General features: G+C 43.9%; 53 protein-coding genes and 1 tRNA gene (2 of these 54 cut by a window edge). 33 read left to right on the forward strand and 21 right to left on the reverse strand.

Translation table 11 applies throughout. The features are described from left to right. Both nadE and G9X62_RS00520 read right to left on the reverse strand, forming a co-directional pair. A protein-coding gene (nadE, locus tag G9X62_RS00515) for an NAD(+) synthase (RefSeq protein WP_223130891.1) crosses the window boundary here: on the reverse strand, positions 1–1,491 show its 5' portion. It extends 393 nt beyond the left edge of the window; only the first 1,491 of its 1,884 coding nucleotides appear in the window; its start codon is at positions 1,489–1,491; its stop codon lies off the left edge, out of view. Then, on the reverse strand, positions 1,488–1,718 hold the full coding sequence (locus G9X62_RS00520; protein ID WP_223130892.1) for a hypothetical protein: 231 nt from the start codon (positions 1,716–1,718) through the stop codon (positions 1,488–1,490). The genes nadE and G9X62_RS00520 overlap by 4 nt, the downstream gene beginning before the upstream one ends. A gap of 54 nt (positions 1,719–1,772) precedes the next feature. Here G9X62_RS00520 and G9X62_RS00525 point away from each other — a divergent pair, with 54 nt between their 5' ends. Then, complete coding sequence (locus G9X62_RS00525) at positions 1,773–2,420, forward strand: 7-carboxy-7-deazaguanine synthase QueE (RefSeq protein ID WP_261345522.1); 648 nt, start codon at positions 1,773–1,775, stop codon at positions 2,418–2,420. Here G9X62_RS00525 and G9X62_RS00530 read toward each other — a convergent pair. After that, complete coding sequence (locus G9X62_RS00530; protein WP_223130893.1) at positions 2,344–2,781, reverse strand: septal ring lytic transglycosylase RlpA family protein; 438 nt, start codon at positions 2,779–2,781, stop codon at positions 2,344–2,346. The genes G9X62_RS00525 and G9X62_RS00530 overlap by 77 nt on opposite strands. An 83-nt stretch (positions 2,782–2,864) precedes the next feature. After that, the gene (locus G9X62_RS00535) at positions 2,865–4,127 is read right to left on the reverse strand and encodes a citrate synthase (RefSeq protein WP_223130894.1); all 1,263 of its coding nucleotides are present in this window, start codon (positions 4,125–4,127) and stop codon (positions 2,865–2,867) included. Between the two features lie 135 nt (positions 4,128–4,262). On the opposite strand from G9X62_RS00535, the gene pepT reads away from it, so the two are divergent. Beyond that, the gene (gene pepT / locus G9X62_RS00540; RefSeq protein ID WP_223130895.1) at positions 4,263–5,531 is read left to right on the forward strand and encodes a peptidase T; all 1,269 of its coding nucleotides are present in this window, start codon (positions 4,263–4,265) and stop codon (positions 5,529–5,531) included. A gap of 388 nt (positions 5,532–5,919) precedes the next feature. Here the strand turns inward: pepT and guaA are convergent, their stop codons facing one another. Together guaA and G9X62_RS00550 are read right to left on the reverse strand one after the other, a co-directional pair. Then, complete coding sequence (gene guaA / locus G9X62_RS00545; protein WP_130923150.1) at positions 5,920–7,443, reverse strand: glutamine-hydrolyzing GMP synthase; 1,524 nt, start codon at positions 7,441–7,443, stop codon at positions 5,920–5,922. 52 nt (positions 7,444–7,495) lie between these two features. Further along, positions 7,496–8,656 (reverse strand): exo-beta-N-acetylmuramidase NamZ family protein, encoded by a 1,161-nt coding sequence (locus G9X62_RS00550; protein WP_223130896.1) that lies wholly within the window; start codon positions 8,654–8,656, stop codon positions 7,496–7,498. Between the two features lie 40 nt (positions 8,657–8,696). On the opposite strand from G9X62_RS00550, the gene G9X62_RS00555 reads away from it, so the two are divergent. Together G9X62_RS00555 and G9X62_RS00560 are read left to right on the forward strand one after the other, a co-directional pair. Then, positions 8,697–9,905, forward strand: coding sequence for an ABC transporter permease (locus tag G9X62_RS00555; protein WP_223130897.1), 1,209 nt, complete (start codon positions 8,697–8,699; stop codon positions 9,903–9,905). After that, a complete protein-coding gene (locus G9X62_RS00560) occupies positions 9,905–11,437 on the forward strand; it encodes a M61 family metallopeptidase (RefSeq protein WP_223130898.1) in 1,533 nt (510 codons plus the stop codon). Before G9X62_RS00555 ends, G9X62_RS00560 begins: the two co-directional genes overlap by 1 nt. Here the strand turns inward: G9X62_RS00560 and G9X62_RS00565 are convergent. Both G9X62_RS00565 and G9X62_RS00570 read right to left on the reverse strand, forming a co-directional pair. Then, on the reverse strand, positions 11,434–13,707 hold the full coding sequence (locus G9X62_RS00565) for an NADP-dependent malic enzyme (protein ID WP_223130899.1): 2,274 nt from the start codon (positions 13,705–13,707) through the stop codon (positions 11,434–11,436). The genes G9X62_RS00560 and G9X62_RS00565 overlap by 4 nt on opposite strands. A 6-nt stretch (positions 13,708–13,713) precedes the next feature. Then, positions 13,714–14,976, reverse strand: a complete 1,263-nt coding sequence (locus tag G9X62_RS00570) for a cation:dicarboxylate symporter family transporter (RefSeq protein ID WP_223130900.1) — start codon at positions 14,974–14,976, stop codon at positions 13,714–13,716. Positions 14,977–15,091: 115 nt separating this feature from the next. Here G9X62_RS00570 and trxB point away from each other — a divergent pair, with 115 nt between their 5' ends. Genes trxB through bshB1 form a run of 3 tightly spaced genes read left to right on the forward strand, consistent with a single transcriptional unit; the run spans position 15,092 to position 17,861 of the window. Further along, entirely contained in the window at positions 15,092–16,030 is a 939-nt protein-coding gene (trxB, locus tag G9X62_RS00575) for a thioredoxin-disulfide reductase (RefSeq protein ID WP_130896941.1), read from the forward strand. A gap of 9 nt (positions 16,031–16,039) precedes the next feature. Beyond that, entirely contained in the window at positions 16,040–17,149 is a 1,110-nt protein-coding gene (locus tag G9X62_RS00580; RefSeq protein WP_223130901.1) for a peptidoglycan DD-metalloendopeptidase family protein, read from the forward strand. 16 nt (positions 17,150–17,165) lie between these two features. Continuing rightward, positions 17,166–17,861: a bacillithiol biosynthesis deacetylase BshB1 gene (bshB1, locus tag G9X62_RS00585; protein ID WP_223130902.1), complete on the forward strand. Its 696-nt coding sequence runs from the start codon at positions 17,166–17,168 to the stop codon at positions 17,859–17,861. 156 nt (positions 17,862–18,017) lie between these two features. Here bshB1 and pdxH read toward each other — a convergent pair whose 3' ends face one another. Further along, positions 18,018–18,653 (reverse strand): pyridoxamine 5'-phosphate oxidase, encoded by a 636-nt coding sequence (pdxH, locus tag G9X62_RS00590; RefSeq protein ID WP_223130903.1) that lies wholly within the window; start codon positions 18,651–18,653, stop codon positions 18,018–18,020. A 62-nt stretch (positions 18,654–18,715) separates the two neighbouring features. On the opposite strand from pdxH, the gene polA reads away from it, so the two are divergent. Continuing rightward, complete coding sequence (gene polA / locus G9X62_RS00595) at positions 18,716–21,541, forward strand: DNA polymerase I (protein WP_223130904.1); 2,826 nt, start codon at positions 18,716–18,718, stop codon at positions 21,539–21,541. 75 nt (positions 21,542–21,616) lie between these two features. Here the strand turns inward: polA and G9X62_RS00600 are convergent, their stop codons facing one another. Further along, positions 21,617–22,483, reverse strand: coding sequence for a carbon-nitrogen hydrolase (locus G9X62_RS00600; protein ID WP_223130905.1), 867 nt, complete (start codon positions 22,481–22,483; stop codon positions 21,617–21,619). A gap of 120 nt (positions 22,484–22,603) precedes the next feature. On the opposite strand from G9X62_RS00600, the gene G9X62_RS00605 reads away from it, so the two are divergent. From G9X62_RS00605 to G9X62_RS00630, 6 genes are all read left to right on the forward strand, one after another. After that, complete coding sequence (locus G9X62_RS00605; protein ID WP_223130906.1) at positions 22,604–24,085, forward strand: glycine--tRNA ligase; 1,482 nt, start codon at positions 22,604–22,606, stop codon at positions 24,083–24,085. Between the two features lie 19 nt (positions 24,086–24,104). Then, a complete protein-coding gene (locus G9X62_RS00610; protein ID WP_223130907.1) occupies positions 24,105–26,012 on the forward strand; it encodes a DUF349 domain-containing protein in 1,908 nt (635 codons plus the stop codon). 61 nt (positions 26,013–26,073) lie between these two features. Next, positions 26,074–26,146, forward strand: a tRNA-Thr gene (locus G9X62_RS00615). 176 nt (positions 26,147–26,322) lie between these two features. Then, on the forward strand, positions 26,323–26,562 hold the full coding sequence (locus tag G9X62_RS00620; RefSeq protein ID WP_223130908.1) for a helix-turn-helix domain-containing protein: 240 nt from the start codon (positions 26,323–26,325) through the stop codon (positions 26,560–26,562). Then, entirely contained in the window at positions 26,537–26,860 is a 324-nt protein-coding gene (locus G9X62_RS00625; RefSeq protein ID WP_223130909.1) for a HipA N-terminal domain-containing protein, read from the forward strand. Before G9X62_RS00620 ends, G9X62_RS00625 begins: the two co-directional genes overlap by 26 nt. A gap of 3 nt (positions 26,861–26,863) precedes the next feature. Next, positions 26,864–27,850, forward strand: a complete 987-nt coding sequence (locus tag G9X62_RS00630; protein ID WP_223130910.1) for a type II toxin-antitoxin system HipA family toxin — start codon at positions 26,864–26,866, stop codon at positions 27,848–27,850. On the opposite strand, the gene G9X62_RS00635 is transcribed toward G9X62_RS00630, so the two are convergent. Further along, positions 27,847–28,821: a glycosyltransferase family 9 protein gene (locus tag G9X62_RS00635; RefSeq protein WP_223130911.1), complete on the reverse strand. Its 975-nt coding sequence runs from the start codon at positions 28,819–28,821 to the stop codon at positions 27,847–27,849. The two genes, G9X62_RS00630 and G9X62_RS00635, sit on opposite strands and share 4 nt — an antisense overlap. A 74-nt stretch (positions 28,822–28,895) precedes the next feature. On the opposite strand from G9X62_RS00635, the gene G9X62_RS00640 reads away from it, so the two are divergent. Beyond that, entirely contained in the window at positions 28,896–30,113 is a 1,218-nt protein-coding gene (locus tag G9X62_RS00640) for a M24 family metallopeptidase (RefSeq protein ID WP_223130912.1), read from the forward strand. Here the strand turns inward: G9X62_RS00640 and G9X62_RS00645 are convergent. Continuing rightward, complete coding sequence (locus G9X62_RS00645; protein WP_223130913.1) at positions 30,099–31,448, reverse strand: ATP-binding cassette domain-containing protein; 1,350 nt, start codon at positions 31,446–31,448, stop codon at positions 30,099–30,101. The two genes, G9X62_RS00640 and G9X62_RS00645, sit on opposite strands and share 15 nt — an antisense overlap. A gap of 37 nt (positions 31,449–31,485) precedes the next feature. On the opposite strand from G9X62_RS00645, the gene G9X62_RS00650 reads away from it, so the two are divergent. Together G9X62_RS00650 and G9X62_RS00655 are read left to right on the forward strand one after the other, a co-directional pair. Continuing rightward, positions 31,486–32,994, forward strand: coding sequence for a serine hydrolase domain-containing protein (locus G9X62_RS00650; RefSeq protein WP_223130914.1), 1,509 nt, complete (start codon positions 31,486–31,488; stop codon positions 32,992–32,994). A gap of 85 nt (positions 32,995–33,079) precedes the next feature. Further along, positions 33,080–34,072, forward strand: a complete 993-nt coding sequence (locus tag G9X62_RS00655) for a sugar phosphate isomerase/epimerase family protein (protein WP_223130915.1) — start codon at positions 33,080–33,082, stop codon at positions 34,070–34,072. Between the two features lie 48 nt (positions 34,073–34,120). Here the strand turns inward: G9X62_RS00655 and G9X62_RS00660 are convergent, their stop codons facing one another. Then, entirely contained in the window at positions 34,121–35,131 is a 1,011-nt protein-coding gene (locus tag G9X62_RS00660; RefSeq protein ID WP_223130916.1) for a glycoside hydrolase family 43 protein, read from the reverse strand. 47 nt (positions 35,132–35,178) lie between these two features. Between G9X62_RS00660 and G9X62_RS00665 the strand changes: the two genes are divergently transcribed. The 9 genes from G9X62_RS00665 to G9X62_RS00705 all read left to right on the forward strand — a co-directional run bounded on the left by G9X62_RS00665 (position 35,179) and on the right by G9X62_RS00705 (position 42,364). Continuing rightward, the gene (locus G9X62_RS00665) at positions 35,179–36,213 is read left to right on the forward strand and encodes a Gfo/Idh/MocA family oxidoreductase (RefSeq protein WP_223130917.1); all 1,035 of its coding nucleotides are present in this window, start codon (positions 35,179–35,181) and stop codon (positions 36,211–36,213) included. A gap of 1 nt (position 36,214) precedes the next feature. Next, positions 36,215–36,838, forward strand: coding sequence for a Crp/Fnr family transcriptional regulator (locus G9X62_RS00670; protein WP_223130918.1), 624 nt, complete (start codon positions 36,215–36,217; stop codon positions 36,836–36,838). 44 nt (positions 36,839–36,882) lie between these two features. After that, a complete protein-coding gene (locus G9X62_RS00675) occupies positions 36,883–38,142 on the forward strand; it encodes a hypothetical protein (RefSeq protein WP_223130919.1) in 1,260 nt (419 codons plus the stop codon). Between the two features lie 81 nt (positions 38,143–38,223). Next, positions 38,224–39,045, forward strand: a complete 822-nt coding sequence (locus G9X62_RS00680; protein ID WP_223130920.1) for a sulfite exporter TauE/SafE family protein — start codon at positions 38,224–38,226, stop codon at positions 39,043–39,045. An 18-nt stretch (positions 39,046–39,063) separates the two neighbouring features. Beyond that, positions 39,064–40,482: an MBL fold metallo-hydrolase gene (locus tag G9X62_RS00685; RefSeq protein ID WP_223130921.1), complete on the forward strand. Its 1,419-nt coding sequence runs from the start codon at positions 39,064–39,066 to the stop codon at positions 40,480–40,482. A gap of 2 nt (positions 40,483–40,484) precedes the next feature. Beyond that, positions 40,485–40,757 carry a rhodanese-like domain-containing protein gene (locus G9X62_RS00690; RefSeq protein ID WP_223130922.1) on the forward strand — a complete coding sequence of 91 codons (273 nt, stop codon included), beginning with the start codon at positions 40,485–40,487 and terminating at the stop codon, positions 40,755–40,757. 34 nt (positions 40,758–40,791) lie between these two features. Further along, positions 40,792–41,001 (forward strand): hypothetical protein, encoded by a 210-nt coding sequence (locus G9X62_RS00695; RefSeq protein ID WP_223130923.1) that lies wholly within the window; start codon positions 40,792–40,794, stop codon positions 40,999–41,001. Positions 41,002–41,298: 297 nt separating this feature from the next. Then, positions 41,299–41,862 carry a YeeE/YedE family protein gene (locus G9X62_RS00700; RefSeq protein ID WP_223130924.1) on the forward strand — a complete coding sequence of 188 codons (564 nt, stop codon included), beginning with the start codon at positions 41,299–41,301 and terminating at the stop codon, positions 41,860–41,862. Positions 41,863–41,917: 55 nt separating this feature from the next. Next, on the forward strand, positions 41,918–42,364 hold the full coding sequence (locus tag G9X62_RS00705; RefSeq protein ID WP_261345560.1) for a YeeE/YedE family protein: 447 nt from the start codon (positions 41,918–41,920) through the stop codon (positions 42,362–42,364). Between the two features lie 57 nt (positions 42,365–42,421). Here the strand turns inward: G9X62_RS00705 and G9X62_RS00710 are convergent, their stop codons facing one another. After that, positions 42,422–43,444: a c-type cytochrome gene (locus G9X62_RS00710; RefSeq protein ID WP_315857621.1), complete on the reverse strand. Its 1,023-nt coding sequence runs from the start codon at positions 43,442–43,444 to the stop codon at positions 42,422–42,424. A 121-nt stretch (positions 43,445–43,565) separates the two neighbouring features. On the opposite strand from G9X62_RS00710, the gene G9X62_RS00715 reads away from it, so the two are divergent. Next, positions 43,566–44,756, forward strand: a complete 1,191-nt coding sequence (locus tag G9X62_RS00715; protein ID WP_223130926.1) for an NAD(P)/FAD-dependent oxidoreductase — start codon at positions 43,566–43,568, stop codon at positions 44,754–44,756. A 33-nt stretch (positions 44,757–44,789) separates the two neighbouring features. Here the strand turns inward: G9X62_RS00715 and G9X62_RS00720 are convergent, their stop codons facing one another. Continuing rightward, positions 44,790–45,194, reverse strand: a complete 405-nt coding sequence (locus G9X62_RS00720; protein WP_223130927.1) for a DsrE family protein — start codon at positions 45,192–45,194, stop codon at positions 44,790–44,792. Between the two features lie 35 nt (positions 45,195–45,229). Here G9X62_RS00720 and G9X62_RS00725 point away from each other — a divergent pair, with 35 nt between their 5' ends. The 4 genes from G9X62_RS00725 to G9X62_RS00740 all read left to right on the forward strand — a co-directional run bounded on the left by G9X62_RS00725 (position 45,230) and on the right by G9X62_RS00740 (position 47,438). Next, positions 45,230–45,823 carry a class I SAM-dependent methyltransferase gene (locus G9X62_RS00725; RefSeq protein WP_223130928.1) on the forward strand — a complete coding sequence of 198 codons (594 nt, stop codon included), beginning with the start codon at positions 45,230–45,232 and terminating at the stop codon, positions 45,821–45,823. A 68-nt stretch (positions 45,824–45,891) separates the two neighbouring features. Beyond that, a complete protein-coding gene (locus G9X62_RS00730; RefSeq protein ID WP_223130929.1) occupies positions 45,892–46,197 on the forward strand; it encodes a rhodanese-like domain-containing protein in 306 nt (101 codons plus the stop codon). Between the two features lie 237 nt (positions 46,198–46,434). Further along, complete coding sequence (gene trxA / locus G9X62_RS00735) at positions 46,435–46,734, forward strand: thioredoxin (RefSeq protein WP_130897006.1); 300 nt, start codon at positions 46,435–46,437, stop codon at positions 46,732–46,734. Continuing rightward, positions 46,731–47,438 (forward strand): thioredoxin domain-containing protein, encoded by a 708-nt coding sequence (locus G9X62_RS00740; RefSeq protein ID WP_223130930.1) that lies wholly within the window; start codon positions 46,731–46,733, stop codon positions 47,436–47,438. Before trxA ends, G9X62_RS00740 begins: the two co-directional genes overlap by 4 nt. A 134-nt stretch (positions 47,439–47,572) precedes the next feature. Here the strand turns inward: G9X62_RS00740 and G9X62_RS00745 are convergent, their stop codons facing one another. From G9X62_RS00745 to dinB, 5 genes are all read right to left on the reverse strand, one after another. Beyond that, positions 47,573–48,769: an MFS transporter gene (locus tag G9X62_RS00745; protein ID WP_223130931.1), complete on the reverse strand. Its 1,197-nt coding sequence runs from the start codon at positions 48,767–48,769 to the stop codon at positions 47,573–47,575. 63 nt (positions 48,770–48,832) lie between these two features. After that, on the reverse strand, positions 48,833–49,399 hold the full coding sequence (locus G9X62_RS00750) for a Crp/Fnr family transcriptional regulator (protein WP_223130932.1): 567 nt from the start codon (positions 49,397–49,399) through the stop codon (positions 48,833–48,835). A 107-nt stretch (positions 49,400–49,506) separates the two neighbouring features. Further along, positions 49,507–50,013 (reverse strand): peptide-methionine (R)-S-oxide reductase MsrB, encoded by a 507-nt coding sequence (gene msrB / locus G9X62_RS00755; protein WP_223130933.1) that lies wholly within the window; start codon positions 50,011–50,013, stop codon positions 49,507–49,509. Between the two features lie 222 nt (positions 50,014–50,235). Beyond that, positions 50,236–53,154 (reverse strand): DNA polymerase III subunit alpha, encoded by a 2,919-nt coding sequence (locus tag G9X62_RS00760; RefSeq protein WP_223130934.1) that lies wholly within the window; start codon positions 53,152–53,154, stop codon positions 50,236–50,238. After that, positions 53,155–54,375, reverse strand: coding sequence for a DNA polymerase IV (dinB, locus tag G9X62_RS00765; protein ID WP_223130935.1), 1,221 nt, complete (start codon positions 54,373–54,375; stop codon positions 53,155–53,157). It abuts the gene before it with no gap. A gap of 108 nt (positions 54,376–54,483) precedes the next feature. Between dinB and G9X62_RS00770 the strand changes: the two genes are divergently transcribed. Both G9X62_RS00770 and G9X62_RS00775 read left to right on the forward strand, forming a co-directional pair. Beyond that, positions 54,484–55,182, forward strand: coding sequence for an XRE family transcriptional regulator (locus G9X62_RS00770; RefSeq protein ID WP_223130936.1), 699 nt, complete (start codon positions 54,484–54,486; stop codon positions 55,180–55,182). 99 nt (positions 55,183–55,281) lie between these two features. Further along, complete coding sequence (locus G9X62_RS00775) at positions 55,282–57,378, forward strand: Tex family protein (RefSeq protein ID WP_223130937.1); 2,097 nt, start codon at positions 55,282–55,284, stop codon at positions 57,376–57,378. A 159-nt stretch (positions 57,379–57,537) separates the two neighbouring features. On the opposite strand, the gene G9X62_RS00780 is transcribed toward G9X62_RS00775, so the two are convergent. Then, positions 57,538–57,671 carry the 3' portion of a heavy-metal-associated domain-containing protein gene (locus tag G9X62_RS00780; RefSeq protein WP_223130938.1) on the reverse strand. Its footprint extends 184 nt past the window's final position, so the window shows 134 of its 318 coding nt (coding positions 185–318); the start codon falls outside the window, past its right edge; it ends in the stop codon at positions 57,538–57,540.

The following is a 57,671-nucleotide window of genomic DNA, read 5'->3' on the forward strand; positions in this document are numbered from 1 at the left end:
CCGTACAAAACTCTTATCGATACCAGAAATAGGTGAAATCGAACCCGACGTATCGCCGTCCATCGTTGCATAACCCACACTCGCCTCCGAGCGATTCGACGTCGCTAGTAATAAAGCATTTTTGATATTAGCGAGCATCCAGGCACTAGGGGCACGGACGCGGGCTTGTACGTTTTGGAGGGTGATATCGTCCTGTTCCCAGGTCAAAGGACGCCCAATGGCTCCTTCGATTAAGTCTCGGTAACCTTGAACAATCGAATCAATTTCGATCACATAATGCTGTGTTCCGATCCATTCCGCTAATTCACGGGCAGAATCGCGCGTGCTTTGGGAGGAATTAACCGTTCCCTGATAAATGGTCGTTAATAATTCAGACATCGCCTTATCTGGCGTAGTCAAGGGAATGTAATGCAGCTTTTGCTTCAAACCCTCCCAGCCTAATTCTTCTTTTGCATACTGAATACTCAACGCACAAAGGGAAACAATGGCAGAAGAATCAGCTCCTCCGGACAATGATAAAACCCAGCCCTGCGAGCGAGATTTACGTAAATAATCAAATAAACCTAAAGCTACGGCGCGAGAAAATTCGTGCTCTTTTTTCGTCTTTGAACTTTCCCAAGCTGGGACTTCGACGGTTTTTGTTGAATGCGTTTCAGGAATAGGAATTTCAAAGGACACTACATCCTCTCCTGAATCCTTTCGTTTTTCCAACGTTAATTCGTGGGAAACTACCGTATAATCTTGAAAGGAGAATCGAGGTGTTTGGGCTAAAATAGAACCTTCGTGCGCTATGTAGGAATCTCCATCAAAAATGATCCGACCTGCTTCGTTGCCCAGTAAATTTGCGAATAGATAAGCGCCATTGATAATCTGAGCGCCTTCTAAACTTAATGACTTTCTAATTTCTGCTTTACCAAACGCAAAGTGAGAAGCCGTCGGATTACAAATCACCGAAACGCCCCGACGTGCTAAATCATACGCTGGACGTTTCTCCCCTTCCCAAGCATCTTGGCAAATCTCAATACCTAAGGTGATTCCACTAAAATGGATACGGTAATCCCCTAATGGAATTCCTTTGTACATTTTCCGCTGTCCTCGAGGCCAAGGTTTGAACCAGCGCGGTTCATAATGCACGCCATCATCCGCCAAAAATTGTTTGGGGATCAAGGCTTGTATCTTACCCTGCGCTAAAATGGCAGAGACATTATATAAATCTCCTTCAAAAGGCAAAGCTAAACCCACCACTGCGACCATTTCTGAAACTTCTGAAGCGATCAACTCCAATGACTCCCACGATTTAGCGGCCGTAAAAGGGGCTAAAAACTGATCCTCACAGCCATATCCAGAAATACATAATTCAGGCAAACACAAAAGGGACGACCCTTCAGCAGAGGCCTGAGAAATAGCGGCCAAAATACGCTGGCGATTTCCCTCCCAATCTAAGGGCAATTGATTCAGCGATCCCGCGGAAAAAACGACGTTCTGCTTCATCTGGATTTCTTTTTAGATTGATCAGCACGAATATGCTTGTAACGTGGAGTCCACATCCAAGAAAAGGCCACATTCGGACGGTAGTAACCTACACCGTGTCGGTGTTCTACTTTGACGCGACAGGTTTGATACGGACAACGAGCTGACCAACAAGCGGATAACAAGCACAAAGTGCCCACTAGCCCTATAGCAAGAAATAGTCGATTTTTTGCGTTTGTTGGATTCATCGATTAGTTAAATTACAATTCTAGACTTAATTTTGTGATTCAATTTAAGTCCAAATGCAATCCAACCCCAAAGATATAAAAACCGCCGTAAAAAGAGCCGAATTTACCTATCCAGTGATGGAATCTTTTTACACCCTGCAAGGGGAAGGTAAATACCAGGGACACGCCGCCTATTTTATTCGTTTGGGAGGTTGTGACGTGGGTTGCCATTGGTGCGACGTGAAAGAATCCTGGCCAGTGGATACGCATCCCGTAAAAACAGTAGAAACATTAGTGGCTGAAGCACTTGAGAATCCAGGCCGATTAGTGGTCATCACGGGTGGTGAACCATTGATGCACGATTTAGGTCCTTTGACGGAAGCCCTACAAGAAACTGGATTCAGAACGCATATTGAAACTTCCGGTGTCGCAACGACTATTACCGGAACTTGGGATTGGATCTGTTTCTCCCCTAAAAAATTCAAAGCCCCTAATGAAGGTATTTTAGCCCTTACGAACGAACTTAAAGTCGTGGTCAATCATCCTACAGATATCCCTTGGGCACAAGAGTGGGCTGAAAAATTACCTGATACGACGGAATTATACTTGCAACCCGAGTGGTCCAAGCAAGAACAAATGAATCCCCTTATTGTGGATTTCGTGAAAGCGAATCCGACGTGGCGGATTTCGGTTCAAACTCATAAATTTCTTCAGATTCCATAGCATTCAAGGAATCAATTCGAGACTTCTCCGTTACCGGTTTAATATGAACCGTCGCAAAACCATAGGGAATTAATCCCAAATCTTTGGCCGCAGCTCTCGATACATCAATAATTCGTTTGCGACTGTGAGGACCACGGTCGATAATTCGAACGAAAGTGGTTTTCTTTGTTTTGGGCATATACACCTCTAGCCACGTATTAAAAGGCAGCTTTCGATGTGCAGCCGTGAATTTAGCTGGATTATACTTCTCCCCACTACTTGTCCGATGTCCTTTCAATCGATTAGAATAGAAAGACGCCTGCCCTTTTTGGACCTGAGCGCTGACAGAAAAACAAAACAGAAGGAAAAATAGTATCCGCATAAGGATACAAAGCTAGGCCGAATCTCCCCGTAAAACAAAAAAGCCCCCGAAATCGGAGGCTTTTTCAATCTGCTTAAAAAAGATTAACGATTCGCGATATCGACAAATGCACGCGCAGGAGAACCTACGTAGATTTGACGAGGACGACCGATAGGCTCCTTGTTTGTCATCATTTCTTGGTGTTGAGAAATCCAACCTGGAAGACGTCCGATCGCAAATAAGATCGTAAACATGTCCGTAGGAATGCCCAAAGCGCGGTAAATGATACCAGAGTAGAAATCTACGTTCGGGTATAATTTACGAGCCACGAAATACTCATCACTTAAAGCCGCAGCTTCTAATTCTTGAGCGATCGTTAACACAGGATCTTTAACGCCTAAAGCCGTTAACACATCATCCGCAGCTACCTTAATAATACGAGCACGAGGATCAAAATTCTTGTATACACGGTGTCCAAAACCCATCAAACGGAAGCCTGATGTCTTATCCTTAGCCATGGCTACGAATTTAGACGTATCACCACCCGCTTGCTTGATCTCTTCTAACATCTCAATCACGGCTTGGTTTGCACCACCGTGTAATGGACCAAATAACGCTTGTATACCACCTGAAATACTAGAGAATAAACTTGCATGAGAAGAACCAATCAAACGAACAGTAGAAGTTGAGCAGTTTTGCTCGTGATCTGCATGCAAGATTAATAATTTGTTCAATGCCTTAGAAACGATTGGATCTACTTTGTAATCTTCGCCTGGTTTAGCGAACATCATTTTCAAGAAGTTCGAGCAATAGTCCAAAGATTGATCCGGAGCTACTAATGCTTCGCCAATTGATTTCTTGTAGTTCCATGCAGCGAAAATAGGCAAGGCAGCAATCAAACGTAAGATGTTTTCTTTCGTTTCAGCAGGATTATATTGACCTTCCATTAAACCTACCAGAGCTGATAATTCGCTCATTGGGTGCGTAGAAGTCGGAATAACTTGTTCGATTTTCAATAAAGCTTCGTTCGTTACCGTGTATTTCTTTACCGCAGCTTCGAACTCATCTAATTGAGCTTGTGTAGGCAATTCACCATTTAATAATAAATAAGCCACTTCTAAGAAGCTAGCTTTATCGGCTAATTCTTCGATGCTATAACCACAATGTCTCAGAATTCCTTCCTCGCCATCTAAAAAAGTAATCGCACTTTTTGTTGCACCCGTGTTCTTGTAACCTGGATCATACGTAACGTATCCAGATAAATCGCGAAGTTTCGCAATGTCGATTGCCTTTTCATTTTCAGTTCCTACTAGAGTAGGTAATTCGAACGTTTGGCCGTCGAGGTTAATCACAGCATTTTGAGACATAGTTGTAAGCTTATAAAATTCAAGGCACTAAGATAATACGTAATTCTGAAAGGTGTATTACCTTTATAATTCCACAAGAAATAAATTTAATAAAGACAATTTTTTCTTATAATATTTCAATATAAATCGATTTTTATGCCGCAGCTCTCGGAATTGATCCAAAAATACGCCTTCACATCGAAAGAACGTTTTCTTGACTATGTCCAAATAGACACCCAATCCGACCCCCACTCGAGCATCAGCCCCACGACAGAAAAACAAAAAAATCTAGGAAAGGTTTTGGTTCAGGAACTTCATTCCCTCGGAATTTCCAATGCACACCTTGATGATTTTGGCTATGTCTATGCGCACATTGCCTCCAATGTACCTCACGAAGTACCTGGCCTTTGTTTTTGTGCCCACATGGATACCTCTCCAGATTGCTCTGGTGAAAATGTAAAACCAATCGTTCACCCCTATTACCACGGACAAGATTTGGTTTTGCCGGATGATCCATCCGTCATTATCCGGCTAAGTGAACACCCAGACTTAGCGGAACAAATCGGCAATGATATCATCACGGCCAGTGGAACGACGCTTTTAGGGGCAGATAATAAAGCCGGAGTCGCTGAAATTATGGACGTAGCTGCCTTTTATGCAGCACATCCGGAGGTTCCTCACGGCCCCATCACGATTCTTTTCACACCGGACGAAGAAGTCGGTCGCGGTACGGATCATGTGGATATGGAGAAGATTAATGCCCAATACGGCTACACCTTAGATGGCGAAAAGCGCGGGCATTTAGAGAATGAAACCTTCTCTGCGGATGGATTTGTTGTAAAAATTCAAGGCATTTCTCAGCATCCGGGTTTTGCCAAAGGCCGTATGGAAAGCGCCCTTAAAATAGCCGCAGAAATCGTCAACACCCTCCCTAAGGACCGCCTAAGCCCCGAAACCACCGAAGGAAAAGAAGGCTTCATTCATCCCACGGACATATCAGGCAGTGTGGAAGAAGCAACCATCGAATTCATTATCCGCGATTTTGAAACGGAAAAATTGCGCGAATACGGATTCATTATCCAACAGATTTCCGAGATGGTCTTGCGCAAATACCCTAATTCATCTGCGACTTACACCCAAACGGAGCAATACCGCAATATGAACGAAATTCTGGTCAATCACCCAGAATGCATCGACCTGGCGATGGAAGCCATGCGCCTTGCTGGCCTAAAAGCCGAAACCACCAGCATTCGCGGCGGAACTGACGGATCCCGCCTAACTTTTATGGGCTTACCTTGTCCTAATATCTTCGCTGGCGAACACGCCTTCCACAGCAAACAAGAATGGGTTTCCGTACAGGATATGCAGAAAGCGACGGAGACGGTGCTTTATCTCGTTAGTTTGTTCGTGGAGCGTTCTCGCTGAGATAATAGAGTAGAGATAATAGAGTAGAGATAATAGAGTAGAGATAATAGAGTAGAGATAATAGAGTAGAGATAATAGAGTAGAGATAATAGAGTAGAGAGATGGAATCGCCTCCGGCGATGAATTCAGAAATGATTTTCATTAATACAATAAAAGGGATCGAATTCGATCCCTTTTTTAATACGTATATGAAAAAATCACTCCTGAAATTATCCCCATCGGGGATTCCATCTTTATGCTTTATTCTTTGTGCTTTATACTTTACCACTGAAATAAATTGTTTTGTGATGTGAAGAAATCATTGCGAAGCACGCAATACCACTGAAATAAATTGTTGTGTGATGTGAAGAAAATATTGCGCAGCACATTTTCGAACACACACAACAATTTATTCCCACTCAATCGTAGCCGGCGGCTTACTCGAAATATCATACACCACGCGATTCACGCCTTTGACCTTATTGATAATCTCATTCGAAATGCGACCTAAGAATTCATAAGGTAAATGACACCAGTCTGCGGTCATTCCATCCACACTAGAAACGGCACGCAAAGCAACTACTTGCTCATACGTACGCTCATCCCCCATTACACCTACGGATTGGATAGGTAAAAGGATAGCGCCTGCTTGCCAAACTTGGTCATACAAACCATCTTCCTTCAAACCATTAATGAAAATGGCATCCACTTTTTGTAAAATATCCACTTTCGCTGGAGTAATATCGCCTAGAATTCGGATACCTAAACCTGGACCAGGGAAAGGATGGCGGCCTAAAATATCTTTAGGTACACCTAAGGTTTTACCCACTAAACGAACCTCATCTTTGAACAAGGCATCTAATGGCTCTACCACTTTTAACTTCATGAAATCGGGTAAGCCACCCACGTTGTGGTGCGATTTGATGGTTGCACTTGGTCCTTTTAGGGAAACAGATTCGATTTTATCTGGGTAAATCGTGCCTTGGCCTAACCAAGAAACGCCCTCAATTAAATGTGCCTCCTCATCGAATACCTCAATAAAGGTCTTCCCGATGGCTTTGCGCTTGTCCTCTGGATCTGTTAAACCTTTAAGGGCGTCGTAAAAACGTTGTTTGGAGTTTACTCCTTTTACGTTTAGGCCTAGTGTTTCGTAGGATGCCAAAACTTGTTCGAATTCATCCTTGCGCAACAAGCCATTATCTACGAAGATGCAATACAGGTTTTTGCCAATCGCGCGGTGTAATAATACCGCAGCCACTGAGCTATCTACCCCGCCAGAAAGACCTAGAACGACTTTGTCATTCCCTAATTTGGCCTGTAACTCTGAAACGGTTCTATCTACGAAAGAATCCGATGTCCACGTCTGAGCGCAGCCACAAATCCCCACGATAAAGTTCTTAATTAAAATGCTTCCCTCCGTCGAGTGCGTCACTTCTGGGTGGAATTGAATACCGAAAATGGGCTTCGAAATGTGTGCAAAGGCTGCTACACGAACCGTCTCTGTTGAACCGATTAACTCGTATTCAGACGGCAATTCCATAATCGTATCGCCGTGTGACATCCAAACCTGGCCAGTCGCAGATAAGCCTTTCAATAAAGGACTCTCTTTTACGCTCGTCATGTGAGCACGACCGTATTCGCGATGACCCGATGCTTGAACAGAGCCTCCGCCTTGGTGCGCTAATAATTGCGCTCCATAGCAAATACCTAAAATGGGTAAAGAACCAAACAGACTTAAATCTACGCGAGGAGAATCTTCATCTCTCACCGAGCAAGGACTTCCGGAAAGAATAATTCCTTTCACCGATTCGTCGATTTCTGGAATGTGATTAAAAGGATGTATTTCGCAATAGACTTGCGCTTCTCTGATGCGACGCGCAATTAATTGGGTCACCTGAGAACCAAAATCAAGTATAAGGATCTTTTCCGCCATGTTTGTTTTTGCTTAAAAATAAACGGCAAATGTCGGAATTTTTTGCCTAATTCTAACGATAAAGCAGGTAATTTTGGCGCATTTTTCGGTATTGAACTAATCCTGGCTCCCAAGAATCCCGAATATCCTTCTCCGTTTTACCCGCAATGATGGCTAAACGCAATTGATCTGTGCCCGCTAGCTTATCAAAGAAAGACGGTGACGTAAAGAACTTCTCCCCTAAACCTGATTTGCTGTAGAAATACAAAAGGTACTTCAGGCTGAATCCTACATTTCGTGCAGGCAAGGTAGACAGGTTAAATCCGTAACACTTCTGATCTTTCAAAGGAGGATCCATCGCGCCTGGCTTTGGTACCGGCGTAAAGGTATAGTCACCCAGGCCGGCGATATTCGTTCCTACCACTTGAAACTGCAAATCGGTTCCTCGACCGATACTTACATTCGTTCCTTCGAACAAGCAAAGGGATGGGTATAAGGCAATGGATTGATCGTTTGGTAAATTAGGCGATGGCGCTATAGCCACATGGACTGGGGATGAGTGAGTATAATTCGCAACAGGAATGACATTCAGAGAGGCTTTGGCACTATTCGCTAACCAACCTTCCCCATTAATCATCCTGGCTAATTCCCCCAGGGTACATCCGTGCACGACCGGAATCGGATTTAAACCCACGAAAGAGGCCTGCGCCTTTTCGAGTACAGGTCCATCTACATAATGTCCGTTCGGGTTAGGACGATCTAAAACCGTTAAAGGCACCTTATTTTCTGCACAAGCCTCTAATACATAATGCAACGTGGACGAATAGGTGTAGAAACGCGCTCCCACGTCCTGGATATCAAAAAGAACGACATCGATCCCCTGCAAATCCTCCGGCGTAGGTTTTTTGTGTTTACCGTATAGAGAGATAAGGGCAAGACCTGTTTTGCGATCCACCTCGTTATCAATGTGAGCACCGGCATCTGCCGTACCTCTAAAACCATGCTCTGGAGCAAAAATCTTTTTCACTGAAACTCCAAGTGACAATAAAGTGTCTGCTAAATGCGTCTTACCAATCATGGAGGTATGATTAACGACTAAAGCAACTTGTTTGCCTTTTAGAGCTGGCAAGTAAGCGGGAAATTGAGCGGCGCCCGGAATGAGCGTTTTTTGACCCAATCCCATAAAAGCCAAAAGGCTGAACAATAAGACAATACTATTTGATTTACGCCCCATTCGTGTTTTCTTTGCGGTTCAGAATTGAAAATCAAATCTAATGAATTTCCCTCTTTTTGTCGCTAGGCGTATTCGGAAAACTCAGGACACCTCCTTTTCTAAGACGGTGACCTATGTGGGTATCGGGACGGTGGCGGTAGGAACGGCGATTATTCTGGTGGCATTCGCTATTCTTTTTGGTTTTAAGACGACTATTCAAGACAAATTGACCAGCTTTTCAGGGGATGCGCGCATTTCTCAGATATCGGGTAATCGTTCTTTGGCAGAAAGTCCACTGACTCGTAATAGGGCATGGGAGTCCAAGACAGCACAGCTCCCGGAGATTGATCACATTCAAGCCCACGTGCAAAGGCCTGGCATTATTGTGGGGAAAGAAGGATTAGCCGGCATTGTCGTAAAGGGAATTGGGAAAGATCTTCCGGCAGAGCAATTACAAAAAAACATAAGCAGCGGTTCTAATAGCCTAAATGGCCCACAGGAGGTTATTTTAAGTGAGGCTTTGGCCAAACAATTAAAGGTCAAAACAAATGGTTCACTAATTCTCTATTTCCTCAGCGCTCCAGAGAGACCGCGTAAAGTGAAAGTCGCCGGCATTTATGAAACGGGACTCGAAGAGCTGGACAAAATCTTTATCCTAGCTGATCGGGATTGGGTTCAAAAGATGAACGGTTGGACGGCGGACTCGCTGGGCACCTATGAGGTGTTCTTTAAAAACAAGGAGAACCTCCAGGCAAAAACCGAAGCCTTAGCTAAAACGATGCCTCCTGAATGGCGTATTCAACCCGTGACCGAGATCTATCCTGCGCTATTTGATTGGATGACGATGCTCGACCGAAATATCGTCATCTTCATTAGCCTCCTCTTTGTGGTGGCCTGCTTTAACCTCATCGCTACGCTTTGGGTGCTTATCATGGAACGCGTTCCCATGGTAGGACTCTTAAAATCCATGGGTGCCTCCGCGGCTCAGATTCGCCGTATATTTTGGTGGAATGGCTTGTTCATTTTAGTTCGTGGACTGCTTATTGGAAACGGACTTGCCTTCCTGTTTTGCTACCTGCAATCAAGCTACCACTTAATCCCATTGGATCCAGAAAGTTATTATATGAATAGCGTGCCCATTGAATGGGATGCGGCCACTTGGGGAATCGTCAATGCGCTGACAATTGTGTTAGTGAGTTTTATGATGTCCATCCCTACCCTGTTGATTACTAAAATCCAGCCTTCTGAGGCACTGAACTTCAAGAATTAATGTTGAAAAAACTACTATTTCTATTGTGCTTTGTTTACACTATAAATGCACAAGACAGCCTCCGCTATTCTATTGACTTGAATCGACTCAAAAATGATCGATTGACCGTAGAAGTTCAATTGCCAGCTGGTGCAAAGGAATACTGCTTTCCTAAAATCGTTCCAGGTACTTATGCTATTTATGATTTTGGCCGCTATGTGAGTAACCTGCAAGCCTTTGATGCTGCCGGTAAATCAGTTAAGTTGAAACAAAATGACATCAATTCCTATGTCATTGGTGGGGCCTTTCGCCTCAGCTACGAGGTGGATGACACTTGGGATAGTCCTGAGATCGAGGGCAAATACATATTTGAGCCAGCAGGAACGAACTTTCAAGAAGATACGCTCTTTGCGCTGAACACTCATGCGCTTTTAGGCTATGTGAAAGGTGGGGAGAAAATGCCTGTTTCGCTTCATTTAACCGTCCCGTTCGGAATGACAGCTTCCAGCTCATTAGTAGATAATAACGGATTTTACAAAGCAGATAATTACCAAAGCCTAACGGATGCACCCATTCTAGTCGCGCACCCAGATACAGCTATGCTGAAAGTGGGTGATGCTGACATTCTGATTTCAGTCTTTTCCCCTAATCAGGTGATTCGCGCCTCCCAAATTGCGGAGAAAATCCTTCCGTTATTGAAGTCGCAGCAAGCCTATTTAGGAGGCACATTCCCAGTGAAGAACTACGCTTTCTTAGTCGTGATGTCGACTCATCTGAAGAATGGCAGTTATGGGGCTTTGGAACATGCTAAATCCTCTTTTTACTACCTCCCAGAATATAATATTGCTACTATGAGCAGTACAATTCGTGATATAAGTGCCCACGAATTTTTCCATATTCAGACACCACTTAACTTCCATTCAGAGGAGATTGGGAATTTTGATTTCCAAAAGCCCAAAATGTCCCGTCACCTTTGGCTCTATGAAGGTCTGACCGAATATACGGCACACCACACCCAATTGCAAGGAGGTCTTACTACATTAGAACAGTTTATGGAATCCATGACAGAGAAAGTGAACCGCGCGAATGATGACTATAATCCCAACCTAGCCTTTACTAAACTAAGCTTAGGCGCATTAGATAAATACAAGGATGAATATGGGAATGTATACCAAAAAGGGGCACTCATCGGCTTCTGCCTTGATTTACTCTTACGCAAGGAAACGAATGGCACCTACGGAACTCAACAGATGATGCGTGATTTAGCCGCACAATACGGCCCCTCAAAATCCTTTAAGGATGAAGAGTTGTTTGAACTGATTGAAAAAACAACAAAAGTGCCAGCCGTAAAAGAATTCTTTGCCCGTTATGTGAGTAAAGGAGACAAATTACCCTTCAAAGAATTGGTATCCACGATCGGAATGGAATTCGGGGAATCCAACCCAGGCAATAATACAATTACCTACGGGTACACAAACAATATTGAATTCAGGGCTTTGAAAAACCCAAGCCCATCTCAATTGAAGATGCGACAGGCTTGGTTGCATTTTTAGACCGTCTGCGCTTCTACCACCGCAATCGCGACCATATTCACGATCTCGCGAACAGAGGCGCCTAGTTGCAATACGTGCACCGGTTTACGTAATCCTAATAAGATAGGACCGATGTATTCGATATCTGCTGCTTCTTTCAACAAGTTATAGGCAATGTTCGCGGAAGATAGATTAGGGAAGATCAACGTATTGGCTGTGTCATTTCCTAAAGTGGCAAACGGATAATTTTGTTGTCTTAGTTCCTTATCAAACGCTAAGTGTGCCTGCATCTCCCCCTCAATCACCCAAGTCGGATGTTTTTCCTGTAGGATATGCGTTGCTGCTCGCATCTTTAACGCGTCGTCTCCATCGGCTGAACCAAAGTTCGAGTAAGACAGCATCGCGATTTTGGGCTTTAAATTAAAGCGCTCAACCGCCTCTGAAGTCAATTCTGTAATCTCCACTATATCTGCTACTGAAGGCGAGAAGTTGATCGTGGTATCCGAGAAGAACAAAGGTCCTTGCTTACTCAATAACAAGTACATACCCGCCACCTTCGTTACTCCCGGCTTTTTACCGATAATCTGCAAGGCGGGACGAATAGCGTCTGGGTAGTTTTTGGTCAAACCAGAAATAACCCCATCTGCGCGATTCGTTTCTAACATCATCGCCGCAAAATAATTACTCTTGCGTACCTGCTTCTCTGCCTCCCACTTCGTGAATCCACGGCGCTTACGCTTTTGGTAAAACAATTCTGCGAATTCGGCTAACAAGTCCGCATTATCCGGGTGTTTGAAATCAAAGATCTCGATATCCCCTAAATCAATGTGGTGCTCTTCACAGATCGCATCGATATTTGCCTTACGCCCTAATAGAATTGGCTTAGCGATTCCTTCGTCTAATACCTCACGTACAGCTTTCAATACTTTCAAGTTCTCCGCCTCAGCGAATACAATCCGTTTCGGTTTCGACTTAGCCCGTTTTAAGATGAACTTCATCACTTGGTTATCTAGTCCCAGGCGCTTCGCTAGTTGATTCTCATAGACATCCCAGTTCTTAATTGGCTTCGTTGCCACGCCGGATTCCATTGCCGCTTTAGCCACCGCCATCGAGATAGTTGTAATTAAACGTGGATCAACCGGTTTTGGAATAATGTATTCTGGGCCAAAGCTTAATGATTTCTCATTATAAGCTAAATTAACGATATCAGGTACAGGTTTCTTTGCTAAACAGGCCAAAGCCTTTGCCGCCGCCAATTTCATCTCATCATTAATCTCCGAGGCACGTACGTCCAAGGCTCCTCTAAAGATGAAAGGAAAACCTAACACATTATTCACTTGATTAGGAAAATCAGAGCGACCTGTCGCCATAATCAAATCTTCACGTACCGCTTTGGCCTCTTCATAGCCAATCTCAGGCGTCGGATTCGCCATCGCAAACACAATTGGATTAGGAGCCATCGTCGCCACCATCTCTGGTTTCAAGATCCCTCCTACGGAAAGACCTAAGAAAACATCCGCCCCTTTCATCGCCTCAGCTAAAGAGGTATTTCTACCCGCTTTGCCTGCTAATGGGGCTAAATAGCGATTCAGATCCGGACGGTCTTCTGATACTAACCCGTCCTTATCGAAGATATAGAAGTTCTCAATCCGCGCACCGAGTTTTAAATACAATTTAACACAAGAAATAGCCGCAGCCCCAGCGCCCGATATCACAAATCTCGTCTCCTCGATCTTCTTATCTACGATTTCCAAAGCGTTCAACAGCGCCGCAGACGAAATAATCGCCGTCCCGTGCTGATCGTCGTGCATGATGGGAATCTTCAAACGCGCTTTTAATTTCTCTTCGATTTCAAAGCATTCTGGGGATTTGATATCCTCTAGATTAATCCCGCCAAAAGTCGGTTCCAAGCGCGCTACCGTATCCACAAAGTCATCTGGATCCGTCACGGCTAATTCGATATCAAATACGTCGATATCGGAGAATACTTTAAAAAGAACTCCTTTTCCCTCCATCACTGGCTTACTAGCCTCTGGACCAATGTTACCTAAACCTAAAACAGCCGTACCATTCGAGATAACGCCCACTAGGTTTCCTTTGGCCGTGTAATCGTATACTTTATCTACATTATTTGCAATTTCTAAACAAGGCTCAGCTACACCCGGCGAATACGCTAAGGACAAATCGCGCTGAGTTGCGGTTGATTTAGTGGGTTTTACTTCAATTTTGCCAGGTTTCCCTCCTGAATGATACTCGAGCGCATCTTCTCTTAAAATGGATGAAATAGACATATATGATTAATTTGTTGATTGTTCTTTTTCAAATTCCCCCTCGTGCTTCGCTATCCAAACCGTCGCCACTCCATTTCCTATAAAATTCGTGATCGCTCTTGCCTCTGACATGAAGCGATCCACTCCTAGTAATAAGGCCAAACCTTCCACGGGGATCACTTGCAATGCACTTAAAGTGGATGCCAAAACGACAAAGCCACTGCCTGTCACGCCGGCAGCCCCTTTAGAGGTCACCATCAAAATACCCACGATGGTCAGCATCTGTTCCCAGGACAAATGTACGCCATAAACTTGAGCTAAAAACAAGGTGGCCATGGATAAATAAATACTCGTACCATCCAGGTTAAACGAATAACCCGCCGGCACCACCAGACCTACCACGGACTTCGAACAGCCCATTTTCTCTAATTTATGCATCAATGATGGCAGGGCCGCCTCAGAAGAAGAAGTGCCTAACACAACCAATAATTCGTGTTTGATATAGCCCAAAAAGGCCCAAATCCGCTCTCCGCAGCTTCGCATAATAAAACCCAATACCACAAAAACGAAAATGGCCATCGTCACATAGACGGTCAGCATGAGTTTCGCTAGCGGCACTAAAGAATGAATTCCAAACTTACCAATGGTAAACGCCATCCCTCCCAACGCTCCCAATGGTGCTAAATACATCACTATTTTCAAACCTTTAAATACCCAATGAGAAGCCTGCTGCATCCCCGCAATCATCTTCGCCTTTCCTTTAACATAATTCAAAAAGATCCCAAAGAAGATCGAGAACCCTAATACCTGAACCGTAAAGTTTTCTTTCAAAAAACCGATCCAAGAGAATCCTGCCGCTTTCTGCGTGTATTTAGAAATGTCCCCTCCCGCAATATCGTCTCTGATGACTCCGATTCCGGGCTCAATGAAGGTAGAAACGGCTAATCCGATTAATAGGGCAACCGTTGTCACCACCTCAAAATAGAGTAAGGCCTTACCACCCACACGACCCACCTTTTTCAGGTTTCCCATGTTCACGATCCCTAAAGAAATCGTCAAAAAGATGATAGGGTTGATAAAAAGCTTCACTAAACTGATAAAGACCCCACTGAATACTTCGCTTACCGTAGGCCCAAAGCTTAATTCAGCACCCAATAAATTATAGGTAAACTTCGAATCTAACACCTTGAACAAGGCCAAATCAGGAACGAAATGGCCTACCAAAACACCTAAAAGAATGGACAATAAAACCCAAAAAGTTAGGTTCTGGAAAATATTTAGTTGCTTCATTCGTTTAGCTTCGGTTGATAAACAAATGTAAGAATTATTAAGAAAAATCATCGCTTGTGATTCTGCCTATATTTCCCGAATTTTGTAGGCTCATTCCCTTTCGATAAAAATACAGATGTCAGAAAAAATCAAATGCCTTATTATCGGTTCTGGCCCAGCCGGATATACCGCTGCTATATATGCTTCACGTGCTGGTTTACATCCAGTGATGTACCAAGGTGGACAACCTGGAGGACAATTAACTACTACGACTGAAGTTGATAATTTCCCTGGCTACCCGAATGGCATTGATGGCCCGGCCATGATGATTGACTTAGAGAACCAGGCTAAGCGTTTTGGAACTGATGTTCGTTACGGAATGGCGACTAAAGTGGATTTCACTTCCTCTCCTAAAAAGGTTTGGATTGATGAGTCGACAGAAATCGAAGCAGATGCTGTCATTATCGCGACTGGAGCTAGCGCGAAATGGTTAGGATTAGAGGGTGAAACGAAATTCAATGGTCTAGGCGTATCGGCTTGTGCGGTATGTGATGGTTTTTTCTATCGTAATCAAACAGTAGCCGTAGTTGGCGCAGGAGATACAGCAGCTGAAGAGGCGAGTTATTTAGCGAATTTGTGTACCAAAGTACACTTAATCGTACGTCGTGGCGAAATGCGAGCTTCCTTGATTATGCAGGAACGCGTAAAGAATAACCCGAAGATCGAGATCCACTGGAACTCAGAAACAGAAGAAATTTTAGGCGATGCAAACGGGGTAACCGGCATTCGCATCGTGAATAATGTGACTAAAGCGACTGAAGAAATTGCCTTAACTGGTTTCTTCGTTGCGATCGGACATCAGCCTAATACGTCAATTTTCAAAGGACAATTAGAGATGGATGCACAAGAGTATTTACTCACAGAAAAAGGGAGTGCTCGTACGAACATCGAAGGCGTTTTCGCTTGCGGTGACGTACAAGACACTATTTATCGCCAAGCGATTACGGCTGCAGGTAGCGGTTGTATGGCGGCATTGGACGCGGAACGTTGGTTAGCCGCGAACAACTTACATTAATAGAAACATATGAGGTTAATCACCTATATTTTTGGATGTATTCTGTTGCTATCAGGCTTTAGTCTGAAGGCTCAAGAGCGGAATTTATTCAAGAAAAAAACAGAAATCGAAGTCAAATCCAATTCCCAACTTTTCCAAGAAAAGAACAAGAAGAAGGATGAACTAGATGAACTCCCACCTTTGCAATTCAGAAATGAGACGGAATCCGTAGGGGTTACGGCTGGCTCCGAATTACAGGAACGCAAGTTTGAGCCCATTAAAATGGTCAATGCGAGCATCAGTAATTTCGATACTACGTCCATCGACGAAGGCGAGAATCTGATCGTAGAGATTGAAGAAGAGGCTGCACCGGAAGGTACAGAGGATTTTGTTTCGGTGGCGTCTTATTACGCGATTTGGGATACAAAAATTATTGATCCTTATGATATCGATGCTAAAGAATTCGACGAACCTGTTGACATCGAATTATACAATAAGGCAGCTGGACGTAACTGGGCAGCTCCTTTAGAGATAGTAAAGCAAACGAGTCCATTTGGACCACGCTGGGGTCGACTACATGCTGGGGTGGATTTAGACTTGGAAACTGGTTATCCTGTTTACTCTGTATTCGACGGAATTGTTCGCGTAAGTCATTACGACAGATCAGGTTATGGCAATTATGTATTAGTACGTCATTATAATGGGTTTGAAACGTTATATGCTCACCTTGCGTCTCCAGGTGCAGAACCAGGAACTTTAGTAAAAGCGGGAGACCAAATCGGTGTAGGCGGAAGCACGGGCAGAAGTACGGGTTCTCACTTGCACTTTGAGACGCGTTATGAAGGTAATCCCATGAACCCGAAGAACGTTTACAACTTCAGTCCTTTTGAACCCGTTTCGGATCACATTATTATTACCGCACGCTCTTTTGATATTCGCTCCTTATCGTTGAAAAACGAATATGGTGCTGTTGGAGATAAAGTGCGTTCCAGAACGAAGGCTTGGACTAAAGTGCGTCAAGGTGACACCCTTGGTGCCATCGCTAGACGTACCGGTGTTTCGATTGCTAAATTGAAGAAGTTAAATGGAATGAAGAGCTCATCGGTCATCCGAGCTGGGCGCCGAATTCGCATCCATTAATCGCCCATTAATCGCCATGAAATTAGATATCCTCGTGATGGCCGCTCACCCAGACGACGCTGAATTAAGCTGCGCTGGAACCATACTCTCCCACATTGCTGCCGGCAAAAAAGTAGGAATCGTCGATTTCACCCGTGGTGAATTAGGTACGCGAGGAACACCTGAAATACGTCTGCAAGAATCGGCTGATGCCACAAAAATCCTTGGCATTCACGCACGAGAAAACTTGGCCATCCGGGATGGATTTTTCAGAAACGACGAAGAAACCCAGTTAAAACTTATCGAAGTCATTCGCAAATACCAACCAGAAGTAGTACTTGCGAACGCTTTAGAAGACCGGCATCCAGACCACGGCAAGGGAGCACAATTAGCGATTGATGCCTGTTTCTTATCAGGTTTACGCCAAATCAAAACCGGCGACCTTCCTGCCTGGAGACCTAAACAAGTCTACCACTATATTCAAGATCGTTATTTAGAGCCAGATTTCGTGATTGACATCACTGCTCACTGGGATCAAAAAGAAGCGGCTATTCGAGCATTTAAGAGTCAATTCTTTGACCCTAATTCTGCTGAACCGTCTTCCTATATCTCTAGCCCAGACTTCTTAAACTTCATCCAAGCGCGAGCGATGGAGATGGGCCACAAGATTGGAGTGAAGTATGGGGAAGGGTTTCAGAGTCAGAAGACGTTAGAGAAGACGATATTAGAGTAGAGATTATAGAGTGTAGAGTAGAGATTATAGAGTAGAGATAATTTAGTCCGGAGGAAATGAGTCCGATTAAACATCCACCATTTACCATTCACCATTTACCATTATCTATACTCTATCCTCTCCTATCTATACTCTATAAAAGCGACAGCGGCGCTTTTAAGGCGCTACTCGATAACACTCCCAACCTTCTTTCTCCCGAGCATCATACACCACACGGTCATGCAAACGAGACGGTCTGCCTTGCCAAAATTCAAAATAATCCGGCACTAGACGGTATCCGCCCCAATGATCTGGTTTAGGAATCGTTTTGCCTTCGTATTCTGCAGCTAATTGAGTGTATCGAGCTTGTAATACTTCTCGGGAATCTACGCGGGCACTTTGCTCCGATACCCAAGCACCTAATTGAGATTCGCGCGGACGGGAATGAAAATAAGCAGTAGATAATTCAACAGAGAGTTTTTCGACGTGGCCTTCAATGCGGATTTGGCGTTCTAATTCGCCCCAAAAAAAGGTAATAGATGCCTGCGAGGTAAAAGCTAATTCTTGGCCTTTGCGGGATTCATAATTCGTAAAAAAGCTAAATCCATGATCGACTGTTTTCAATAAAACGATGCGACCAGATGGGCGGCCTGTTGCACTTAATGTGCTTAAGAACATCGCGTTAGGCTCGGGAACCTCAGCTGATTGGGCTTCCTTAAACCAAATAGCAAATTGGGCAAAAGGATCTGGATGTACGTGTTGTTCATGCAATTCTCCTTTTTGGTAGTTTAAGCGTAGATCAGCTAAGTTCATAAGTCGATGATATTTATTATCTTTACAAAGGCACTCCTTATCCCCAAATATAGCTGAATTACATGAAAAAATTATTCCTTTTTGACGCGATGGCCTTGATTTATCGCGCGCATTTTGCATTTGCTAAAACACCTCGAATTTCTTCGAAGGGAATTAATACTTCCGCCGTTTTTGGCTTTGCAAATACGATCCTAGAGGTCATTAACAAGGAAAAACCAGACTATTTAGGGGTTGCTTTTGATACACCTAAACCTACCTTTCGTCACGTAGAATATACGCCCTATAAGGCGCAGCGCCAGGAACAGCCGGAGGATATTACGATTGCAATTCCTTACGTGAAACGATTAGTCGAGGCGATGGATATTCCGTTGCTTATTTTAGATGGCTATGAGGCGGATGATGTGATTGGTACTATTGCCAAGAAAGCGGTGCGTGTGAACCCAGATATTGAGGTCTTCATGATGACGCCTGATAAGGATTATGGGCAATTAGTGGAGGAGCGCATTAAGATGTACAAACCGGCCTTTATGGGCAAAGGTGTAGAGATTTTAGGGCCCAAGGAGGTATGCCAACGTTGGAACATCGCAAATGTCGACCAAGTAATCGATATGCTGGGTTTGATGGGTGATGCGGTGGATAATATTCCGGGTATTCCGGGTGTGGGTGAAAAGACAGCCCAAAAGCTCATTGAGCAGTTTGGCTCGTTAGAAAACTTACTAGATAATACCGATCAACTGAAAGGCAAATTGCAAGAAAACTTGATCAATTTCCGCGAACAAGGGATTTTATCGAAGCATTTGGCCCGTATTATGCTCGAAGTACCTATCGAATATGAAGAGGAAAAATTAAAAGCAACGCCGCCTAACCGCGCGCTTTTAGAGCCTTTATTAGAAGAATTAGAATTCAGAACGCTGCGTAAGCGGATTTTGGGAGAGGACGAACCAGTGGTGGCGAAGGTGAAAGCCTCGCCTAAAGTGGATGCGAACCAGATGGATATGTTTGGATCACCGGCTCCTTCTGTCGCTACAACTCCTGATACCGAGGTGGAAGAAGAGGTTAGCACAACCAGCTATTCAAATCTCAGTAATACTGCGCACCAATATCATTTAGTGCAAGGCGAGAACGCGATTAAGTCATTGATTAGCTTCTTGGATCGCCAGGATTCCTTCTGTTTTGATACGGAGACAACGAGTTTGGTGGCGATCGAAGCGGCATTAGTGGGGATGTCCTTCTCTTACCGCAAGGGCGAGGCCTTTTATGTGCCGTTCCCAGAAGATCCGGCGTCTTGCCAGGCGCAGGCTGATTTATTTAAGGCTATTTTTGCCAAAGAATCGACCATCAAAATTGCCCAAAACATCAAGTACGATATGAGCGTCTTGCGTAATTACGGCATCGAAATCAAAGGGGCAACTTACGACACGATGCTTGCGCATTACTTGATCGAACCAGAGAAACGCCACGGGATGGACGCTTTGGCCCTCGCCTATTTAAGCTACGAACCGATGTCCATCGAAAATTTGATTGGCAAAAAAGGCGCCAAACAAGGCAATATGCGTGAGGTGGAGTTAAACTTGATCAAAGAATATGCGGCAGAAGATGCAGACATAACCTTGCAATTAAAGCCATTCCTGGACAAACAATTAACGACGAATCCGAAAGCCGTTCAGTTACTTCACGAGGTAGAAATGCCGTTAGCGCGCGTTTTGTCCACGATCGAATGCGAAGGTGTGAATTTAGACGTGCCTTTCCTTCAAGAAATGTCGAAGACGTTGGAAGCAGATTCCAAAGCCGTACAAGAGAAGATATTCGCCACAGCTGGCCAAGAATTCAACATCGCCTCCCCTAAGCAATTAGGCGAGATTTTGTTCGAAAAACTGAAGCTCGACCCTAAGGCGAAAAAGACCAAAACCGGTCAATACATGACGGGCGAAGAAGTCTTATCTAAATTAGAAGCGGAACACGAAATCGCCTCCTTGATTCTCGACTTCCGCGAATTACAGAAATTGAAATCTACTTATGTGGATGCCCTACCGGCCCTTATTTCGCCCAAAACAGGCCGCATCCACACGTCCTTCATGCAAGCAGTTACCGCAACTGGTCGTCTGTCTTCGAAGGATCCGAACTTACAAAACATCCCGATCCGTACCGTACGTGGTCGTGAGATCCGCAAGGCCTTCATCCCACGCGATGAAAACCACTTGATTTTATCAGCCGATTATTCCCAAATCGAATTGCGTATCATGGCCGCCTTCTCGAAGGATGAATCCATGCTGGATGCTTTCAATAACGGTTTGGACGTACACAAAGCAACCGCCGCAAAAGTGTTCCATGTACCTTTAGAGGAGGTCACATCCGACATGCGTCGCAAGGCGAAGACGGTGAATTTTGGGATTATCTATGGCGTTTCGGCCTTTGGCCTAGCGGCTCAATTAGCCATTTCCCGCACGGAAGCGAAGGAAATCATCGATCAATACTTCGTTGAATTCCCTAAAGTGAAGACCTTTATGGACCAAAGTATCACCGACGCACGCGAAAACGGTTACGTCGAAACTGTTTTGGGTCGCCGCCGCTACCTACGCGATATTTTATCTGCTAATATGAACGAGCGTGGTTTTGCAGAACGCAATGCCATCAACGCCCCTATCCAGGGTTCTGCGGCGGATATGATCAAAGTAGCGATGATTCAAATCCAGGATTTCCTCGAAAGAGAAAACCTGAAATCGAAAATGATCTTAACCGTACATGATGAATTGGTGTTCGACGCACACAAAGATGAGGTCGACTACCTAAAAACCCAAATCAACAAGATCATGTGCGAAGCGATGGATTTAGGCGTCGCGATGGAAACGGGAATTGGCGTGGGAGAGAATTGGCTGGAAGCGCATTAATAAATGGTGAATGGTAAATGATGAATGGTGAATGTTTTTTCATTTACCACTTACCATTCACCATTTACCATTACTTCAATCAATAAACCGCTCCGTAATCCCGCCATACGAATCAATCCTTCGATCTCTAAAGAATGGCCAGGTTCTACGGTAATATTCGCTCGAATCGACATTCACATCTACTAGCGCAATTTCCTCTTGATCGTGAGAGGCTTGGAAGATCACGCGACCAAAGGCATTAGAGACAAAGCTTCCGCCCCAAAATTGTTGACCATTTTCGGTTCCTACGCGGTTCACAGAAACAACAGGAACGCCGTTAGCGACTGAATGTGAACGTTGGATGGTTTGCCAAGCTTGGTATTGTTCGCGGTTGATTTCACCGTCTTTTTCTTCCAAATCCCAACCGATAGCCGTTGGATATACTAACACCTCTGCTCCTTGAAGAGCCGTTAAGCGAGCTGCCTCAGGATACCATTGATCCCAGCAGATGAGCACCCCCATTTTGGCAAACTTCGTTTCAAAAACCTGATATCCTAAATCACCTGGCGTGAAATAATACTTCTCATAGTAGCCTGGATCATCTGGAATATGCATTTTACGGTACTTACCCAGGTATTTCCCGTCTGCATCAATGACCGCAGTAGTGTTATGGTAAAGACCTGCCGCCCGCTTTTCGAAAAGAGATGCGACGATTACCACGTTTAATTCGGCTGCCAAAGCACCTAATTCATCTGTCGATGGACCGGGAATCGCCTCTGCCAAAGCAAAGAAATCCTGCTTTTCTTCGTAACAGAAATAGACCGACTTGAACAATTCTTGCAAGCAAATCACTTGGGCACCCTTAGAGGCGGCGTCGCGAATCGAGCTAATCGTTTTTTGCCAGTTTTCTGAAACAGTTGTGCTGCAGGATAGCTGAATTAAGGCGAAGGAAACGTTTTTCATCAATATCTTGGTTTTTACCTTGTTAATCGAAGCAAAATTAAGAAAAAACACGTTGCAAGCCTCATTCTTTGATTCTTTTCGGTAAATTGCAATCTAATACGATTGAAAAAAATTGATTTAATGGAAAATAAAAAACAGGATACCGCCTCGGCATTGAAGGATATTATTTCACACGCGAAAGAATATGGTTTCGTATTTCCTTCTTCGGAGATTTATGATGGTTTGCAAGCGGTATATGATTACGGTCAAAACGGTGTCGAGTTAAAGAATAACTTAAAAACGGTTTGGTACAAGGCGATGACGATGTTGAATGACAACGTAGTAGGCCTTGATGCCTCCATTTTTATGCACCCATTGACTTGGAAGGCTTCTGGTCACGTGGATTCGTTTAACGATCCCATGATTGATAATAAGGATTCTAAAAAACGTTACCGTGCTGATACTTTATTAGAAGAAAGAGCAGCACAATTAGAAGACGAGGGAAAAGAGGCTGAGGCGAAGGCTTTATTACAAAAAATGGCGAAATGCTTAGATGCAGGGGATTTAGAGGGAGTTCGCCAGATCATTATCGATGAAAATATAAAGTGTCCGGTTTCGAACACGGCTAATTGGACCGAGGTTCGTCAATTCAATTTGATGTTCTCTACTCAGGTAGGCGCTGTTTCAGAGGATGCTAGTTTAATTTATTTACGTCCAGAGACGGCTCAGGGAATCTTTGTAAACTTCTTGAACGTACAAAAGACGGGCCGTATGAAGGTTCCTTTTGGCATTGCCCAAATCGGAAAAGCCTTCCGTAACGAGATCGTTGCGCGTAATTTCATCTTCCGTATGCGGGAATTCGAACAAATGGAGATGCAATTCTTCGTTCGTCCTGGCACAGAAATGGAATGGTATTCGAAGTGGAAAGAAACACGTATGAAGTTCCACTTAGCGTTAGGAATTCCGGCTACTTCCTTGAAATTCCATGATCACGATAAACTTGCACACTACGCGAATGCGGCGGTGGATATTGAGTACAAATTCCCATTTGGCTTTAAAGAAATGGAAGGAATCCACTCGAGAACGGATTTTGACTTGAAAGCGCACCAAGATTTATCAAGAAAAAAACAACAATATTTTGACCCAGAAATAAACGAAAATTACATACCTTATGTGGTAGAAACGTCCGTAGGGGCTGATCGTTTATTCTTAGCCATTCTTTGCAATGCCTATACAGAAGAGACTGTGGGAGAAGGAGAACAAGAGAAACAACGTGTTTTCTTGAATTTCCACCCGGCTTTAGCTCCTGTAAAAGTGGCCGTTCTTCCATTAGTGAAAAAGGATGGTTTAGCAGAGAAAGCACAAGAGATTGTTAACAGCATTAAATTTGCCTTCAATACAACTTACGACGATGGTGGCGCCATAGGCAAGCGTTATACCCGTCAAGATTTAATTGGAACACCGTATTGTGTGGTGGTTGATTACCAAACCATGGAAGACAACACAGTGACCGTTCGCGATCGCAATACGATGACCCAAGAGCGCATTTCTATAGCAGACCTAAAAGAGAAAATTGGTTATGCTGTATCGATGGAGCGTATTTTTGAAAAACTTTTAAGTTAACACGCAAACAACGACGATTATGATCACCGAAGAGAGCAATCCAGCAGAAGAATTGGAAACTACTCCTACTCCAGAAGAAACACCGACAGAAGCTATTGTTGAAACAGCAGCTCCGTCTGAGGTGGCAGCTCCGGCAGAAGTAGTTTTTCCTGTAGTGGAAGAAAAGGCCGTAGAATTTCCGGTTTTAGACCTTTCAAAAGCAACTAAAGAGAGCATTCTTGCTTTCTATGAGCAATTGAAAGCCATTCTTCAAGCGAGCGCCTCATCGGCGAACTTCAAAAAAGTAGACGAATTAACCAAGGAAGTTAGAACCGCTTGGGAAGCAATCAAGCAAGGCGAACGCGCTGAGGCTTTAGCCGCTTTCAAGGCAACTAACGAAGATTCAGAAGAAGGATTCTCGTTCAAAGGAGATGAAATCTCGCAACAAATCGACGCCATTTCAGCCTTTATCCGTACGGAAAGAGGCGCATTCTTCTCTAATTTGGAGAAATTAAGAGAGAAGGCTCTTGAAGGGAAAACGCGTTTAATTAATGAACTAAGAACTTTAGTGGACTCGGATGACAATTCAGATCCGGCACACGTGAATGCAAGCTTTAAAGCCTTCAAGAAAATTCAAGAAGAGTGGAAAGGATTAGGCAGTGTGCAGGGACCGATGAATCAAACACTTTGGCAGAGTTACCACGCCTTAGTGGACCGTTTCTACAGCAATAGAAGTATTTTCTTCGAACTATTAGAGTTAGATCGCAAGAAGAATTTACAGGCCAAAGAAGGTATTGCCACTAAACTAGAAGCTTTAGCAGCGGAAATTTCTAAAGGCGGCGCTTTACAGAAGTTATTAAAAGAGGCGGAAGAGCTGTTTGAGGAGTACAAGCACATTGGACCAGCAAACAGAGAAGATAATGAGTCACTTTGGACGCGCGTGAAGAAATCTTTAGATGTACTTTTTGAACAAAAAAGAGCTGTCCAAGATGCCCAAAAGCACGTTTTCGAAGAAAACCTGAAAGTAAAACGCGAGATCGGCGACTTAATGAAGCATTATGCTAGTTTCACTGCCGCGAACATCAGCGAATGGAACCAAGCTTCCAAAGCGGTATTAGCGCTACAAGAGCAATGGAATAACTTGAAAGGCGGATTGCCACGTGATGGAGGAAAAGAAGTGAGTCACAACTTTTGGTCTGACTTAAAAACCTTCTTCAAACACAAGAGCGAATTCTTCTCTAAGATCGACGCAGAGCGCAAGGCTAACTTAGCTGCGAAGCAATTGTTGATTGACCAGGTGAACGGTATCGTAGAAACAGGTACCATCACTCCTGAAGTGACCCAAATGGTTATCGAAACACAGAAAAAGTGGAAAGAGATCGGTCACGTACCAGAAAAGCAGAAGGATTCTATCTACGCAAAATTCAAGGCTGCATGCGATGCCTACTTTAATTTAACTCGCGAGAAAGGCAAGAATGCGAAGGATGTGGAATTCGAAGGCAATTTAGAGGCTAAACAAGCGATATTGAAGGAGATGGAGGCTATGCTTAAGGATCCTAGCCTTTTAGCTACTTTAGGCGAAAAGAAAGCAGCATGGGATGCCATCGGCTTTGTACCTCGCAACAATGTGAAAGCGATCCAAGAAAGTTTCCGCACGACGTGGAATGCTTTAATCGATTTAGCACGAACACAACCGAAAGAGCAGCTAGCTGCTTGGGGCTTTGAATTAAAATCATTGGCTTCGGAAGCAAATGCAGGAGGAGAAGATAAAAAATCAGCTTCCCCAGATGCGCGCAAGAAAATCCAAGCCTTGGAAAATGATATCGCCGTGTTAACCAATAACTTAGAATTCTTCGCGAAGTCTAAAAACAGCGATAAGCTGCGTGCTGAGGTAGAAAAGAAAATTGAAGCCGCTGAAAAAGAATTAGAAAAACTGAAAAAAAGTTAATTTTTTTCACACTCGGTTTTGCGATTTAGGAGAATAACACTACTTTTGTAAACCGAAATGCGCCTCCTTAGCTCAGCTGGTAGAGCAACTGATTTGTAATCAGTAGGTCATTGGTTCGATCCCGATAGGAGGCTCAATAAGCTCGACAGTAATGTCGGGCTTTTTTGTTGCCCTGCCCCCCTGATAATTTCCCCTATAAACTGATTATTTTCATATAAATCCACAATTACAGCTAAAAGTGCATTATATTGCACAAATCTGCCTAAATCAGCCTATAGTAATCATTAATTACAAGCAAAAGAGCAATATAATGCACCAACAGGACATCATAGAAACACTAAAAAAGCGACGAATTATGCTTCAAGTGAACCAAGAGACCCTTGCTATGCTGTCAGGTGTAGGTCTACGAACGGTCAAACAATTTGAAAGCGGCAAAGGAAATCCTACCTTGGAGACGATTCAAAAACTAGCCGACGTACTAGGACTTGAAATGCAATTAGCCATTAAAAAAATAGCAACTGAAAATGAGGACAGCGACGATATTGTATAAGACTGAACCTGCAGGAATTTTGAGTCAACTGAATAATGGAAGTTTTCATTTTCAGTATTTAGATACTTGGATAGAGGATAAAAAAAAGCCGGCCATTAGCTTAACCATGCCTAAGTCAAAAAAGGAATTTAAGTCCCCTCACCTATTTCCAGTTTTCTTTCACTTGTTACCAGAGGGAGCAAATAAGCAGGCGGTTTGCAAGTTCAAGAAGATTGATCCATCGGATCATTTTGGCATACTATTACATACCGCTCAATTCGATACGATAGGTGCGATAACGATTGAACAAATAGACTGATAAGTGAATATACCACTGCTTTCCTACTGCCCAAGTACACTAGCTGAAGGTCATTCCAGTTACTGCCGATCTGCGATTCAGCGACTATTCTCGAATCACAAGGTGCATCATGTGCTGCCCTATGATTCAACGGCGAGTTCAGATGCGGTTTCTGGTATTTTCTTTGAGAATAGAACGATTATGTCTATTTCTGGAGTACAGGAAAAGTTTTCACTCCTACTAGAGAAGAATAAGCTTCGATTAGCAAAGCCCGGGGAAAGTGGTCATTATTTACTAAAACCGATTCCTACTTTGGGCAAGAATAAGCATCTGATGCCTGCAAATGAGCATTTGACGATGCAGATAGCTAAACAGGTTTTTCAAATAGATACGGCAGAGAATGCGATTGTTTTCTTCCAAAATGGGGAAATGGCCTATTTGACGAAACGATTTGATCGGGATGAAGCTGGACTGAAACGGGGGAAAGAGGACTTTGCGGTTTTGGCAAACAGAACACCACAAACACACGGGGCGAATTACAAATACGAAGGAAATTACCTCGAATTGTTCCAAATCATGCAGCAATATGTGCCTGCCTATGCCATCGAGGCTCCTAAACTATTTAAAATCATCTTGTTTAATTACCTGTTTTCGAATGGAGATGCCCATTTAAAGAATTTCTCCCTACTAGAAACAATCGATGGAGATTTCATCCTGAGCCCCGCCTATGATTTATTGAATTCTCAATTACATATCGCAGATAGCGATTTTGCCTTACTAGGTGGCTTATATCCGAAGGCGCAATACCAGGGAAAATTAATCAATCAGTTTATACACTTGGGTAAAATGGCGAATATCCCTGAAATAATGGTGGAACGAATTCTCGAACAAATGCAGGCGAATTCGACTGAGATTGAAACGTTAATTCGACGCTCCTTTCTAGAAGAAAGCGCTCAGAAAAACTATTATCAAAGTTACCAGGGAAGGTTGAAACGATTAAAATATACCTAATTCCACATTTTCTCCACCTGCCTTACAATCTCCGGTAAATCCTGCTTTTTCATACAAGCAAAATGGCCTTTAGGACAGGTCTTCGTACCAAAATTCGAACACGGCTGACAGCTCAAATCAGGGACAATGGATTGAAATATCTGAGCTTTCGAATCTGAAGGCATCAAAGGCTCGACCTGCAAAGCGGGGGAAGTAGCTCCCCAGATCGCGATTACATTCTTTTCAAAGGCACAGGCGATGTATAACATGCCGGTATCGTGTGAGATGACGACACGGGCTTTGGCAACCATCAAAGCGGATTCATGTAGAGAATAAGTGCCACAAGTATTAACGATTCTTGAAGGATCCTGCGAGGCTAATTGATCTCCATCTTCCTTCTCCTCCTTGCCGCCTACCAAAACAATCGGATGCGGAATTTGCGTACACAAGACCTTCAGAGACTCCAAAGGCAATTTTTTAGTAGCATATGAAGCACCTATGACTAAAGCCACATAGCCTTCTGTGAAAAAAGTGGGCTCTTTGACTTCAGAGGGCACAAAAAAGTCCAAACCTTTTCCATCGTAGACAACCCCTAAAGATGCTAAGGTATCCACACTGCGCAAGGAAATGTGGCGATCGGCCATTTTATTCAGGTGGAATTTAGTCAACAAAAACTTCTCAACACTGAGCTTATTATAGGATAAATAGGGAACGCCCAAGGCCAAACGAATCCGCAAACTGCGCAGATTCTTGTGTAGGTCAATGATGTAATCGAATTTGTAGGACTTTAATTCCTGGATGGTGGCAGCAAGATCTTTGTCAAAATAATGAAACTGGTCCACGTAAGGATTCGCTTCAGAAACGGCTTTCATCGACTTCTTTGTCAAGAAATGAATCTCCACACCGGGAATCTGCTGCCTCGCACAACGCAAGGCTGGAGAAGCTAAAACGATGTCGCCAATGGCCGAGAAACGAATAAAAAGTAGCCGCATAGGTAAATTCCGAATCTAAAGTTAATTCATCCCGGGAGAATTTCTATTGTAAATGTTTTATTTTAAATTTAGCTATGCAACGTAGAAACTTCATTAAAGGAGGCCTTTTGGCTTCTACCCTTTCTTTAAAATCCTCCATTCCAGCTTTAGCGCCTATCGAATTTACGCCCATCAGTGCGGAAGAACGCAAGATGCGCGTAGCTAAGGCGCAGAAATTGATGGCGGAGAAGCAAATTCAGTCTATTATTTTAGATGCAGGGATAAATATGAATTATTTCACGGGCATCAGCTGGCATCCATCGGAGCGCTCGATGTTAGCGGTTATTCCGGTGAAAGGTGAAATAAACTTCATTTGTCCGGCTTTTGAGGAAGATCGGTTTCTAGAAATGGCTCCAGCAGGAACTAAGGTGTCCATCTGGGAGGAAGATGAGAATCCTTTTGCGCTAGCCACTTGTGTCCTGAAAGGTATTGGAATTGAGAAGGGCCAAATAGGTATCGACGAATTCTGTCGTTTCTTCATCTTCGATGGATTACGCAAATCAGACGCTAGCTTTCAATTCGTGAGCGCAGATCCGATTACCATTCCATGTAGAATAATCAAATCAGCCGCTGAAATTTCCTTGATGCAAAAAGCAAATGATGCGACGGTTAAGGCGATTCAGGCCGGAATTGCGGCTTTATCAATAGGTTGCACGCCTCGCCAAATCTCTCAAAAGATTGCTCAAGCTCACGCAGAGCAAGGTACGATGCACGGTTTTGCATCAGTGACTTTTGGGGTGGCGACTTCGTTTCCCCACGGAAGTTCGAGAAAACAGATTTTGAAATCAGGCGATGTCGTGATGTTAGATTGCGGTTGTAGCGTGGGAGGATATGAGTCGGATATAACAAGGACCGTTGTTTTTGGGGAGCCTAGCGCGAAACAAAAACAGATCTGGGATCTAGAGAAAAAGGCGCAACAAGCAGGTTTTGAGGCGGCTAAATTAGGAGCACCAGCTGAAAACGTAGATTTTGCCGCGCGTAAAGTATTGATTGACGCAGGTTTTGGCCCAGATTATAAACTACCGGGTCTACCTCACCGGACCGGTCACGGAATCGGAATGAGTGGACACGAATGGGGAAATATGGTCAAAGGGAACAAAGCACCGCTAGAAATAGGCATGTGCTTCAGTATTGAACCGACGATTGCGATTCCAGGGGAATTTGGGGTACGATTAGAAGATTGTGCCTATATGACGGCAGATGGACCTAAATGGTTCTCAAATCCAAGCCCTTCGATCTCAGAGCCGTTTTAATTCCAACACCTGATTCACGCAAGACGGAATATCGCGGTCATAGTGACTGACGTAGAGCAAGGTCATTTCAGAGTTTTCCGCTAAATAATCGAGCACCGACTTCAGATGCTCTGTTTGAACTCTATCAAGTCCTTGGCAAGGTTCATCGAGTATTAACAATTCTGGATTCTTTACTAAGGCCCGCGTAATCAACACCATCCGCTGCTCTCCACTAGAAATCTGTAAGAAGGATCTTTCTTTCAAATGAGCAATGCCCATCACTTGCATCCAATGATTCACTTGATCTGTTTGCTCGTCCGTTAAGCGCTTGAACAAACCCAGTGTATCAAACAACCCAGAGGCCACCACCGAAAAACAAGATCCACCCTCCTTAAAATATAGATGCAACTCCGGACTCAAATACCCAATTTTGCGTTTAATATCCCAAATACTCTCCCCCGTGCCTCTTTTTCGATCAAACAAGGTAATATCCTGCGAATATGCCTGCGGATTATCCGCCGTAATTAAACTAATCAAAGTCGACTTCCCTGCCCCATTTGGACCTTTGATCGCCCACCGCTCTCCCCTATTCACTTTCCAGCTGAAATCGCTTAAGATGGTTTTCGAACCGTATTTTATCTGTACCTTTTCCATCTTAACAGCTGTTTCAAACAGATCTAATAGTCGAAGCAAAGGCGCTGGTTTAGCTTTAACAACTCGCGCCAATGGCAATTCAATCACCTGATTAATGAAATCAGGCACATCGCCAGGCGAAGAAACGAGGATGAATTGTATACCTTTCGAGTCTAGCGATAACAATCCTTTTGTAAGTATTTCCCGGCCTTTTACATCCAAACCCACATAGGGATTGTCTAGAATCAACCAATCCGGCTGGTAAGCCAATGATTTAACGATTTGCAGGCGTTTGTTCTCACCATTGGACAGTTGAATTAAGGGGCGTTTCAGAAGTCCCTCTAGCTCAAAAACCGACACCCAATTCCCTAATTCTAATCCAGCTAATTCCTCTTCCACCGTGTAAGCATCCTCGCAATCCGACGAATTAAAGCGCTGTTGTAAATAAAATTCGGAGAGGTTACTGCGATTCTTAAATTGATGTTGTTGCTCCACGAGCATTACATAGGCTCGTTTATCTGGATTTAGCGAAGAAAAAAAGACCTCGCCCGTTCGGAACAATCGTCCTGCTAAAGCTTTCGCCAAAGAGGTCTTCCCTGATCCCATCGGTCCTACTATGGCCGTTTTTTGACCAGATAAAATCTGAAAAGAGATCGATGAGACGACAGGTTTAGCTCCAAGGGATACCGAAACGTCTGAAATTTTAGCGAGGCAATTATCCAAGAATATTTCCTATTTTTAACAAAAATAAACCTATTCGATGAAAAAAGCCTCATTCCTCGCCGGACTCTTGTTCCTGTGTAGTTTTACTATCCTTGCCCAATCTTTACCACACAGCACACCAGAAGCAGAAGGCGTGTCGTCCGAAGCCATCATCAAATTCATTGAGGGCTATTCCGCAGATAAACACGAATTGCATTCGTATATGCTGATACGCCATGGAAAAGTAATTTCTGAGGCTTGGTGGAAGCCATTTGCCGCAGATAAAAAACACAGTATGTATAGTGTTTCCAAAAGCTGGACCTCCACCGCCATCGGTTTCGCCGTGGCTGAAAAGCGCCTTACCGTACAAGATAAAGTCCTTTCTTTTTTTCCAGAACACGCTGATTTGAAAGACAAACCCTTTCTAGCCGACCTATGCGTACAAGACCTCTTAACCATGTCGGCTGGTCACGAAAAAGAGCCTCTACGTAGTGTGATTGTCTTTTCACCAGATTGGGTTCGCGGCTTTTTGAACTACCCTATCGCTCATAAACCTGCCACTAAGTTTTTATACAATACGTTAGCCACCTATATGTTGTCTGCGATTATCCAAAAAGTGACTGGAATGACGACCTTGGACTATTTAAAACCACGCTTATTGGATCCATTGCACATCAGCGGCATCGACTGGGAATCAGACCAAAAAGGTATCAATGTGGGTGGCTGGGGCATTCGAGTAAAGACGGAGGATATGGCGAAACTGGGTTTATTGTATCTAAACAAAGGTAAATTCGAGGGCAAGCAGATTTTGCCAGCAGCCTGGGTAGAGGAAGCGACCAGTAAACACATCGACCAAGAACCGGATGCGAGCGAGGATAAAAAGGCCAATGGACAATACGCGGATTGGTTGCAAGGATATGGCTATCAGTTTTGGCGTTCTAGAAATGGGGCTTTTAGAGGCGATGGGGCCTTTGGTCAGTATATTTTGATGATGCCAGCCCAAGATGCGGTGCTTATTATCACATCAGAATCTCAGGATTTGCCTGATGATTTGAACCAGGTTTGGAAAAACTTATTGCCAGCATTTAAGGCCAAAGCCTTACCAGCTAATCCTGTTGGGTTAAAAGCGCTTGCCGCATTTAACACTAGCAGGCAAATTAAAGCACCGGTTTCTAGCCTACAAGCTGCATTACCTACAAAAAGCTATTCTTTAGGGACTAACCCACTGGATTTCCGCCAGTTCAATGTCGACTCAAAAGGAACGTTTACCATCACAACTAAAGATTCCACACAGCACGAATTTAGACTGGCTCAGGGTGCTTGGGCTACGGGAAAATCAAATTTAGTAGGTCCCTATATGCTGAGAGCTGCTAGAGTTGATTTAGCCAAAAAAGCCCCATTTGATTACGCTGGATCGTATCGCTGGGTGGATTCGGAGACGTTGGAGATCACCTTATTGTATTTCGAAAGTCCACACCACTGGACGATTAAGTTGAAAGGCGATCAAGTGAGTGTGTTTAATTCCTTCGAACCCAAAACCGAAATCAAGATCCCACAACGGAAATAGGTGGGATTTCGTCGCAAAATTTGACCACAAGGATATGATTTTAAAGATATATTCGTAAAATGAACTCAGAAACCTATTCTTACCTATGAAAAATAACAAAAACACATCGCGTCGTCAGTTTTTGGCGGCGGGCTCACTAGCCTCCTTAGGTCTTTTGTGGGCATCGAATTCGTCCTTTAGTTTCGCAAAACCAAACTCCGTTTTTGGTGGCGTTCAAATAGGCACCATTACCTATTCTTTCCGCGGCATGCCGGGAGACATCAAACAAATCATCCAATACTGTGTAGAATCAGGCGTTTCAGCAATTGAATTAATGGGAGATGCTGTGGAAGATTATGCAGGACGTCCGGCAAATCCGGTTCCGATGCGTTGGACTCCAGGTCAACCCCGCCCTACCTTAACTGACGAACAAAAGGCAGCACTTGCACAATACCAAAAAGATGTGGCTGCTTGGCGCGAATCTGTTTCCATGGATAAATTCAAGGAAGTGCGCAAGATGCTTGATGACGCGGGCATCTCTGTTTATGCTTACAAGCCGAATGCCTTTGGCGAGAAAAACTCGGATGCTGAGGTGGAGTCAGCCTTACGCGCAGCTAAAGTGTTAGGTGCCAAATCGGTTACCTTAGAATTACCCTCTGCTGCTCAAACACAACGTTTGGGTGCTTTAGGAGAGAAACATAAGATTTACTTTGGCTACCATACCCATACACAGGTGAAAGATACCGTGTATGATGAGGCTTTGGCCCAAAACAAATACAATTCCATCAACCTTGATGCAGGTCACTACATCGCCGTGGGAGCGCCTCACACGACTGCTTCCTTGATTGCGTTTATTGAAGCGAAACACGACCGCATCTCCAGCATGCATATTAAAGACCGCACATCGAAAGAACATGGCGCTGGAAACCTAGCTTGGGGCAATGGCGACACTCCTTTGAAAGAGTTGTTGACGTTAATGAAGAAAAATAAGTATAAATTCCCTGCGACTGTTGAACTAGAATATGAAGTTCCGGCAGGATCTACAGCAGTAGAAGAAGTGAAGAAATGCGTGGCGTATGCTAAGAATATCTTAGCCTAATTTAGAAGTAAAAGAAAGGCCGCTCACAAAAATGAGCGGCCTTTCTTTTTATTTATAAGCATCTATCGTCTCAATACTACCATCTGGTCGGTATTTCAACTCAGTCACTTTGATATTTCTTAAGTGAGTCTTACCTGAGATTTCTACGTCATGGTAATATAAATACCATTTGCCATTTTGTTCTACGATCGAGTGGTGGTTCGTCCAGCCTTTCACTGGTCTTAGGATGACACCCTGGTAGGTAAATGGACCATAAGGACTAGTTCCTGTGGCATAAGCGATGTTATGCGTATCGCCAGTAGAATAAGAGAAATAGTATTTCCCTTGGTAGTGGTGCACGAAAGCAGCTTCGAAGAAACGGCGATCATGGTCTTCAGATAATAATATTTTCCCGTTTGCATCTAAAATCTGTACGTTTCGCGGAGCTTCTGCCATCTGCTTCATGTTCGCATCTAAACGAGCTACTTTGGCCATCAAAGCAGGCTGACCATTGGCTGGTTGCGACTCATCTGTAGCGCCATAAGTACCCGACTTCCAGCGTTGCAATTGACCACCCCAGATTCCACCAAAATATAGATAATAAGATCCATCTGCATCCTTAAACACACAAGGATCAATACTGAATGAGCCTTTCATGTACTCTTTTTCTGCTTTGAATGGACCCTCTGGCTTAGAGGAAGAGGCTACTCCTATGCGGAAAACTCCCTCCTTATCCTTTGCTGGGAAATATAAATAGTAGGATCCTTTCGATTCAGCAGCATCCGGAGCCCAAAGCATCTTGGATGCCCAAGCCACATCTTCCAATTTCAAAGCCACACCGTGGTCTACCACCGGGCTAGCTGGCGTCTTTTGAGATAACACATGGTAATCACGCATCGCAAAATGACTTCCTAAATCATCCTCTTTTACGCCCGCATCGATGTCATGCGATGGATAAATATAGATTTGTCCTTGAAATAGATGCGCGGATGGATCTGCGGTAAACATGTGCGAAACTAAGGGTTTCGACTGCCCCAGCGCAGTTAAACTTAATAAGCTTAAAGCAAGTATTTTTTTCATGTTAAATCGTTTATGTTTAAAGGTCTGAATTGATTATTTTTACTTCTATGAAACAGATCGAAACCGCTTTACTGTCTTTTGGAATGTCTGGCCGCGTTTTTCACGCACCGTTCATCCAACTTCATCCTGGATTCAATTTACGAGGATCTTGGGAACGCTCCAAGAAAACGATTGAGAATGCCTATCCTGATTCCACCTCTTTCGATTCGATGGAAGCTGTTTTAGCAGACCCTTCGATTGAATTAGTGATTGTCAACACCCCCATCTATTCTCACTTCGAATATGCTACAGCCGCCTTAAAAGCAGGAAAGCACATTGTGGTGGAGAAAGCGTTTACTTGCAACGCAACCGAGGCAGAAATGCTCGTATCGTTAGCTAAAGAGGTGAATAGAAAGATATTTGTTTACCAAAACCGCCGCTGGGATTCCGATTTCCTAACCTTGAAAAAGGTTCACGAATCAGGTGTTTTAGGCGATATCGTAGAAGCTGAGTTTCATTTTGACCGCTACAACCCACTCATGTCCCCTAAAAGACATAAAGAAGATGCAGGTCCTGGAGCTGGAATCGTGACCGATTTAGGACCTCATTTAATCGATCAAGCTTTACACTTATTTGGAAAACCTACTCATGTATTTGCGGATTTACGCAAGACTAGACCGGGCACAGAGGTCATCGACTTGTTCGAGATTCTCTTGTATTATCCGTCCCTGCGTGTTCGCTTAAAAAGTGGCTATTACTTCAAAGAACCCATCCCTGCCTTTCAGTTACATGGTACAAAAGGTAGCTTCATCAAAACGCGCTCTGATCGCCAAGAAGTCGATTTAGACAAAGGTCTCGTACCAATGGGCGAAAACTGGGGAGTTGATGCTCCTAGCGAAAACGGTATATTACACGTGGAAGGAAGTAGTCCTGAACGCATTCCATCTGAAAAAGGGGAGTATATGGCATTCTATGAAAATGTTTTCCAATCTTTGCGTTCCGGAGCAGCACCAGCAGTACCCGGTGAAGATGGAATCGCGAGTATGCGCGTCATTGATGCCGCCTACGAAAGTTTAGAAAAACAAGCAGTTATCAGTTACTAAAATGGAATTATTCAATCAGTTTGAGCCTGAATTAAGCAAAAAAATTCAACAAGTAGGCGTAGTTCGAAAATTCAAAACGGACGACTATTTGATGAAAACAGGGCAATCCATTCGATCAGCTGTCTTGGTAACGAAAGGAATCATCAAAGTATTCCGCGAAGACGAGGAGGGCAACGAGGTATTTATGTACAATCTGCATCCTGGAGAAGCTTGTGCCATTTCGATGACTTGCGCAGCGAGACAATTATCGTCTCAGATTATGGCCAAAGCCCTAGTAGACACCGAAGTCATCGCCATCCCAGCCGAATTAATGGACGAATGGGGCGCTAAATACAAATCTTGGTACCAATTCGTGCTAGAGACCTACCGATCTCGGTTCGAAGAATTACTAGATACCTTAGATCAAATTGCGTTTAGAAATCTAGATGAGCGCTTACTTTGGTACTTAAAACAACACCAAAAAAGCTTAAAAACGAACATTTTAAAGGCTTCCTTCACTGATATCGCCCAAGAATTAAACTCCTCCCGTGAAGTCATTTCCCGATTGATGAAAAAGTTAGCAGAGAAAGGATTCATCAAAATCAACAAAAACCAGATTGAGATTGTGGATTTAAGGGGACTGTGATTTTCATCACGGAAAAGCTAAACTAAATAAGGGAATTTTGTCCTATGATGAAATTCCTTTTTACCTTATTGCTTAGCATTCCACTACTCGCTCAAAAGCCCTTTTACGCCCAATTCCGCTACTTTCACTTAGAAACGGATAACGAAAAAGTATTGCCTGATTATGGGGCTAATGCGTTAGGAGTTGAATTGGGTTACACAAAAAACGTAGGCAAGCACTTTAAAGTAGACCTTTCGGGATCCCTAAGCACCTCCTTTCTAAATTCTTCTAACCTTGCTTCGAGTCGCTATGAAATTGGTCTATTGGACCAAGCAAATACCTCTAATTTGGATTTTTTAACACGGATTGAAAAAGCATCTCTGACTTATCAAAACAAGAAAATGAAAGTCAAACTAGGACGCCAAGTGCTAAATACCCCCTTTATTAATCCACAAGATGGCCGAATGAGGCCAAGCGCTGAGGGAGGAATTTATGCAGAATTAGGCCCTCTTAGTCTAGGCTACTTATATGAAATGGCTCCTAGAGGAACCATGGGCTGGTCACCTGTAGCAGAGTCCATTGGCTATTTTCCCGTGGGTGTTGCCATTGATGGTAAAAAATCGACCTATGCTGGACATTTAACGAGTGCTGGAATACTGATGGCAGGACTCGACCAAAAATGGAAAGGGCTAAGCTATAAATTCCATAACCTTTTCGTCGAAAATTTACTGCAAACTGCCTTGATTTCTGCAGAATTCGCCCATCCCATCCGAGGTGGAAAATGGGTAAGTGGAATTCAATTTATCAAGCAACACTCTCTCAGTGATAACCAGTACATAGAAAAAAATACCCATGCTTCTGTCATCAGTTTAAAAACTGGGCTAGAATACAAGCGCTGGAATGGAAGTTTAAACGTTACAAACATCAGTGCAGAAGGCAGATATCTCATGCCACGCGAATGGGGAAAGGATCCTTTTTATACATTTATGCCAAGAGAAAGAAACGAGGGTTTGGGCGATGTGAAAGCCTATGTGGCTAAATTTAGTTACGCGATTCCAAACTGGAAAATGAAAATTAATCCCAGTGTAGGCTATTTTGATCTACCATCAGTAACTAATTTTAATCTGAATAAATATGGAATGCCTTCTTATTCGCAAGTGAATTTGGAAATCCTGATCGATGCCTCAAAAATTGCCAAAGGGCTTGATTTTCAATTTCTTCTAGCTAACAAAACGAATCAAGGGGACACGATGGAGAACTCAAAGTATATCCAAAATAAAGTGAATATGAACTCCTGGAATTTCGTCGTAAATTATCGCTTATAAATTTTCGAACCTTGTGATAAAAATCACGAATAAGGTCTAGCAAAAGGTTGAAATTTGTATCAACAATAACAAAAACACAACATGGAAATTATTGGTTATTTCGCATCCTTGTTAATCGGAGTCTCTTTGGGACTTATCGGGGGTGGCGGATCCATTTTAACAGTACCGGTGCTAGTTTACCTATTTGGGGTGAATCCTATTTTAGCAACCGCCTATTCCTTATTTGTCGTAGGTGCAAGTTCTTTAGTAGGCGCTATTCCCAAATACAGACAAGGGTTAATTAACCTTAAAACCGCCGTCATTTTCGGAATACCTTCGATTGCTGCCGTTTATGCCACCCGCAAATTCATTGTTCCTTTAATACCATCAGAGGTATGTATGGTGGGCGATTTTGTCGTAACTAAATCCATCTTGATGATGGTTCTGTTCGCAATCTTGATGGTTGCCGCTTCGATATCGATGATCAGAGGCAAATGTGAGCAATGTGAAAAAGAAAAATTAGGCACTTACGTAGAAGAAGCTCAAGTATTTAACTACCCAATGATCTTGTTAGAGGGAGCGATTGTAGGAACTTTAACAGGCTTAGTAGGCGCTGGTGGCGGATTTTTAATCATCCCAGCCTTAGTTATGCTCTCTAAATTATCTATGAAACAGGCGGTAGGTACTTCCCTATTAATCATTGCAGCGAAGTCCTTAATTGGTTTCACAGGTGATCTTGGTCATGCAATCATTGACTGGAACTTATTATTAACCGTGACAGGTTTAGCCATTGTCGGGATTTTCTTCGGCGATATTTTGAGTAAAAAAGTAGACGGTAACAAACTAAAAGTAGGTTTTGGCTGGTTCGTATTAGTGATGGGAATGTACATTCTAATCCAACAATTGGCCTTCCCTTTAAAATAATCTTAACAGAAAAATAGTATGAAAGTAGAACAAATTTACACGGGATGTTTAGCACAAGGTGCCTATTACATCGAAAGCAATGGCGAAGCTGCGATCATTGATCCACTTCGCGAGGTGCAGCCGTATATCGAGAAAGCGGAACGTAATGGCGCTAAAATAAAGTATGTTTTCGAAACACACTTCCACGCGGACTTCGTTTCAGGACATATTGATTTGTCTGCCAAAACAGGTGCACCCATCGTTTACGGCCCAAATGCCGCTTGTGCTTTTGATTGCATTTCAGCGACAGATGGCCAAGAATTCAAATTAGGCAATGTAACCATCCGCGTGATCCACACCCCGGGTCATACGATGGAATCAACCTGTTTCCTCTTAATCGACGAAAACGGAAAAGAAACTAGCTTATTCTCCGGTGACACCCTATTTATTGGGGATGTGGGACGTCCTGATTTGGCACAAAAAGTAATCGCTGATCTAACACAAGACATTTTAGCAGGACATTTATATGATTCCCTTCGAAACAAAATCATGCCATTAGCGGACGATATCATCGTTTATCCTGCACACGGAGCTGGTTCTGCCTGCGGAAAAAACATGAGCAAGGAAACAACTGATACCTTAGGCAACCAAAAGAAAGTAAACTATGCTTTGAACCCTGCTTTAACGAAAGAGGAATTCAAAAAAGAAGTTTTAACAGGATTAGTTGCTCCTCCCGCTTATTTCCCTTTGAACGTATTGATGAATATCCAAGGATATGATTCTATTGACAAAGTATTAGAGCGTGGCCAACATGCCTTAAGTCCAGAAGGATTTGAAGCGGCAGCAAACGAAACAAGTGCACTCATCTTAGATACGCGTGATCCACAGACTTTTGCAGCTGGATTTGTACCTAATTCAATTAACATCGGTATCGACGGATCATTTGCTCCGTGGGTAGGTGCTATGATTCCAGATATCAAACAGGAAATCTTGTTAGTGACGGATGAGGGCCGCGAAGAAGAAGTCATCACTCGTCTTGCTCGTGTAGGTTATGATTTCACCATTGGATATTTGAAAGGTGGATTCGCATCTTGGAAAGCATCAGGCATGGAAATCGATCGCATTGAATCAATTGATGCTGCTGAATTATTGAAGCGTGTCAATGCTGGTGAAGGAGAAATTCTGGACGTTCGCAAGAACAGCGAATACCTTTCAGAGCACGTGATTGATGTGGAAAATGCACCTTTGGACTTCATTAATGACAGTATGTTAAAAATCAACAAAGACAAAACCTACTTCGTACATTGTGCGAGTGGATACCGCTCTATGATTTTTAATTCAACCTTAAGAGCCCGCGGATTTGATAACTTAATCGATGTAAAAGGTGGATTCAAAGCCATTAAAGAATCGGAGAAATTCAAATTAACAGAATACGTTTGTCCATCAACCCTATTGTAATCATGGAAGAATTATTAGCTAATCCAGCGACTACGGTCGTTGATGTAAGAGAAACAGGAGAATTTGCAGGTGGACATTTCGATGGTGCCATTAATATTCCTTTAGGAATCATTCCATTGCGCTTAGACGAATTTAAGGCTATGTCTGGACCCATCGTGGTTTATTGCAGAAGCGGCAATCGTTCAGGTATGGCTCAAATGCTTTTAAAGCAAGCAGGATTAGCAGAGGTATATAACGGTGGAGGTTTACACGATATGTTGATTTACCAAAACTAATATGCTAGCTAACCTAACACAAAATTGGGGTTTCATGCGCATTATCCGCCTACTTGTAGGTGGATATGCGCTTGTAGAGGCCCATCGTGCATCTGATATTTTAATCGGAATGATGGGAGCCGTTCTGGTTGGAATGGCCTTATTGAACGCAGGCTGCGGATCCCAAGGCTGCGGTATCCCAGCATCTCGCAACAACCATACCACAACAGAAGAAGTAGAATATGAAGAAATTCATTCAAAATAGATTCTGGCAAATCCTAGGAGGAATATTCGGCGGAATAGCCGGATATTTCTATTGGAGAGATATAGGGTGTGCCAGTGGCACGTGTCCCATAACGAGTAAACCCCTGAATAGCATTGTATATTTTGCTGTTTTGGGGTATTTTGTGTTGGGAACGATTAGTGGGTTTAGAGCACAAAGAATAAAGCATAAAGAATAAAGATGGTGAATGGTAAGTGGTGAATGGTGAATTTTTCCTCCGGACTTATTACTGTCTACTGATTACTGACTACTGATAACTAACAATTAAATACCAAATAAATGATGGAAACTATTACACAACCTTGGCCCTGGTATGTCGCCGGAGCTTTAATTGGACTGATTGTCCCAGCCCTACTCTTGTTAGGCAACAAACACTTTGGCATTTCAGCTAATCTGCGTCACATGTGTGCCGCCTGTATTCCGAGCGACATTCCCTTTTTCAAATACGATTGGAAAAAAGAATCTTGGAATCTATTTTTCATCGGTGGAATTTTCATCGGCGGCTTCATCGCTGCCCATTTTTTGGGCTCAGATGCTCCCATCATCATACATCCAGATTTAGCCAAAGAACTTGCCGGTTATGGCATAACTGACCTTTCAGGAATGGTTCCTGTTCAATTATTCGAACTTCATGACGTATTTACTTTACGTGGGTTCGTTATGATGGTAGGCGGAGGATTCCTCGTGGGATTTGGCACTCGCTATGCGGGTGGATGCACCTCTGGCCACGCTATAATGGGCCTAAGCGATCTACAATGGCCCTCTCTTGTAGCTACAATCTGCTTTATGATAGGTGGATTTGTGATGGCCAATTTAATTCTTCCTTACATTTTAGCTCTTTAATCCGATGAATACGCAAGAAAAAGAAACTGATTTTGAAGTACGTTCATTAGACACCATGTGTTTGAACGAGTCTAATTTGAGCCATCCTTGGTGGTATAATTTTAAATATTTAGCGGTTGGAATCGTGTTTGGCGTGGTATTTGTGAAAGCAGAAATCATCTCGTGGTTCCGCATTCAGGAAATGTTCCGACTACAAAGTTTCCATATGTATGGTGTCATAGGCACTGCAGTAGTCGTGGGCGCAATCTCCGTTTTCCTGATTAAAAAGTTCAAGGTAAAGACGATTCACGGAGAAGAAATTACGTTTACAGACAAAAAGTTTAATATGGGCCAAATCTACGGCGGCTTAATCTTTGGATTAGGATGGGCAGTAACAGGCGCTTGCCCAGGCCCACTTTTCGCTCAATTAGGAACGGGAGTCTTAGCTATTTCGGTTGTTATTTTAAGCTCGATTGCCGGTACCTGGGTATATGGAAAGTTTAGAGATAAGCTTCCTCACTAATAGATAAGAGAGTAGAGAGTAGAGAAATGGATGTCGATTAGGTTCGGCATCCTTTTTTTATTGATGCTTTTCAGCCCAGACCTTAATGGGCTTATAAGGTCCGTACTTATGCTGCTCTTCAGAAAAAGGGTCTGCATACGGTCCAAAGGGATGATCAAATGGTTTCTTTTCTATTTTAGGCCAATCTTTCGATAAATCTTTCGCCGGGCGAGGCATCGAATTCACGTACGCTGCCACATCCCACGCTTCCTCGTCTGTTAATTGCGGCTTTTCATACGTAGTCCCCTGGGGCATATTGTATTTCACATAGCCTGCAAAATTCGAAATACGGTATAATCCTGCGCCATTATTATAGCTATGAGCACCCCACAAAGGTGGGTAAATGTAAGACTTGCCATTTTCTGCTAACAAGCCACCCCCATCTGCTTGGTGACACGACTGGCATTTTGTGGTATAAACCTCTGCACCTTTGACTGGATCACAGGCCCTTTTCATCCCCTTTAGTTTAAATATACCAGAGCCTTTGGGCACCTTGCCTTTTTCGACATCGGAACCCAGCCATTTAATATAGGCCAAAATCGCGCGCATTTCCCGACTCGTAGAATCTAACGCCTTGCCATTTAAGCTACGCTCAAAACAATCATTTACACGTTTAATTTGATTTTCTTTAGTTCCAGACCGAGCTCTGAACTTAGGGTAAGTCGATTGAACGGCGAAGTAATTATTTCCCCAAGGTTGGGTACCCGCATTTAAGTGACAGTTTTGACAATTCATCCCGTTGGAAATGACTTTCACTGAACCTTTGGGACCCAAATAATCTGACGTGTGGGCAATGAGTTCTTTTCCATATTCCACTAATTCTTTCTCTTCCGGCTGCAAATACATCATTCGCCAATCAGACGGAGCTGTCCACAAATGCGTAAAATTGGAATCAGGTGCGGCATAAATCGAAGTCGAATCAGTTTGAGTCGACCCCATGCTTTGATAGGTTCGAAAACCTAAAAATCCAAAAAGAAATAGGAGTAATCCGAACAAAAAGGTGGTTAATATCTGGTAACGGGGCTGAAATGGTGCGCTCAAAATTTTACTATTTAATGGAACCGCAATTTACGAGAAGAATAAAAAGGTACAAGTGACATTTATCACGACTTCTATCTATTCTATCCTCTAATATTACAACATATTCTTTAAATCGTTAACCATGAAAACACAGCATCAAATAGTCATCGTAGGCGGTGGAAATGCCGGCATTTCGATCGCAGCACAGTTATTACGTAAAGATTCATCTTTGGATATCACAATCGTTGATGGCGCAAAGAAACATTATTACCAACCCGCCTGGACCTTAGTAGGTGGTGGAGAATTCGATATTCAAGATACAGAGCGCGATGAAGCATCTGTTATTCCTTCAGGAGCCACTTGGATTCAACAAATGGTAGCAGGTTTTAAGCCTGAAGAGAATAAAATCACCTTAGCTGATGGAACAGATTTAGGTTATGACTATTTAATAGCAGCTCCTGGAATCCAATTGAATTGGGGAGAGATAAAAGGCTTAAAAGAAAATCTAGGTAAAAATGGTGTGTGCTCTAACTATAGTTTTGCAACGGCACCCTATACTTGGGAATGTATTCAAAAGACCAAAGGGGGCAAAGCTATATTCACAAATCCACACACCCCCATCAAGTGCGGTGGTGCTCCTCAAAAGATTATGTACTTAGCGGCTGATTATTTCAAAAAACAGGGTATTGATAGCCAGGTGGAATTTTGGAGTGGAGGTACGCGCGTTTTTGGCGTAGAAAAATATGAAAATACGTTAAAAAAGGTCATTGCTCGATACGGTATAAATACGCAATTCTTTGTTAAACTCGATGAAATCGATGGCCCGAACAAAAAAGCGAAATTTGTGGGAATAGGTGAATCCAACAAAGATCAAGAATATTGGGTTGAATACGATATGATACATGTCACACCACCACAATCTGCTCCGGACTTCATTAAGACTAGTCCTCTTGCCAATGCAGCAGGTTGGTTAGATGTGGAAAAACACACCTTACAACATATTAAATTCAATAATATATTCGGGTGTGGTGATGCAGCTAATCTTCCCGCATCACGAACTGGAGCAGCTATTCGAAAGCAGGCCCCTGTTTTAGTAAGCAATTTATTAGCTGTAATGAAGGGCAAATCGATGACTGCCTCCTATGATGGTTATTCTTCTTGTCCCATTATCACTGGTTACGACAAATTGGTATTAGCAGAATTTGATTATAATAATAAACCGGTAGAGACATTCCCATTTGATCAATCGAAAGAGCGCTGGTCTATGTACCAAATGAAGAAATACCTACTTCCCTATTTATATTGGAATCAAATCTTACCAGGAAAGATGTAAGTAAAAAGGCCGCTGCTAAAGCGGCCTTTCAACTTAATATTTGAGATAGGCCCAGCCGGCCTCTTGCTTAAGGACGACTTCAGCTACACCAGAGGGAACAGTGCCCGCTTGTGTTAAAATAGTAGAGCGATCGATTTTGCGTTCGCGAATCGTATTTTCACAGGCTTTGAACAAAACACCTGTAGCTGCTAATTCTGCAATTTTGGCTTTTTGCGTCGTTTTGCCATCGATTAAAATACCGATACCAGAACCATGAGCGACTAATTCAATTTGTGTAGTAGGTCCCAGTGCGGTTTGAAGGTTAGAAATATTCTTCAACGCTCCGTGCCATACCAAGGTATCTGAAGTATTTAATTGCACAACCACTTTGTGTGTTTGTGCGTTAGCTGCGAAAGAAATTAAAGCAACAAATAAGGTTAACAGTAAGGTTTTCTTCATGATTATATTTTTTTACTAAACTACAAATTTTACAAATGAAAGCAATGTGGAACGAGCGTTATCAAGCGGATGAATACCAATATGGAATAGATCCAAATGATTTTATGAAAGAGCAAATCTCACCCCTACCCGCGGGCCGCATTTTATTTCCGGGTGCTGGAGAGGGACGAGATGCCGTTTTTGCTGCCAAAAAAGGATGGGAAGTCCACGCCTTTGACCTAAGTGAACAAGGAAAAGCAAAGGCGGAAAAATTAGCCTCAGCCGAAAAAACACGGATTCACTTTAAGGTTGCAGATGCCACAAACGTTAAATTCCCTTTGGAATCTTTTGACGTCATTGCCTTAACCTATTTCCATCTGCCCTTAGAGACTCGATTACATTTTTACAAGCAATGTGTTTCTTGGCTTAAACCTGGCGGCTTACTTTTATTGGAAGGATTCAATCAGCGTCAACTGGGATTAAGTTCTGGAGGACCTAAAAACGCAGATTGGTTATTTTCCTCTGCGACCATAGCTACCGAATTCCCTGGCTTAAAGATTATCCTTAATGAAGAGAAGCAACGCACATTGAACGAAGGACCACTCCACCAAGGTTTAGCAGAGGTCGTACAGTTAGTGGGTCAAAAATAAGGAGGGGACAAATGTCACGTTCAAGCTATATTCATTGACCTATATTTGCCTATATAAACACAGAAATTATGTTAGAATTACTCAAGAATTTATTCGGATTTGGCCCAAAGGTTGACTTCAAGGCACTTTTAGCGGATGGTGCGACATTAGTTGATGTCCGTACTCCTGCTGAATTTAAAGATGGACACATTACAGGAGCTATCAACTTGCCATTACAAACTTTAGGTTCTAATTTGAACAAACTAAAGAAAGATCAGGTTATTATCACATGTTGCCGCTCGGGAAGCCGCAGTGGCATGGCACGCCGCCAGTTGCAAGCTGCCGGTTATACGCAGGTGTACAATGGAGGGCCGTGGACTTCACTTAAAGCATAAAGAATAAAGCACAAAGAATAAAGAAGATTAGAGATAGTAGAGTATAGAGAGGAGATGTGGTGAATGGTAAATGGTGGATGGTAAATGTTCCCACCGGACTATTGACTAGCGACTATCGACTAAATCGCGCAGCGATGACCAAACGACAAAGTCGTGACTAAATCGCACAGCGATGACTAAGTCGCGTAGCGACTGATTACTGACTACTGACTACTGATTACTAGATACTGAATACTTATGAGCAAATTCGCCGACCTATTGAAATCGCCAGAACCCGTTTTAGTTGACTTTTCAGCTGAATGGTGTGGCCCCTGCAAGCAATTAAAACCTATTTTAGAGCAATTAAAGGCTAAAATTGGTAATTCTGCCAAAATCATTAAAATCGATGTCGACAAGAATCGTACCTTAGCAGATAAATTCCAAATCCGTTCAGTACCCACGATGATCCTTTTTAAGGATGGCAAGTCGGTTTGGCGTCAATCAGGGGTAATTCCTGCGAGTACTTTGGAAGGCATTATTAAACAACATTCAAAATGAGAAACGTTTTATATTCATTTTTAGTCCTTGGACTTTTGTTTTCTTGTGGTCCAAAAGAAGGGCAACAAGATTTAGGTGCATCCGAATTCCAAACAGCATTAACGGCTGAATCTAAGGCTCAGATTTTAGATGTCAGAACCATCGATGAATTCCAAAACGGTCATATCGAAGGCGCACTTAACGCAGATATTAGTTCATCCGCTTTCCAACAAATTGCATCTGGCCTAGATAAAGACAAAACTGTTTTCGTTTACTGCCTTTCTGGGGCAAGATCTGCTTCAGCTGCTGGGATGCTCAAAGAAATGGGCTTCAAATCTATCGTCAATTTAACAGGCGGTATGTTAGCTTGGCAATCAGCCAATCTTCCCGTAGCAACTGGCGAAGCGAAACCTGCAGGTTCTGCCGGACTAACAGAGGCAACTTTTGCCGAAAAAATCAAAGGCAAACCGATGGTCATCATCGATTACAATGCCACTTGGTGCGGCCCTTGCAAGCAATTAAGCCCTATCTTAAAAGAATGGGTAAAAGCGCAAAACGGTAAAGTCGAACTAATCGAAATAGATGTGGATGAAAACCAAGAGCTTGCAAAATCCAAGAAAATCGAAGCTATCCCTTACCTTGAAATGTACAAGAACGGTGTTAAGACGTGGTCTAGCGTGGGATTGATTGGGAAAGAGGAATTAGATAAGTCGCTTCGCGACTAAGTCATCGCGTCGCGATTTAGTCGCCTTCGGCTAAGTCGTCGCTGCGCGACTTAGTCCGGAGTAAAGAGTAGAGAGTAGAGAGCATAGAGAAAACATTTACCATTTACCATCCACCATTTACCATCTTCCCTCCCTTAACAAATCATCCTCCACTTAATCACCCCCGCGGAACCCAAAGTCAATAATCCAATGACGATTACACTTACTTCTAGTTCGAAATAGTCCGATAAAATTCCAGTTAATATAGCTCCAAAGGCATAGCCTAAATCACGCCACAAGCGAAAAGTGCCTAAACTAGCAGCCCGATCAGCTGGGTGTGTATTTTCAGCGATGGATGCTAAAAAAGTCGGATAGACAATCGCTGTTCCTACTCCTATCACAAAGGATAGGATGGCGAAAGCGGCGAATGTTTGAGCCCAAATAAGACCTAATATGGCAAAGGCTTGAAGAAGCATGCCAATAAACAACAAATCTTTTTGGCAAATAAAATCAGATAAACGACCTGTCCCTAATTGCGCTAGACCCCAAACAAGGGGATATATGGCCGTTATAATCCCTATTTGGCCTAAATCAAAACCTTTGCTAGCTAATAAAAGGGGAAATAGCCCCCATATCATCCCATCATTCAGATTATTGACGAGCCCTGCTTGAGAGATAGCTCCTAAATTTCGATGCAATAAAGAAGTATCCCAAAAGGGTTTTTTAAGCAAAGGAAGTGAACTTTCCTGGGCCGCTTTTTGGACGAATGACCGAGTATCTTTCACCCAAATCCAAGAAATCAACAGGCCCAAAAACACAAATACAATCCCTATATAAAAGGGATAAGGCCTAATTCCGTATGTATTCGCAATCCAGGCCGTTAAAAGCGCCACTAAACCGACAGATAAATAACCCGCAAATTCATTAATTCCCATGGCTAAACCCCGCTGCTTATCCCCCACTAGATCAATTTTCATAGTCACGGTACTAGACCAAGCGAGGCCCTGATTAATTCCCAAAAGTACATTAGCAGCCACAATCCAATTCCAAGTGGGCGCCCACATCAACAAGAATGGAATGGGAATCGCAAAAAGCCAACCGAAAATTAACAAACGCCTTCTGCCTAACGCATTCGCAAAATGACCAGCGAAGTAATTTGTTAAGGCTTTGACAATACCAAAAACGACGATAAAGGAAAAGATGGCCGAATTAGAGGCAATATGAAATTCCTGAGCCGCTAATTGAGGCAAAATAGAACGCTCTAGGCCGACCATCCCACCCACAAAGGCATTCACTAAAACCAACAAACTGAACTGCTGCCAATTCTCTTTCAATCCGAACCGAACTTCCATTTGTGTCATATTTAGACACAAAGGTGCTCAGCTGAACGCCAAAAGCACTTAACAAATGTTAAATTAGGATTTCTTCGCGCGAATGCGACTCAAACTTACCTGTGTGATTCCTAGATAGGATGCAATAAATTTCAATGGAGCCCTCTTTAATACCTCAGGCTGCTCTTTCTCTAATAAGTGATAGCGTTCCTCTGCCGCATGAAACTGCAAATTTTCTATCCGTTGTATAGTCTCCACATAGGCCTTTTCAAACAATTTCGAGAACAATCGCTCAATATCACGGCGCTCTTCATAAAGAGAAGTTAAAGCAGACGTATCAATGGACCAAAGCTCCGAATCCTCCAAAACCTGTATGCCTTTTTGACTAGGCTTACCCGCAAAAAGGCTTTCAGCCCGCGCAATCAAGTTGAATTCGCCATAAAATCCCTCTGTCACATCTGTTCCATCTTTGACGTAATAAATACGTGCCATTCCTTTTTTCAAAAAATAAAGGGTCTTGCAGGTTTGGCCGATGGATTGTAAATCCTGGTTTTTAACAATACTAATCTCCTGGCAAATACCTGCCAATGCCTCTTGAGAAGCTACGCTCAGAGGATAAATAGACTGGAAATAAGTGATGATGGGGGACATAGTTAACAGTTGTCAGTGGACAGTAGGCAGTGGAGAGTATAGATTATAGAGTAGAGAGCATAGAGAAAACATTCACCGCTTACCATTCACCATTTACCATCTATTCTCTATTTCTTCACTGCTTCAAATCCTATCGACACCGAATTCACGCAATAGCGTAATCCCGTATCCGTAGGGCCATCGTCAAAAACGTGGCCTAAATGGCCTCCGCATTTTGCACAGGTGATTTCTGTGCGGCGCATGCCTAAGGTATTGTCTACCGTTTCTTTGATAACGCCTGCCTTTACTTCCTTGTCAAAACTAGGCCAACCGCAATGCGAATCAAATTTAGAATCAGAGCTGAAAAGGGGGGCTCCGCAGCCTCTGCACGTATACATCCCTTTCTCGTTGTGCATTAAGAATTTACCGGTGTAGGGATGTTCGGTGCCTTTTTGGCGTAAAATATAATATTCTTCCTCTGTCAATTTAGCCTTCCATTCGGCTTCTGTCTTAGGCAAATTTTCCATCGTCTTTGTTGCTGTAGTTGCTATCGTTTTTGTAGGCGTTTGTTTGGGTTGTTGTCCACAAGCCTGCAGGCTTATGAATACGAGTACTAATCCTAGAATCTTTTTCATGTGATTATTATTTATAGCATAACGCAAGATAAGGGAAAAAGGTTTAAGCTGCTATGCAGCAGTCGTCCTTCGGACTTAGTCGACTTCGTCTTAGTCATCGCTTCGCGATTTAGTCCGGAGTCAAAGTTCAAAGTAGTTTTTTGACTAAGTCACGAAGTGACGACTAGGCCGCTTGCGGCGACCTCTTGACTACCTCTGAACTTTGGTCTTTGAAATTTTAAATTATGAATACCGCGGATCCACCCGCCACGCTAACTTCCGCAATTGTTGCACGCGCAGGGTTCGATGGCCAAAATCGTCCATCGACACGCCCTGCATCCAATAGATTCCACTACCGCGGAAAGAATAGTTTTTTAGATCCGATGGAAAATGGACGGTATCAAAGAACTCTCCTTGCAGGTCCACAAAGTAGCCAAAATACATTCGTTCGCCCTGCTTAGTTCGCGTAGACTTTAAAGTGACGAGATAGCCGATGATATCGCCTTTAGGCAATACCAAATCCGCATTCAATAAGGTCTCTGGTAATTCCTCTAGCAATAAAAAGGGTGAACAGAGGGGGAAACCGAGAATCTCCCATTGGTCGAAAGCATCCTCCTCCGGTTCGTGGATAAGCGGTGGCAAGACCCCGATGTCAGGGGAAAGCTCCTCAAACATCTCCATCGAGACCACCGTAGAGACTTTGCCTTGGAAACGGGCGTGCGCCTCCCATAATAGGGGCTTTTTGGCCTGACCTAGGTTGCGAAAGGCGCCTATGCGAATCAACAAAATCGATTGCTCTAGCCCGATGGACACGCGGTGCACGAAATCCTCCCAAGAACGGAAAGGCCCAGACTGCCTCCGCGCCTCGAGTATTTCTTGGATGACCCGCTTCTCTAGGCCTTTGATATGTACCCAGCCCAAATAAATGCGCTTGCCTTCGATCCGGGTTAGGTAGTCGCTCTCATTAATTTCCGGTGCCTCCACCTCTGCTCCACAGCGCCGAGCCTCGTGCACGTAAAATTCAGTCCGGTAGAATCCCCCAAAATTATTGATCACCGCCACCATAAATTCAAGCGGGTAATAGGTCTTGAGATAAAGGCTTTGGTAGCTTTCTACGGCAAATGATGCCGAGTGCGCCTTCGAAAAGGAATAGCCCGAAAAACTTTCCATCTGCCTCCACACCTCGCGTGAAACGGCTTCTGGGTAGCCTTTGGCAGCACAATTCTCGAAAAAAGCCTGCCTAATGCGATCAAATTCAGCTCTAGAACGGTATTTACCCGACATTCCGCGGCGCAGCACATCGGCTTCCGCTAAGGTTAATCCGGCAAAATAGTGCGCCACCTTGATCACATCTTCCTGGTACACCATCACGCCATAGGTTTCCTTCATCAGCTCCCCCATCAGCGGATGCACCGGCTCATAGGAATCCGGGGCGTGGAAACGCTCGATGTAGGCCTTCATCATCCCGGACGAGGAGACGCCGGGGCGAATAATGGAGGATGCGGCGACTAGGGTGATGTAATCTTGGCAACGTAACTTCTTTAAGAGCGAACGCATCGCGGGCGATTCGATATAGAAACAGCCCATCGTCTCGTGGCGCATCAGCTGTTTGCGCACGCCTTCGTCTTTCATAAAGTCCTGCACGCGGTGAATGTCTACATCGACTCCGCGGTTTGCGCGGATGATGTCGACGGACTCTTTGATGTGGCCGAGGCCTCGTTGGGATAAAATATCAAACTTCGCAAAGCCGATCTCCTCCGCCACGTACATATCGAACTGGCAGATGGGGAAACCTTTCGGCATTCCCTCTAGAGCCGTGTAAGCGGATAAAGGGGCGTCTGAAATCAGGATGCCGCCCGCGTGAATGCTGAGGTAATTAGGAAAATCGAGCAAGAGCTGGCCGTATTTGACGATCAGCGCCTGTATTTCGGACGTCACCTCCCGCATGGCGGTGGCGGGATCGAGCCAGGCGTCTATCTCGGCTTTGGGAAGACCAAAAACCTTCGCTAACTCCCGGTAAATCGACTTATCCCGAAACGTAACATAGGTCGCTAGCAGACACACATGCTTCGCCCCATAGCGCTTAAAGATGTAATCGATGATGTCATCCCGCTCATCCCAGGAGAAATCTATGTCAAAATCCGGTGGACTCGTCCGGTGTTTGTTGATGAAACGCTCGAAATAGAGGTCTAATTCGACCGGATCCACGTCTGTAATCCCGATGCAATAGGCCACGATGGAATTCGCACCGGAGCCTCGCCCCACGTGAAAATAGCCCCTAGATCGTGCATAGCGAATAATATCCCAGGTAATCAGGAAATAGGCATTAAAATCTAGCTCGTGAATAATCTTCAATTCCTTCTCCACCCGCGCCTTAGCCTCGCGATCCCCACGCGGATAACGGTAACGCAAACCCTCGTAAGCTAGCTTGGTGAGGAGGGCTAAATCGTCTTCTTTGGAAGAACTAAATAGCGAGCGGTTCTTTGGCTTTTTAAAATCAAAACTAAAAGAGCAATCAGCTAAGATCTGATCCGCCTCCGCTAATAGTTGCGGGTAATCCGCGCAAGAGGCCGCTATTTCAGCAGGAGTATAGAAACGTTCATCTGCCTGCGCCTGGTCTTTGGGTGAAAGTTTGCTCAATAAGGTATTCAAATCGATCGCCCGCAGCAATCGGTGCATCGAAAATCCGCGCTGATCCAGAAAGGTAAAAGGTTGGCACCAGACAAAATCACGCAGGTCTTTTTCTTTCCAAAGCAAATTCCGGTCACTCGCCCGCACGCCCCAGCGCTCCCGCGGACCAGCCAGCGTCTTGATCTTTTTCCGCATGGCTAGCGGATAAATCGTCCACACATCGTCTGAAACGGGAGGTCGCTCTGGCCAGGGATCTTTGGAGACTAAATACTTCGTCGCAAAATCATTAATCTGCAAAAAACCACGTTCATTTCGCGCTAAACACACATAGCCTGCCTCGAACTCCATCCCCACCACGGGCTTAATCCCCTCCTGCTGACACGCCTGAACGAAATCAAAGACACCAGAACTCCGGTGGATATCCGTTAAGGCTAACGACGTGATGCCACGCGCTTTCGCCTCCTGAACTAATTGCTCAGGCGAAAGCGTACCATAGCGCAAGCTGTAGTAAGAATGGCAATTCAAATACATCTATTCGTCGTTTTTTGCGGGTAAAGAAGCGTGTGCCGCACCAGCAGCAGGCAGTCTATTTCTCCGTTCGGCACTCCCCATCAATCCGCTCGCGCGCAAGATGGAAAACTCGCCGTAGCGGTTCTTCAGGGAATCCATCGCCTGGTACAGCGGCACTAGCTTAGCCCCGTCATCAAACAGGTTCAATTGCTCTTGCCCTTGCAATAGCTTAGAGAAGCGCACGCCTATCAGCCGAATCAAGAGCCTCCGGTCATACAGCTTCTCGAACAATTCGTAGACCGCCGGAATCAGACGGTGGTCGCTGGCGGAAGCGGGGATACTGATTTGGCGGGTATGGGTGTCAAAATTCGAGTAACGCACCTTCACCGTAATACAGGAGGTACATTGCCCCAGCTTGCGCAAATCATAGCTCAGCTGCTCTGTCAACGAACCCAGGATCCTTCGTAATAAAATCACATCCGTACTATCCTGCTCAAACGTTATCTCCTTAGACAAGGACTTCTGCTCAGAATAAGGCACGACGGGACGCAGATCGATGCCATTAGCTCTTTCCCAAAGCATCGTCCCCGACTTCCCAAAGGTTCGCTCTAACACCCGCTGCGGCATTTGGCTAAGCGTTCCTACGTGGACGATGCCCATATTACGCAAGGTCTGGGCCGTGACGGCACCGATCATCGGGATCTTATTCACCGTCATCGGCGCTAAAAAGGCTTTCTCTTGACCGGCGGGCACCTGGTATTCCCCGGCGGGCTTGACGTGATTCGTCGCGACTTTGGACACCGTCTTATTCACCGATAAACCAAACGACATCTGCAATCCAATCTGCTTTTTAATCCGATCCCGCAGATCCTGGGCAAAGGCATAGGAACCAAAAAAGCGCTCCATCCCCGTCATATCTAAATAAAACTCATCAATCGAGGCTTTCTCTACTAGCGGCGCCCGCTCCATAATCAGCGAAGTCACCATCTCAGAATGCTGGACATAGGCTTCGTAATCTCCTCGTAACACAATCGCATCCGGACACAATTTCAACGCCATCTTCATGGGCATCGCGGAACGCACCCCAAAGGCCCTGGTCTCATAACTACACGCCGCCACCACGCCTCGATCCGAGCCACCGCCCACAATGACCGGCTGGCCCACGAGTCGCGTATCTCGGAGTCGCTCTACCGAGACAAAGAAACTGTCTAAATCCATGTGCACAATCGCGCGCTCCTGCATAAAATTGGTAGATATTTGGGTATTTTGAATACCTTTCGTAACTTCGAAAAGTATACGAAGAAATTTTAGATACGAATTTTATTCATTTTCCTTTAATAAGCAAATCGCATGAGCACTTTTTTTAGTCAGAATTTACGTTTTTTACGCAGCAAGATGTCGGAGAAAACTTCGCAGGAAAAACTGGCGGAATTACTGAATATTAAGAAGCCGACCTTGGGCTCGTATGAGTCGGGAAGAGCGGAGCCTAAATATGCGGATTTAATCTCCCTAGCGGAGTTTTTTAAGGTTGAAGTGGATGAATTATTGAAGGAGGATTTGTCCAAAAGAATCCCCGGACTTTCGAACAAGCCTAAGCTACGAATTTTAGCTACGACGGTCGATGCGAACAATGAGGAGAATATCGAGATGGTACCGGTCAAAGCTTTGGCAGGATACACCGCCTCTTACGACGACCTCGACTTCATCCGCGATCTCCCTACCTTCCAAGTACCTTTCCTACCTAAAGACAAGAAATACCGCGTTTTCCCCATCAAAGGCGAATCGATGTTACCCCTACAACCGGGCTCTTTAGTCTTCGCAGAATACGTGGAAGACTGGACCCAAATCAAGGACGGCACCATCTGCATCGTCGTGACCCGCGAGGACGGCGTCGTATTAAAGCAGGTCATCAACCACCTCGCAGAACGCAAAGTCTTGATCCTGAACTCGACGAACAAGACCTACGATCCTTACCCGATTTTGGGCTCTGAAATCCAGGAAATCTGGAAGTTCGCGGGGTATTTTTATAATGAATTTCCTGAAAAATAGATAAGAGAGCAAAGAGTATAGAGTAGAGATAAAAATGAACATCTCTACTCTATAATCTCTTATCTATGCTCTATTATCTATACTCTCTACTCTACTACCATGTACCACAAAATATCCACCACCCTTTCCATTTCCGAAAACCAAGTTCGCAAAACCATCGCCCTATTGGACGAAGGCGCCACGATTCCCTTTATTTCCCGTTACCGCAAAGAGGCTACGGGGAGTTTAGATGAAGTACAGGTAGCGGCAATTCGGGACCTAAGGGACCAATACGTGGAATTAGAGAAGCGCCGCGAGGCTATCTTGAAGTCCTTACAGGAACTCGAGAAATTGACGCCAGAACTGGAGAAGGCAGTTAGAGGGGCTGAGACTTTGGCCAAATTAGAAGACACCTACCTGCCCTACAAACCCAAGCGCAAAACACGCGCGATGGCGGCCCGCGAAAAAGGACTACAAGAACTCGCAAACCAGATCCGATTGCAAGGTCTAAAAGACCCAGAGGTCTTAGCAGCTGAATACCTAGACAACGTAGAGGAAGCTCTAGCTGGCGCTCGGGATATTTTAGCCGAGGAGATGATGGAAACGGCTGAAGCCAGAGAGGAAGCGAGAAATCTATTTACGCGCAAAACGACGGTTAAATCAACGGTTGCAAAAGGCAAAAAAGACGAGGGAATTAAATACAAAGATTATTTCGACTGGTCGGAATCCTTAGCGCAAGCACCATCTCACCGTATTTTGGCCCTTTTCAGAGGCGAAAACGAGGGGATTTTGAACCTGAACTTAACCGGTCCAGACGAGGAGGTTTTAACTAAACTAGAGCGCCGCTTCCTGACTGGAAACAACGCCTGCGCGAAACAAGTGGGATTAGCCATTCAAGATGGGTATAAACGCTTGCTGATGCCAGCCATGGAAACCGAGATGCGAGCTGAGGCGAAGAAACGCGCAGACGAGGAAGCTATTCGCGTATTCGCAGAAAATATCAGACAACTGTTATTAGCCGCACCATTAGGCCAAAAACGCGTCTTAGCCCTCGATCCTGGATTCAGAACTGGCTGCAAAGTAGTTTGCCTAGATGAACAAGGAACACTGTTAGACAACACCGCGGTTTATCCGCACACCGGACCTGGGCAAGCTGCAGAGGCAGCTCACACCATCCAAGCTTGGGTGAAACAATATAAAGTACAAGCGATTGCCATCGGTAACGGAACGGCAGGTCGTGAGACCGAATCCTTTGTACGTGGACTTAAGTTGGAGGGGATTACCATCATCATGGTGAACGAAAGTGGAGCATCCATCTATTCTGCTTCTGAAGCGGCGCGCGACGAGTTTCCGGATAAGGATGTAACGGTACGTGGGGCGGTTTCAATCGGTAGACGATTGATGGATCCTTTGGCAGAACTGGTAAAAATCGATCCTAAATCCATTGGTGTGGGACAATACCAGCATGATGTAGACCAAAAGAAATTACAAGCCTCTCTCGACGACACAGTTATCTCATGTGTAAACTCGGTAGGCGTGGAATTAAACACAGCCTCTAAACAGATTCTATCTTACGTTTCAGGCTTAGGTCCGCAATTAGCCCAAAACATCATCGATTACCGCACCAAAAACGGACCATTCTTAAAACGCTCTGACTTGAAAAAGGTCACGCGTTTAGGCGAAAAGGCTTTCGAACAAGCGGCTGCTTTCTTGCGCATTCGCAACGCAAAAAACCCATTAGACGCCAGTGCAGTTCACCCAGAACGTTATGAAATCGTCGAAAAGATGGCGAAAGATTTGAACTGCAAAGTGTCTGATCTATTAGCGAACGAATCCTTACGCAAACAAATTCGCTTAAGTCAATATGTGAATGCAGAAGTAGGTATGCCTACGTTGACAGACATTATGGAGGAATTAGCGAAGCCAGGTCGTGACCCTCGAGAGCAATTCGAAGCCTTTGAATTCACGGAGGGAGTAAACTCCATTAAAGATCTTCGCGTAGGAATGATGCTTCCGGGAATTGTGACGAATATTACGAATTTTGGCGCCTTTGTCGATATCGGCGTTCACCAAGACGGATTAGTGCATGTTAGCCAATTAGCCGATAAGTTTGTGAAAGACCCTAATGAAGTAGTGAAAGTGGCACAAAAAGTGCAAGTCCGAGTGACGGAGGTGGATGAAGTAAGGAAGCGGATTGCGCTGAGTATGAAGAAATAATAATAAATGATGAATGATAAATGGTAAATTAAATGGTGAGTGGTAAGTGGTGAATGAGGAATTTCGTGTTATTAATCCACGAAGTGGATACCAACTTTATTGTTTATACTCTATAAATATACATTTACCATTCACCATTTACCACTTACCATCTTTACTTTAATCTTTTTTCTTGCAGCAATTAGGCAACTTAGCATAGTCCTTTGCTATCGCCTTCACCTCATCAGCATCATATCCCGTTTCCGAGATCGCTTTTCTGATACCAGCTGCGTCGATTTTCGCTGCATCGTATT

The organism is Aquirufa lenticrescens (genome assembly GCF_019916085.1).
In the GTDB taxonomy this organism is placed as follows: Bacteria; Bacteroidota; Bacteroidia; order Cytophagales; family Spirosomataceae; genus Aquirufa; species Aquirufa lenticrescens.

Bases quoted from the DNA above. Each gene is read 5' to 3' on its own strand.
- G9X62_RS00520 (WP_223130892.1), bottom strand. From the start codon at position 1,718: ATGAATCCAACAAACGCAAAAAATCGACTATTTCTTGCTATAGGGCTA.
- G9X62_RS00525 (WP_261345522.1), top strand. From the start codon at position 1,773: ATGCAATCCAACCCCAAAGATATAAAAACCGCCGTAAAAAGAGCCGAA.
- G9X62_RS00530 (WP_223130893.1), bottom strand. From the start codon at position 2,781: ATGCGGATACTATTTTTCCTTCTGTTTTGTTTTTCTGTCAGCGCTCAG.
- G9X62_RS00535 (WP_223130894.1), bottom strand. From the start codon at position 4,127: ATGTCTCAAAATGCTGTGATTAACCTCGACGGCCAAACGTTCGAATTA.
- pepT (WP_223130895.1), top strand. From the start codon at position 4,263: ATGCCGCAGCTCTCGGAATTGATCCAAAAATACGCCTTCACATCGAAA.
- guaA (WP_130923150.1), bottom strand. From the start codon at position 7,443: ATGGCGGAAAAGATCCTTATACTTGATTTTGGTTCTCAGGTGACCCAA.
- G9X62_RS00550 (WP_223130896.1), bottom strand. From the start codon at position 8,656: ATGGGGCGTAAATCAAATAGTATTGTCTTATTGTTCAGCCTTTTGGCT.
- G9X62_RS00555 (WP_223130897.1), top strand. From the start codon at position 8,697: ATGAATTTCCCTCTTTTTGTCGCTAGGCGTATTCGGAAAACTCAGGAC.
- G9X62_RS00560 (WP_223130898.1), top strand. From the start codon at position 9,905: ATGTTGAAAAAACTACTATTTCTATTGTGCTTTGTTTACACTATAAAT.
- G9X62_RS00565 (WP_223130899.1), bottom strand. From the start codon at position 13,707: ATGTCTATTTCATCCATTTTAAGAGAAGATGCGCTCGAGTATCATTCA.
- G9X62_RS00570 (WP_223130900.1), bottom strand. From the start codon at position 14,976: ATGAAGCAACTAAATATTTTCCAGAACCTAACTTTTTGGGTTTTATTG.
- trxB (WP_130896941.1), top strand. From the start codon at position 15,092: ATGTCAGAAAAAATCAAATGCCTTATTATCGGTTCTGGCCCAGCCGGA.
- G9X62_RS00580 (WP_223130901.1), top strand. From the start codon at position 16,040: ATGAGGTTAATCACCTATATTTTTGGATGTATTCTGTTGCTATCAGGC.
- bshB1 (WP_223130902.1), top strand. From the start codon at position 17,166: ATGAAATTAGATATCCTCGTGATGGCCGCTCACCCAGACGACGCTGAA.
- pdxH (WP_223130903.1), bottom strand. From the start codon at position 18,653: ATGAACTTAGCTGATCTACGCTTAAACTACCAAAAAGGAGAATTGCAT.
- polA (WP_223130904.1), top strand. From the start codon at position 18,716: ATGAAAAAATTATTCCTTTTTGACGCGATGGCCTTGATTTATCGCGCG.
- G9X62_RS00600 (WP_223130905.1), bottom strand. From the start codon at position 22,483: ATGAAAAACGTTTCCTTCGCCTTAATTCAGCTATCCTGCAGCACAACT.
- G9X62_RS00605 (WP_223130906.1), top strand. From the start codon at position 22,604: ATGGAAAATAAAAAACAGGATACCGCCTCGGCATTGAAGGATATTATT.
- G9X62_RS00610 (WP_223130907.1), top strand. From the start codon at position 24,105: ATGATCACCGAAGAGAGCAATCCAGCAGAAGAATTGGAAACTACTCCT.
- G9X62_RS00620 (WP_223130908.1), top strand. From the start codon at position 26,323: ATGCACCAACAGGACATCATAGAAACACTAAAAAAGCGACGAATTATG.
- G9X62_RS00625 (WP_223130909.1), top strand. From the start codon at position 26,537: ATGAGGACAGCGACGATATTGTATAAGACTGAACCTGCAGGAATTTTG.
- G9X62_RS00635 (WP_223130911.1), bottom strand. From the start codon at position 28,821: ATGCGGCTACTTTTTATTCGTTTCTCGGCCATTGGCGACATCGTTTTA.
- G9X62_RS00640 (WP_223130912.1), top strand. From the start codon at position 28,896: ATGCAACGTAGAAACTTCATTAAAGGAGGCCTTTTGGCTTCTACCCTT.
- G9X62_RS00650 (WP_223130914.1), top strand. From the start codon at position 31,486: ATGAAAAAAGCCTCATTCCTCGCCGGACTCTTGTTCCTGTGTAGTTTT.
- G9X62_RS00655 (WP_223130915.1), top strand. From the start codon at position 33,080: ATGAAAAATAACAAAAACACATCGCGTCGTCAGTTTTTGGCGGCGGGC.
- G9X62_RS00660 (WP_223130916.1), bottom strand. From the start codon at position 35,131: ATGAAAAAAATACTTGCTTTAAGCTTATTAAGTTTAACTGCGCTGGGG.
- G9X62_RS00665 (WP_223130917.1), top strand. From the start codon at position 35,179: ATGAAACAGATCGAAACCGCTTTACTGTCTTTTGGAATGTCTGGCCGC.
- G9X62_RS00670 (WP_223130918.1), top strand. From the start codon at position 36,215: ATGGAATTATTCAATCAGTTTGAGCCTGAATTAAGCAAAAAAATTCAA.
- G9X62_RS00675 (WP_223130919.1), top strand. From the start codon at position 36,883: ATGATGAAATTCCTTTTTACCTTATTGCTTAGCATTCCACTACTCGCT.
- G9X62_RS00680 (WP_223130920.1), top strand. From the start codon at position 38,224: ATGGAAATTATTGGTTATTTCGCATCCTTGTTAATCGGAGTCTCTTTG.
- G9X62_RS00685 (WP_223130921.1), top strand. From the start codon at position 39,064: ATGAAAGTAGAACAAATTTACACGGGATGTTTAGCACAAGGTGCCTAT.
- G9X62_RS00690 (WP_223130922.1), top strand. From the start codon at position 40,485: ATGGAAGAATTATTAGCTAATCCAGCGACTACGGTCGTTGATGTAAGA.
- G9X62_RS00695 (WP_223130923.1), top strand. From the start codon at position 40,792: ATGCGCATTATCCGCCTACTTGTAGGTGGATATGCGCTTGTAGAGGCC.
- G9X62_RS00700 (WP_223130924.1), top strand. From the start codon at position 41,299: ATGATGGAAACTATTACACAACCTTGGCCCTGGTATGTCGCCGGAGCT.
- G9X62_RS00705 (WP_261345560.1), top strand. From the start codon at position 41,918: ATGTGTTTGAACGAGTCTAATTTGAGCCATCCTTGGTGGTATAATTTT.
- G9X62_RS00715 (WP_223130926.1), top strand. From the start codon at position 43,566: ATGAAAACACAGCATCAAATAGTCATCGTAGGCGGTGGAAATGCCGGC.
- G9X62_RS00720 (WP_223130927.1), bottom strand. From the start codon at position 45,194: ATGAAGAAAACCTTACTGTTAACCTTATTTGTTGCTTTAATTTCTTTC.
- G9X62_RS00725 (WP_223130928.1), top strand. From the start codon at position 45,230: ATGAAAGCAATGTGGAACGAGCGTTATCAAGCGGATGAATACCAATAT.
- G9X62_RS00730 (WP_223130929.1), top strand. From the start codon at position 45,892: ATGTTAGAATTACTCAAGAATTTATTCGGATTTGGCCCAAAGGTTGAC.
- trxA (WP_130897006.1), top strand. From the start codon at position 46,435: ATGAGCAAATTCGCCGACCTATTGAAATCGCCAGAACCCGTTTTAGTT.
- G9X62_RS00740 (WP_223130930.1), top strand. From the start codon at position 46,731: ATGAGAAACGTTTTATATTCATTTTTAGTCCTTGGACTTTTGTTTTCT.
- G9X62_RS00745 (WP_223130931.1), bottom strand. From the start codon at position 48,769: ATGGAAGTTCGGTTCGGATTGAAAGAGAATTGGCAGCAGTTCAGTTTG.
- G9X62_RS00750 (WP_223130932.1), bottom strand. From the start codon at position 49,399: ATGTCCCCCATCATCACTTATTTCCAGTCTATTTATCCTCTGAGCGTA.
- msrB (WP_223130933.1), bottom strand. From the start codon at position 50,013: ATGAAAAAGATTCTAGGATTAGTACTCGTATTCATAAGCCTGCAGGCT.
- G9X62_RS00760 (WP_223130934.1), bottom strand. From the start codon at position 53,154: ATGTATTTGAATTGCCATTCTTACTACAGCTTGCGCTATGGTACGCTT.
- dinB (WP_223130935.1), bottom strand. From the start codon at position 54,375: ATGCAGGAGCGCGCGATTGTGCACATGGATTTAGACAGTTTCTTTGTC.
- G9X62_RS00770 (WP_223130936.1), top strand. From the start codon at position 54,484: ATGAGCACTTTTTTTAGTCAGAATTTACGTTTTTTACGCAGCAAGATG.
- G9X62_RS00775 (WP_223130937.1), top strand. From the start codon at position 55,282: ATGTACCACAAAATATCCACCACCCTTTCCATTTCCGAAAACCAAGTT.